We start from the raw sequence: 55840 nt of genomic DNA, 5'->3' as shown, positions 1-55840 counted from the left end.
GGCGGGCGCGCTGCTGTTGCTCCTGACGCTGTTCCTGTGCCCGCTGTTGCTGCTGACGCCCACGCTCCTGTTCCCGGCGTTGCTCCTGCCCCCGTTGACCCTGCTGGCGGGCACGCTGCTGTTGTTCCTGGCGTTGTTGCTCCTGCCTCAGGCGACGCTCTACCCTCTCCGATCTGGCGCCACCACCGCCCTCCTGTGCCACGATTATCGCGGCAGAGCCGGTCTCCTGACTTGCGAGCACGAGCGGTGACGGCGCCAACATAAATTGGGCGATCAGCCCTGTGAGAAGTGTGCGTTTGGTCCTGTTCATGCTCTATCGATGCTCCGGTTGTGGCAGCCAGCATCGACGAGCATAAGGTCAACTTCGTTATAAATGAGAGCGCGGCAGCGGCGGAAGCATCAGCAATGGCCGAGATCCGTCTTCAGTGGCTTGAACCGGCAGAACGGAAAAGCCCTACCGGATCACCCGTTCACCAGCGCCAATATCAGTTGATGGACATTGCCGCCCTTGCTCATCTCGACCCTGTCGAATTCGCGGCTTCTGCGGCGCTGCTCCTGTGAAAGTTCGCCGAGATGTTTCGTCAGTTCGGTCCTGATTTTCCGGCAGTCGGGATCGTCGGCGACTGTAAGGCCGATCGAGATTGCCTCGATCTTTTTCACCATTTCGGTGATGATCTCGCCATGCACCTTCTCATGTGCGGTCACGCCCTCGATGAATCTGTCCCAAAGCCGTTGCGTTGTGGCGGACAGTTCATCCCTCGGCTTCGGCAACCGGTAAGTGATGGTCAGGTTTGGCCGGGCTGAGACCAGCTTGCAGGAGCCGTCCGGCTGCGGACGATAGTCACGGGACCACAGGAGCTTGAAATCCGTATAGGCGATGGTTCGACCTACTCCGATCTTCGGACCGTTGTCGCCGATCGACCGGTAAAGCTCGATCCCGGTCTTGCCCGAAATAGCATAAGGCTCCACGCGCTCGACCGCCTGCCAGCCGGCATGTGCCGGAAGCGGCGCCAGACAGGCCATCAGCCCAAGGATGCACAGGCCTCTCCTCATCGTCCCTCCCTGTTCCGAACGATCGCACCCTAGAGGCAAATGCCCCGGCCTTTCAATCGATACTGCGGGTCCGCCTCCCCCAACACGGCCGGACGGCACCGGCTGACAATTAGTAAATTGCGGACTTGGGAACGTTATCGGCAATTCAGCGTTCGCCTCAGGTATATATACATCCAGGCCGTGTGGCTTCGGCGGAGTTTCCCGCCGCTTTCATTTCCCGACGCAGGGAGCCATAGGGCGAAATTTGCGTGGGACCTCATCATGTACCGGACAACCATTTCGCTGCTCGTCCTTCTCCTCGGGATCGTGCTCTTGGGAGGAGGTGTCTGGCTCGCCGTGCTAGGCGGGTCCTGGTTCTATATCCTCCTCGGCCTTGCACTCATCATCAGCGCCGCGCTCCTGTTGGCCAGACGACCGGTCGGGCTAAGTCTTTATGCTCTCACTCTGCTGGCAACGGTCGTATGGGCGTTGTGGGAAGTCGGTTTCGACTGGTGGGCGCTTTCGGCCCGTGGCAGCCTTCTCATCGTACTCGGGATATTGCTCCTGCTGCCGCCCATGATCTGGTCGATGCACCAGCCCAACGAGTCCAGGGCACGCTACGGTCCCAACAGCGCCTTTCTGGCGCTGGCCTTGATCATCAGCGCGGCGGCCGGTGTCTATTCCATGTTCCAGAAACCGCATGATTTGGCGGGCAGCTTCCCGGACGACCGGATGGGCGCGGAAGCGACCGAGCAGGTAGCGGCCGATGTGCCACCCGGAGAGTGGCATGCCTATGGCCGCACTTCGGCCGGCCAGCGGTATTCGCCGCTCGACCAGATCACACCGGAAAATGTCTCCGGTCTCGAAGTCGCCTGGACCTTCCATACAGGCGATGTTCGCGGTCCTGACGATCCGGGCGAAACGACTTACGAGGTCACGCCCCTCATGGTCAACGATACGCTCTATATCTGCACGCCGCACAATCTGGTGATTGCGCTCGATCCGGTCACCGGCGAGGAAAAATGGCGCTTCGATCCGCGTCTTCAGCAGCCGCCGATGCAGACCATGCAGCATCTGACCTGCCGTGGTGTCTCCTATTACGACGGATCGGCAGCACCGGCCCCGGCGGCTGCCGCTGAGGAGCCCGCAGCACCCGGAACCGAACCTGCCGAGCCGCAAGCCGCCGCTCCGGCGGAAGGCAGGCCGCCGGCCGAAGCAGCCGAGGCCACTCCGGCCGAGCAGCCGCAGCAGATGGCTGAGCTCAGCCCCGAAGAACGGATCGAGGCCAGCGTACAGGAGGTGACGAAAAAAGCCGCAGGCGTGCCGCAGAATGTGGTGACCGGGCAAGCCGAACCTGATGCGCCGAACCCGGTCGTGAACCGGGAAGAACCGCCGGCGAATGTCACCCATAGTCCCGAATGCGTCAGGCGGCTCTTCGTGCCGGTGTCGGATGGCCGGCTGATCACGATCAGCGCCGAGACCGGCGAGATTTGTCCGGGTTTCGGCGGTGAGGATGGCACGGTGAACCTGTGGGCGAACATGCCCAACATCACCCTCGGCTCGATCTATTCGACCTCCCCGCCCGTGGTTACCGACAGGCTCGTGATTGTCGGCGGCGCGGTCAACGACAATGTGGCCACCACCTCGCCCTCGGGCGTGATCCGCGCCTATGACCTCAATACCGGCGAACTCGTCTGGAACTTCGACAGCAAGAATCCCGAGGCCTTGCAGCCGATCCCGAACGGAGAGACCTATTCGGAGAATGCGCCCAATTCCTGGAGCGTGGCGAGCTATGATCCGGATCTCCGACTGATCTATCTGCCCATGGGCAACGAATCCCCGGATCAATACGGGGCCAGCCGAAGTGAGGAAGTGGAGCGCTTCTCCGCTTCCATTCTCGCCCTCAATGCGGATACGGGCGAGGTTGCCTGGGTCTTTCAGACCGTGCATCACGACATCTGGGATTATGACGTGCCGGCACAGCCGAGTCTCGTCGATCTGACCATCGACGGCAATACCGTGCCGGCACTCGTGGCACCGACCAAGCAGGGTGAAGTCTACGTACTTAATCGCGAAACGGGAGAGCCCATCCTGCCGGTGACCGAAGAGCCCGTGCCTCAAGGAGCCGTGGAGGGCGACCAGACTGCACCGACGCAGCCCGTTTCGGCGATCTCCTTCAAACCGACGCTTACGGAGAAGGACATGTGGGGCGCCACGCCGATCGACCAGCTCGCCTGCCGCATCTCCTTCCGGCAGCACAGATACGACGGCAGGTATACGCCGCCGAGCGAACAGGGCACGATCGTTTACCCCGGCAATTTCGGCACTTTCAACTGGGGTGCCGTGGCGGTTGACCCCGACCGTCAGGTCGTGTTCGGCATGCCGGTCTATCTTGCCTTCCAGGTGCAAATGGTGCCGCGGCCGGACGACATCTCCCGCGTGGTGAGCGAGGACGGCGAAGCTGTTTTCAACGAGAATTTCGGCGCGCCCTATGCCGCCAGAATGGGGCCGTTCCTGTCGCCGATCGGCCTGCCGTGCCAGCAGCCGCCCTGGGGTTATGTCGCAGCCGCCGATCTAACGACCGGCGATATCGTCTATCAGCGCGTCAACGGCACTGTCCGCGATCTTTCGCCCCTGCCCCTGCCCTTCAAGATGGGCGTGCCGGGCATCGGCGGCCCGATCATCACAAAGGGCGGCCTCGCTTTCCTCAGCGGCTCGCTCGATTACTATGTGCGGGCCTACGACCTGAAGACCGGCGAGGTGCTTTGGCAGGATCGCCTGCCGGCCGGCGGCCAGGCCACGCCCTCCACCTATCAGGGCGCGGACGGCAGGCAGTATCTGGTTGTCGTCGCCGGCGGTCACGGCTCGACCGGCACGAAGCCCGGCGATGCCATCATCGCCTATGCCTTGCCTGAAGGGTCGTGACGATTCCCCTGTGTTCGCCGTCCATCGCCGTCGCCTTGCATCGATTCTCGCAGTTGGCCTGCTATCACAACCGAGGCTATAAGGTGGCGGAGGCTCCACCGCCGCCTTTTTCATGGAGGACAGATGTTCAAGAAGATCCTGATCGCGAACCGGGGCGAGATCGCCTGCCGCGTCATCCGCACCGCGCGCCGCATGGGCATCGCCACCGTCGCCGTCTATTCGGACGCCGACGCCAGGGCGCTGCATGTGGAGATGGCGGACGAAGCGGTGCATATCGGCGCCGCACCTGCGGCCGAGAGTTATCTCGTCGGTGACAGGATCATCGAGGCGGCGAAGCGGACGGGCGCAGAGGCGATCCACCCCGGCTACGGCTTCCTGTCGGAAAACCCGGATTTCGTCGATGCCATCGAAGCGGCGGGGCTCGCCTTCATCGGTCCCTCCGCCAAGGCCATCCGTGCCATGGGGCTGAAGGATGCCGCCAAGCGTCTGATGGAGAAGGCCGGCGTGCCGGTGGTGCCCGGCTATCACGGTGAGGCGCAGGAGCTCGTCGTGCTCGCCACCAAGGCGCGCGAGATCGGCTATCCCGTGCTCATCAAGGCACGCGCAGGCGGCGGCGGCAAGGGGATGCGCCGCGTCGATCATCCGGACGATTTTGCCGAGGAGCTTGCCGGCGCCAAGCGCGAGGCCAAGGCCGCCTTTGGCGACGAACGCGTTCTGGTGGAGAAATATGTCGACAAGCCGCGCCATATCGAAGTGCAGGTCTTCGGCGATAAGCATGGCGGGGCGGTCCATCTCTTCGAGCGCGACTGTTCGGCACAGCGTCGCCACCAGAAGGTCATCGAGGAGGCCCCCGCTCCCGGCATGACGCCGGAAATGCGCGCTGCCATGACCAGTGCGGCGGTGAAGGCAGCGAAGGCCATCGGCTATTCGGGCGCCGGCACGATCGAGTTCATCGTCGATGCTTCCGTCGGCTTGAGACCGGACCGGTTCTGGTTCATGGAGATGAACACGCGCCTTCAGGTCGAACATCCGGTAACGGAAATGGTGACCGGGATCGATCTCGTCGAATGGCAGCTACGGGTGGCGGCCGGCGAACTTTTGCCGATGGGTCAGGACGACATCCGCCTTTCCGGGCATGCCATCGAGGCGCGCATCTATGCCGAGGATCCTTCGCGCGGCTTCCTTCCCGCGACAGGCACCCTGCATCACCTGAAATTCCCGCAGAAGATCGACAACGGCACCGTTCGGGTCGAGACCGGCGTGCGCGCGGGCGATACGATCTCGCCTTACTACGATCCGATGATCGCCAAGCTGGTGGTGCATGCTCAGGACCGGCCGACCGCCCTTGCAGCGTTGCAGGAAGCACTGGCGAAGACGGAGGTCGCGGGGTCGGTCGTCAATACGCCCTTCCTCGCCGCTTTGGCCGCCGACGAGGATTTTTCCGTCGGCAACCTCGACACCGGCCTGATCGCACGCCGGCAGGAAGCCCTGACACGCAAGGCCTCGCCCAAGCCGGCACTGATCGCGATGGCGGCCCTTGCCGCATCCGGCGCACGCGCTCCCCGCAACGTGCCAGAGCCGTGGGAGGCAATATCCGGCTACACACATTTCGGCTCGCTCACTCATCGCACGAAGCTCGTTCACGAAGAGGATGAGATCATCGCACGGATTTCCGCTCAGCCCTCGGGCCGCTTCGCGGTCGAGATCGAGGGCCTTGGCGTGCAGACACTTGCGATCCCGAGCGGAACGGATCCTGACGCCCCTCGGCTGGCCGCCTGGCCCGGCCGTCTCACCGCTTTCGACGGTGTTCACAGCCACACCTTCCAATTGCACGATCCCCTGCAGCAGGCCGAAGAGCTTGTGGCCGGAGGGGATAGCCTGCGCGCACCCATGCCGGGACTGGTGAAGGTGGTCCGCGCCGCGCCGAACGAGAGCGTTTCTAAGGGACAGCCGCTGCTCATTCTCGAAGCCATGAAGATGGAGCACACCATCGCCGCGCCTCATGACGGCGTTGTGGCCGAAATCGCCGCCGAAGGCACCCAGGTCAGCGAGGGGACCGTTCTCGTGCGGTTCGAGGAAACTGCGTGAGGGCGTTAAGCCTGCGGTCAATCTTCTGATGACGTGCTGAAGAGTCTCTTTAAAACAAGAAAGGCCGCGCCGGCATTATTTCCTGCCGGTCGCGGCCTTTCCAGTCGGTCCCCATGGCCCCCGCGCCTGAGGAATGAAGTCTCGCCTGCCTGTTTTTGGCGGCCTTTTTGCGATGGCTGCTCTTGGGATATTCGCCCCTGCCTGAGGCAGGAAAATCAGTGCATCGTCATCCATTCGCGCGCTTCGCGCAGCGCCCTGGCAATATCCGCCTTGCTCATGGTCGCCGCCAGCTCTGCGCGCAGCCTGGCTGCACGATCAGATCCTTTGATCGCTGCGATGTTGAACCATTTATGCGCCGCGACCAGATCCACCGCGCAATCGCGGCCGGTCACATACATCATCCCAAGCTCGAAAAGAACGTCTGCCTGGGCGCCGGTTGCCATCATGCCGTAACCGGCTTCATGCATTTCAAGACGTGCCATATCCAAGTTCCCTGTTTCTTCCCGAGAGCGGCTTTTTTTCCTCAATCCCGAGGTGCCGTTCGATGATTTCGAGGATGCAGGCTATGCTTGAATCCGCCGTTAAATGGCTTGCTTAATTTGCGGAAAACAAAGTTCAAACAAGAAGTAAAACTTGGAATTTGTTAAGCATCGGAAAGCCGGAACTGTGCGGCTGTTTACGAAAACAAAAGACAATTGCCACAATTGACAGAAACTCTTCGGTAACCACGAATCCGCTCTTTCAGGCGTCCGTCTTTCTGCAATCGCAGCAACGCCCGACAGAATTTTCCGAAGGACAAGATGCAAAACGGAGCTTCCGCAAGGACGGGAGCTATATTACGCTTACGTTCGCGTAAGCAATTCCCACCTTGCGCGAGAGGGAGGGATGACATGAACCGCAAGCTGGCCCTGCGGCCGCAACCTTGATTCTTCTTTCAGGAACGGCCTTTGCCGATCCCATCGAAGGCAGATGGAGGACGAAATCGGGCAGTACGGCCGAGATCGCAGAATGCAGCGGCTCGTTTTGCATCACGCTCAAGTCAGGCGAGCATGCCGGCAAGCAGATTGGCAAATTTTCGGCGACGGGCGGCGGCAACTATTCCGGCAAGGTCACAGATCCGGCCAACGGCAAGACCTATAACGGCAAGGGCAGCCTCAACGGCGACTCCTTCAAGATGAGCGGCTGCGTGCTCGGCGGCCTGATCTGCCGGGGAGAGACGTGGTCGAGGATGTAAGCCGGTGAATGGTGAATGGTAAAATGGTGAATGGTCAGACCGGCCGCGCCTGAGCCAAGATTGCCGCACGCCGACTTCCATTCACCATTCACCACTCATCCATCAGGCTCGCGCCTTCTGCCCGAACAACACCTTCTGTGCATCCTTGTCGTCGGCAAGGTTGCGGCGGTGCTCTTCGCCCACGGCCATGCCGCGAATGACTGCCGGGCGCGCCATGACGGACTCAAACCAACGCTTGAGGTTCGGGAAATCGTCCAGATCCTGTCCCTGGTTCTTGTAGGGCTTCACCCAGCCGACGCAGGCGATGTCGGCGATCGAATAATCGCCGGCCAGGTAGTCGCGATCGGCAAGGCGCTTGTTCATCACGCCGTAAAGGCGGTTCACCTCGTTTGTGTAGCGATCGATGCCGTACTGGATCTTCTCCGGCGCATATTGGCGAAAGTGATGCGCCTGGCCGGCCATTGGCCCGAGGCCGCCCATCTGCCAGAACAGCCATTGATCCACCTCGACACGGCCCCGTTCGTCGGACGGATAGAACTTACCGAACTTGCGGCCGAGATATTGCAGGATCGCGCCGGACTCGAAGATGGAGATCGGCTCGCCGTCAGGTCCCTCGGGGTCGATGATTGCAGGCATGCGATTGTTGGGAGAAATCTTCAGGAATGACGGCTCGAACTGTTCTCCCTTGCCGATATTGACGAATTTCACCTCATAAGGGACGCCGAGCTCCTCCAGCATGATGGAGATCTTCCATCCGTTCGGCGTCGGCCAGTAATAGAGTTCAATCGGCTTGGTCTGCGTGGTCATGAATCATCTCCTGGGAGTGAGAGGCGCGACCAAAGCATAAACCTCCGACGAAGCCAACGTTCCGGCGAGGCGGGCCGGCCAGGCGTCACGCAATTGTGTCTGAATAATGGATGAACGCGGCTCTCAGAGCCGGTTCAGCACAATGCGCGCATAGTCCGGCCACATTGTGAGGAACACGCCGATGGCCACCCTGAAGTCCACAATAGCTGAAACGCTTCGCCTGCTGCCCAAGGCGCTGATCGTGGCTCTCCTGGTCGCCGCCCCGCTGTCGGTCGTGCAGAGCGTTCGTGCCGAAAACACCAACATCATCGAAGGTTATGTGAAGAAGTCCAACGGCAGCGGCTTCGTCCTGCTCGTCGGCCTCATGCGGGCGCGGTGACGAGTGACGGAAGCGTCCCCACCGCCCCGTCATCCTCGACCTCGGAGCGAAGCGGGGCGTGTCGGGGATCCAGGTCCCGATTGCCAAGGAGGGTTGTGCGCTGGCCGCATATCCGGTTCAAGCAGGGCAATTTGCTTTCCGGCATTTGGGCCACACCTCGAAACCCTCGCCTCAAACCCATATAATGGGTCATGGAAAAGCGAATCTATCCTCAGCCCATCGAGACCATAGCGCGCCCGGAGCCTTTCTCGCGCCGCAGCTTCACCGATGCGCGGGAAGCCGTCACGGCGCTCAAGGGCCTTTACGAACGCAATACCGCCTTCCTGCGCAATGCCTTCGCCATGGTTGCCGAGAAGGGCGACAGCGACCGTCGCTTCCGCGCCTTCTATCCCGAGATCAGCATTTCGACGGCCTCCTATGCCCAGGTGGACTCCCGCCTTGCCTATGGCCATGTACCCGGCCCCGGCACTTACGCAACGACGGTCACCCGGCCGGACCTTTTCGAGAACTACCTGATCGACCAGCTCGACCTCATCATCCGCAATCACGGCGTGCCGGTCACGGTTTCCGAATCGGAGACGCCGATCCCGCTGCATTTCGCCTTCCTGGAAGGCACTTATGTCGAGGCCTCCATGGCCGACCGCATGAAGCGGCCCCTGCGCGATCTTTTCGACGTGCCCAATCTAAACGCGACCGACGACCACATCGTCAACGGTACCTACGAGCCGGCGCCGGGAGAGCCGGTGCCGCTAGCGCCTTTCACCGCCCAACGCGTCGATTATTCGCTTCACCGGCTGGCTCACTACACGGCAACCAGCCCGCAGCATTTCCAGAATTTCGTGCTGTTCACCAACTACCAGTTCTATATCGACGAATTCTGCATCTACGCCCGCGAACTGATGGCTGAAGGTGGCGGAGGCTATGAGAACTTCATCGAGCCCGGCAATCTGATGACCAGGGCGGGCGAGACATCCTCGCATGAGGGTGCGGTTCCGATCCGCATGCCGCAGATGCCGGCCTATCACCTCACCAAGCCCGACCATGGCGGCATCACCATGGTCAATATCGGCATCGGCCCCTCCAACGCCAAGACGATCACGGACCACATAGCAGTGCTCAGGCCGCATGTCTGGCTGATGCTCGGCCATTGCGCCGGCCTGCGCAACACGCAGGCGCTCGGAGACTACGTGCTGGCGCATGCCTATGTGCGCGAGGATCATGTGCTCGACGACGACCTGCCGGTATGGGTCCCCCTGCCCGCGCTGGCCGAAGTTCAGGTGGCCTTGCAGGAGGCTGTAGCCGAGATCACCGGTCTTTCCGGCTATGACCTGAAACGCATCATGCGCACCGGTACGGTCGCCACCATCGACAATCGCAATTGGGAATTGCGCGACCAGCGGGGACCGGTGCAGCGCCTCTCACAGTCGCGCGCCATCGCGCTTGATATGGAATCAGCCACCATAGCGGCCAACGGTTTCCGTTTCCGCGTGCCTTACGGCACGCTGCTCTGCGTCTCCGACAAGCCGCTGCATGGCGAGTTGAAGCTGCCAGGCATGGCAACCGACTTCTACAAGCGCCAGGTGGCGCAGCACCTACGCATCGGCCTGCGCGCTATCGAGAAGCTTGCCGCCATGCCGCCCGACCGCCTGCACTCGCGCAAGCTGCGCAGCTTCTCCGAAACGGCGTTCCAGTAGGGCTTGGGTTCATTGCCAGCTTATACTTTCAGCGATGCTAGACGGCGCGGCCTACTCCGCCAGTAGGGCTTGACCCTGCCACAATGCTGCGGGATGTGAAGTTTTTCGGGCATAGTGCGAGAGCTTGCAGACACGATGAAAGGACGAGCGATGATCCCCGTCGTGATCGCGGGAATGACCGTGGCCGCGGCATTTGCGCTGATGGCCGGCTTTCTCGGCTGGATGCACCCGGCGCTCGATTCCTTCTCGCATTTCCGCATTCATCTCGCGGTCCTGCTGATACTCGCGGGGTCATGCCTTCTTTTAGCCGCCGGCTGGCGCCTTCCCGGTGCCTGGGCAATCCTTCTCGGGCTTGCGGCCATAGTTGCGACGCTCGACCTTTCCGCCTTCACCAGACCCGCCGAAGCCACGGCTGCAAGTGCCGCCGAACCGTCGACGACCGCGGCGCGTTACCGGCTGCTGCAGATCAATCTGCGTTACGACAATGCGACGCCCGAACGGGTCCTGTCGCTGATCGGTCGCGTGCAGGCGGACGTGGTCACCCTGGACGAGGTTTCGACCATGTGGATAGAGAAGCTGGGGCTGATCGAAGCCGCCTATCCCCACCGCATCATCTGTCCTCCGCCTTCCTTCGTCGGCGGTGTGGCGATCCTGTCGAAGAGGCCGTTCGCCAAGGAAGCGCAATGCCTCGACCGGGGCGCCTTGGCCGTGGCGTCGGTGGATTTTGGCGGCCGTCTGGTGGATGTGGCTGCCCTTCATCTGAGCTGGCCGTGGCCGCTGGAGCAGGCTCAGCAGGTGGCAAACATCCGCGACGATCTCGGCAGGATTTCAACCACCGCCCTGCTTGCAGGCGATTTCAATGCCGTCCCGTGGAGCCACACGGCGAAGAGTGTCGCCAATGCCGGCGGCTTCAATATCCTGCGCGGCATCGGCTCATCCTGGCTGCACCGGTATCTGCCGATGTCCTGGCGGCCCCATATCGGCCTGCCTCTGGATAATGTGCTCTACAAGGGTGCCGTCATCCCGTCGAAACCGAGCAGGCTGGAATTTGTCGGCTCCGACCATTTGCCCGTTCTGGTCGAATTCGGACTGTTGCGGGAGGAGGAGCCGGCGGAAGTGATGCAGGCATCTGTTGAGGAGCCGGAATAGGATTGGCGCGGGCAGCGCAGCGCCCGGCCACTACATGTTCAGGTAGACCGGCCCCTCGCCCCCCTGCGGCGGCACCCAGTTGATGTTCTGGTTCGGGTCCTTGATGTCGCAGGTCTTGCAGTGGACGCAGTTCTGCGCGTTGATGACGAAGCGCGCTTCCGGATTGCTCCGGTCGGCCGGTCCGCCCTTCTCGGCCGCACCCGGACCGCCTGCCAGGGAATTGCCGTCGGCATCCACCCACTCATACACACCCGCCGGGCAGTAGCGCGTGGAAGGCCCCGCGAAGACCGCAAATTCCGAAGCCTTCTGGAGATTCATGTCCTTCACCTGCAGATGGACCGGCTGATTCTCCTCGTGATTGGTGTTGGACAGGAATACCGAGGACAGACGATCGAAGGTCAGGACGCCGTCGGGTTTCTCGTAGTGAATCGGCCTGTGCTTCGATGCCGGCTCCAGCGACTGCGCATCGGTCTTGCCGTGCTTCATCGTGCCGAAAAGCGAACCGCCGAAGAGCGTGTTCAGCCACATGTCGAAGCCACCGAGGGCAACGCCGAGCCAGAGGCCGAATTTCGACCATAGCGGCTTCACGTTGCGCACCTTCTTCAGATCCTTGCCGATGTCGCTCGACCGCCACGCTTCCTCGTAGGAGACGAGATCGTCATTAGCGCGGCCGGCAGCGATCGCCCCGGCCACATGCTCGGCGGCAAGCATTCCCGACAGCACCGCATTGTGCGAGCCCTTGATGCGGGGCACGTTGACCATCCCCGCCGAGCAGCCCATCAGCACACCGCCGGGAAAGGACAGCTTGGGCACCGACTGCCATCCGCCTTCGGTAATGGCGCGCGCGCCATAGCCGATGCGCTTTGCGCCTTCGAAGGTGCCGCGGATGGCCGGATGCGTCTTGAAGCGCTGAAACTCCTCGAAGGGCGAGATGTAGGGGTTCTTGTAGTTCAGGTGCAGCACGAAGCCCACGGCCACCTGATTGTTCTCGAGGTGGTAGAGGAAAGAGCCGCCGCCCGTGCTCGTGTCCAGCGGCCAGCCGAAGGAATGCTGGACGAGACCAGGCTTGTGGTTCTCGGGCTTGACCTCCCAGAGCTCCTTGAGGCCGATGCCGAATTTCTGCGGCTCCCGGCCTTCAGCCAGACCGAATTTGGCAATGAGCTGCTTGGCCAGCGAGCCCCGCGCGCCCTCGCCGATCAGCACATATTTGCCGAGCAGCGCCATGCCAGGCGCGTAGTTCGGCCCATGCGTGCCGTCACGCTCGACGCCCATGTCGCCGGTCACGACGCCAATCACCGCGCCTTCGTCATTGTAGAGCAGGTCGGCGGCGGCGAAGCCCGGATAGATCTCCACGCCAAGGGCCTCGGCATGGCCGGCCAGCCATTTACAAACATTGCCGAGGGAGACGATGTAATTGCCGTGATTGTTCATCAGCGGCGGCATCATGAAATTCGGCAGTCGGAATGAGCCCGCAGGTCCCAGCACCAGGAAACGGTCGTCGGTGACAGGCGTCTTGAACGGATGGTCGCTTTCCGAGCGCCATTCCGGCAGTAGGCGGTCGATGCCGATCGGGTCCACCACCGCGCCGGAAAGGATATGCGCGCCGACCTCGCCGCCCTTTTCCAGCACGACGACGGAAAGCTCGGGATTGAGCTGCTTCAGCCGGATGGACGCCGCCAGACCAGCCGGCCCCGCGCCGACGATTACGACGTCGAATTCCATGCTTTCGCGTTCTACTTCGCTCATGAAGAACCTCCGCCTGCGACCGGAAGCTCCGGCCGGGAAAACCTTTCGTGGCGCTATAGCGCATCATGGCAGCACGGCAAACTGTTGTCGTGGAAACTTATCGCCGCATTTGCCACATATGATATGATCTTACCCGGCTCAGCTTCCCTTGGCACAAGACCACGTTGGTTGAAGGGGCGAGCCTCGCAGCGTTCGCTGCATCGACAATGGGAGGCCGAGACGCGTATCCGGCTTGCGCCCTTCTTCCTCATCCTGCTGGCGCCGATGCTGGTCGCCGCCCGCCCGGCCGATGACGGTCGATGGCTTGCCGGTGTCTACTCCTTCTCCGACGAGCTCGGAAAGTTCCGCATCATCTCGGTTTCCGGCTTCGGCTCGAAAACCGACCCTGTGGTGATCGTGGAGGAATTCCAGGAGGCGAGCCCGGCCACGATGGTCATCCGCATCCGCGACATTCCCCGGCCCTACACTTATCTGCGCGACACTCTGAACGGCTTCGTCCATTTCGAGTTCCAGGCGGTGAATGCCAGCGGCCATACCTGGATCGGCTTTGAATTCGAGTTGCAGGAAGTCAGGGGCCTGCCCAGCGTCTATGGCGACGGGCTTTCCTTCGACCAGCGCCGCACGGATTCAGGAAGCATTTCGTCGGACGTCTTCACAACCTACGAACGTGATTTCGAGCCTGGCGACAGGATCGTCTTCAAGGATGGCGCGGTCGATCATGGCGGCATGGCGCGGTTCCGCTTTCTCGTCACCGATTTCACGCCCAAGAGCGAGTTTTATCTGGTGCAGGATCCCCGCATCCCCCTTTCGTGATCTTGTATTCCTCCGCACCGGATCGGATATTGCACGTATGATGCCGAAGAGCCAGATCCATCCTGACCACCTCGCCGAACTTCTGCGCTTCTATGCCGATGCAGGCGTGGACGAGGCAATGGAGGACGAGCCGATCAATCGCTTCGAGGAGCGTGCGCCGGCGCAGGTGCCCAAAGCGGCGGCGCCTTCGGTTCCAGACAGGTCCGCTGCCCCTTCCCCGCAAAGGCCGCCAGCCGCTCCCGCCGAAGCCCGACCTGCAATGCCCGCGGCCATACCCGACGAGGCTCAGGCTGCGCGGGCCCGCGACCTGGCGCGCAGTGCCGGTTCGCTGGCGGAACTGAAGCAACTGCTCGCCGATTTCGACGGCTGCAATCTGAAATATACTGCCAAGAACCTCGTCTTTGCCGACGGCAATCCGGAGGCCGACATTATGTTCGTCGGCGAGGCGCCGGGCCGCGACGAGGATCTGGAAGGTCTGCCCTTCGTCGGGCGATCAGGCCGGCTGCTGGACCGCATGCTGGCGGCGATCGGCCTCGACCGGACCACCGCATATATTTCCAATGTCATTCCGTGGCGCCCCCCCGGCAATCGCGATCCCTCACCACTTGAGACGGAAATATGCCGCCCCTTCATCGAGCGGCATATTGAACTCATGAATCCGAAGGTTCTCGTAACCCTTGGAAATCCCTCCACAAAACTCCTTTTGCGTACGCAGACCGGCATCATGCGCATGCGCGGCAACTGGTCCGTCCATGCCACGCCGGGCGGCGTCCAGATTCCGACCATGCCGACCTTGCATCCCGCCTATCTGCTGCGCAATCCGGCGCACAAGAAGCTTGCCTGGCGCGATTTCGTGGCGATCAAGGTCAAACTCCGGCAACTGGGCGAAAGCCGAACCTGATCCTCCCGTCACTCTCGGGCCGGGCCAGCGCCCGGTGGTCGAGGATGAAGGGGGATATCTGTCTGCCGGGGTCAGGCCGCTACCGTGGAGGCGCCGCGCAGGCCGGCATATTGCAGGATCGCCAGCAACGCGACCGCCAAAGCCTGGGCCGAGATGAACAGAACGCCGAGAATGTTCGGTTCGACGAGGCCGGCGATCATGATGCCGAAGCTGGCGGCCACCCACACCATGTTGATGATGACAATGTCGGCCATCAGCATGCGCGAAACCGTCTCACGGCGCGCAACGGCAAAGAGCAACGCAACGAAGGGGACGAGCACGATGCCGGCCCAGAAGACGAGCGATGCCGGAAGGGCCAGGATCGGGCCGAGAATGCCGGCGCCGACGATCATGAGGGCTGCGGCGGCTCCGCTGACAGCGGCATCGGCGAGCAGAACCTTGCGAAGATAAGCGGTGACATTCAGGATCATGGTCATGTTCCTTGTTTCGGATCTCTAGTGTGGTGGATTTGAAGTTCGTTCCATTGGTCGCAGTGACACTAGCGCCGATGAACCTCATCGACGGGAGCGAACATGACCGAAGGCATGCGGCCAGGCGATTACGTACGAGGTAATAGCAGCCAGAAATCTTTTCCATTAGCTTGACCGGCATGACAAATAGCCAGACAGCCCTCGGTTCCATGCTGCGCGAATGGCGCTCGCGCCGCCGCATGAGCCAGCTCGATCTTGCTCTCGAAGCCGGAATCTCCCAGCGCCATTTGAGCTTCGTGGAAAGCGGCCGTTCCGCGCCCTCGCGGCAAATGGTGCTGACGCTGGCCGAGCATCTCTCCGTCCCGCTCAGGCAGCGCAACCGGCTGCTGATGGCGGCCGGCTACGCTCCCACCTTCAGCGAGCGGGACGTCACCGATCCGACCCTGCGCCCGGCCATGGAGGCGGTCGAAACGGTGCTGAAAGGCCACGAACCCAACCCTGCCATTGCGGTGGACCGGCATTGGAACATGGTCGCCGCCAATTCCGCCATCGCGCCCTTCCTTGAAGGCGTCAGGGACCAGACCCTGCTTGCCCCGCCCGTGAATGTCCTGCGGCTCAGCCTGCATCCGAATGGTGTTGCTCCGCGGATCGCCAATCTCGCAGAATGGCGCGCCCACGTGCTGGAACGCCTGCACAAGCTGAACGAAACGGTTGCCGATCCGGAACTGACGAAGCTCGAAGAAGAACTCGCGGCCTATCCGGGAGACGGGCGCAAGAGCTTCCGCCATGCCGGAGCTGACGCCATCGCGGTGCCGTTTTGCCTCAAGGCGGGCGAAATGCTGCTGACCTTCATCACCACGATCACCGTCTTCGGCACGCCGCTCGACGTGACGCTTTCGGAGCTGGCAATCGAAAGCTTCTTCCCCGCCGATGGGGAGACCGCGCGCTTCCTGCGCGAGGCTGCGGCGGCGCGCGAACGGCGCTGAGGGCAGTTTTCATCCCTGCGGAGGTACGAGCTTGCGCGCCTTGCCCCGCTCCAGCCCGAGACGATGCTCTCGCCAGATGATCAGCAATCCGGCAGCGACGATGATCGAGCCGCCGACAAGCGTGTAGATAGTCGGCAGGTCGCCGAAGACAAAATAGCCGACCGCGATGGCCAGGATCAGCGACGTATATTCGAAGGGCGCGACCGTGGACATGTCGGCATGGCGATAGCTTTCGGTCATGAATATCTGGGCGATACCGCCGCAGATGCCTGCACCCACGAGGAACCCCGTCTGCGCCGGGGTCAACATGGCCCAGCCGAAGGGAAATGTGAGCAGGCCGACCACTGTCGCCGTCACCGAGAACCACAGCACGATCGTAGAACTTTTTTCGGTATAGACCAGACGACGCACGAGCAGGATGGCAACTGCCGAAACGGCAGCGCTGCACAGTACCGCGATCACGCCCAATGCTTCGTCATTGCCGAGATCGCCGCCGGAAATCAGGGTCAGATTGGGCCAGGCCACAATGACGACACCCACGAAACCTATGGCCACGGCCGTCCATCGGAAAACCCGCACCACCTCACCCATGAACAATGCGCTGAAGACGACGATCAGCAGCGGCTGGGCATAATTCAGCGTTACCCATTCCGGCAGGGGGATTTTGGTGAGGCCGTAGAAACCGAGCCCCATCGAGGTCACGCCGACAAGGCCGCGGGCGATATGGCTGAAAGGCCTTTGCGTGCGAAAGGCCGTCGTCAATTCATGCTGCCATGCCACCATCGCCAGGATGGGCAGCATTGCGAAGAAGGAGCGGAAGAAGACGATCTGGCCCGCCGGCACCTGCCCGGCGGCCTTTATGCAGGACTGCATGCCAACAAAGATGGCGACCGACATCACCTTCAGGGCGATGCCGATCAGCGGGCGGCGCGGTATTGTTGCTGTTTCGGAAGCTGCGACCATTCCCGTCTACCCCGCACAGGCAGAGCCGCCTGAAGGCGGGATGAATCTTGCGGCGGACTGGCTGCTCACTTCACCGTCCGCGCCTCCTGAATGGCCTGCCAGACTCGCCCTGGCGTCGCCGGCATTTCGATATGCCCGATGCCATAGGCACGGTAAAGGGCGTCGGTGACGGCGTTCAGCACAGCCGGTGTGGCGCCGATCGTCCCCGCCTCGCCGGCACCCTTGATGCCGAGCGCATTGGTGGTCGAGGGGACGTTGCGCGTCTCGAAATGGAAGCTCGGCACATTGTCGGCACGCGGCATTCCGTAGTCCATGAAGGTCGCCGTTACCAATTGTCCGTCATCCGAATAGACGGCCTCTTCCGTCAGCGCCTGCCCGAGCCCCTGCACGACGCCGCCATGTACCTGGCCCGCCAGAAGGATAGGGTTCACCGTGGCGCCGAAATCGTCCACGATCGTATAGGCCACGACCTCCGTCCTGCCTGTATCCGGATCGATCTCGACCTCGCATATATGCGTGCCGTTCGGATAGGTCGCCTCCTCCTGCACGAATTCACCAAAGCCTTTTAGATCCTCCGGCTGTTTCGCCGCCTTTGCGATGGTCGCGAAATCAACCACCCGGTCCGTGCCGACGATGCGTGCCGTGCCGTCCACCAGTTCAATGTCGGCAGCGGCGGCCTCCAGTTCATCGGCGGCGATCTTCTTGATCTTTTCTGCCAGGTCCTCGCCGGCGCGGGCGGCGGACACCCCGCCGAGGGGGATCGAGCGCGACCCGCCTGTGCCGCCGCCCTTGTCCAGCCTGTCGGTATCGCCCTGATGCACCTTGACCTTGGAGATGTCGATATTCAGCTTTTCGGCCACGAATTGGGCATAAGCGGTGGCATGCCCCTGTCCGTTCGACTGGGTGCCGATCAGTAGAGTCACCGTCCCGTCATCCTCGAGTTGAACATGGGCCGGCTCCGAACCGGCAAAGGCGCAGGCCTCGATATAGGTCGCCATGCCGATGCCACGGATCTTGCCGGCTGCGGTGGAGGCTTTCAGCCTCTCCTCGAAGCTCTTCCAGCCGGCGCGCTCCATGGCCAGATTCAAATGGCCCTCGAACTCGCCCGTATCGTAGAGACGGCCGGTCTGGGTTTTGTAGGGAAACTGCTCGGGCCGGATGAAATTGCGCCGTCTTATCTCGTGCGGCTCCAGCCCGAGATCGCGGGCACAGGTATCGACCAGCTTCTCCAGCAGGAAGGCCGCTTCCGGCCGTCCGGCACCGCGATAGGCATCGACGGGGCAGGTATTGGTGTAGACGCCGGTGATCGACACGGCGAGCGCCTGGATGTCGTAGACGCCGGTCGACATGGTGGCGCCGACATAGGGGATGAACGGCCCGTATTGTGAGATATAGGCGCCGAGATTGGCAACGAGCTCGACGCGCAGGGCAAGGAAGCGGCCGTCCTCGTCCATCGCCATTTCCGCCTTCACGACATTGTCGCGCCCCTGGGCGTCGGTCAGGAAATGCTCGGTGCGGTCGCCTGCCCATTTGACCGGCCGGCCTAGCTGTCTCGCCGCTTCCAGCACGAGTGCATATTCGCGATAGACGAAGGTCTTCGGGCCGAAACCGCCGCCGACATCGGGGGTCACGACACGCAGCTTTTCCTTCGGCATCTTGAAGACCTGGCCTGTCAGGATGCCCTGCATCGAATGCACGCCCTGGGAGCCGACCGTCAGCACGAACCGGTCCTCGTCCTGGCGCCATTCGCCGATCGCGGCGCGCGGCTCCATGTAGTTGCAGACGAGACGATTGTTGATGAATTCGACGCGAGAGACCTTCGCCGCCTTTGCGAATGCCGCCTTCGTCTTTTCCTCGTCGCCGATCTTGTAGAGAAAGGCGCGGTTCGAGCCGAGCTCCGGCCAGACCAGAGGCGCGCTTTCTTCGAGGGCGGCGGCCGTCCCGGCCACAGGCTCCTCGTCCTCGAAATCCACCTCGATCAATTCCGCTGCGTCCTGTGCCAGCGCACGGCTTTCAGCGACAACGAAGGCGATGGCGTCGCCGACATATTGCACCCGGTCACGGCACAGAATCGGTATGTCGCGGGTCGGCGCGCGCGTGCCGTCCGGCTGCTTCTGCATGGCCCCGGACTTCAGGTCACCGAGATGCGCGAGATCGGAACCTGTCAGCACAAGGTGGACGCCGGGCGCGGATTTGGCCGCCTCCACCGAATTCACCTTCAGCTTCGCCTTGGCGACCGGCGAACGCAGGACATAGCCATGCAGCATGTTCGCGGGCTGGATATCATCCGTATAGCGTCCCTTGCCCGTGATGAAGGCTTCGTCCTCGATGCGCAGAACGGACGCACCCATGCCAAATTTCGGGGTGAAAACCGTCATAACGATTCCTTGCAAGTGAATGGAAACGATTGGAAGAGTGTCGCTTCAGTTTTGACGAGCGACCCGAGCGTGTAAAGAGCAGCAGCCCGATTTTATTGTACCAGCTCCCATCCTTGTGATCTTGTGATGCCCAGCGTCTCGCCAGGAGAATAAAAGCATGCGTTCAGATACCGGTCAGGTGGTCCGCCTCGAAGACTACAGGCCAAGCGACTACCTGATCCCGGAGGTCCGGCTCGCTTTCCGGCTGGATCCCGACGAGACATATGTCACCGCGAATCTGACCGTCGAACGGCGGAAGGGCGTATCGAAAAACGCCCCGCTGGTGCTCGATGGCGACGGCCTCGATCTGGTGACGCTTCATATCGACGGCAAGCCGGCAGCGTCCGATGCCTTTGAAGCCGGCCCTGATTTGCTCACCGTCACGAAAGTGCCGGAGACAGGCCGTTTCGAGCTTACCATAGAGACACGGCTTGCGCCGTCGCGCAACAAGGCACTGATGGGCCTTTATGTCTCGAACGGCGTGTTCTGCACCCAATGCGAGGCGGAAGGCTTCCGCCGCATCACCTATTTTCTCGACCGGCCGGACGTCCTTGCCGTTTATACGGTGCGCATCGAGGCTGACAGGAAAAGCGTCCCCCTGCTTCTGTCCAATGGCAATCCCGTCGAGAGCGGCGAGCTCGGAGACGATCGCCACTATGCCGTCTGGCACGACCCTTTCCCCAAGCCCTCCTATCTCTTCGCGCTGGTGGCAGGCGACCTCGGCTCGATAGAGGATGATTTCATCACCGCCTCCGGCCGCAAGGTCCGGCTCGCCATCTATGTCGAGCACAGCAAGGAGGGTCGCGCGGCCTACGCCATGGATGCGCTGAAGCGGTCCATGCGCTGGGACGAGGAGCGCTTCGGCCGCGAATATGATCTCGACGTCTTCAACATCGTGGCCGTGTCGGATTTCAACATGGGGGCGATGGAGAACAAGGGCCTCAACGTCTTCAACGACAAATATGTTCTTGCCGACGAGGACACCGCCACGGATGCCGATTTCGCCAATATCGAGGCGATCATCGCACATGAATATTTCCACAATTGGACAGGCAACAGAATCACTTGCCGCGACTGGTTCCAGCTTTGCCTGAAGGAAGGGCTGACCGTCTTCCGCGACCACGAATTCTCGGCCGACCAGCGTTCGCGCACCGTCAAGCGCATCGCGGAGGTGCGAACGCTGCGCTCGCACCAGTTCCCCGAGGATCAGGGTCCCCTGGCCCATCCTGTGCGGCCGGGCCGCTATCGCGAGATCAACAACTTCTATACGGCGACCGTCTACGAAAAGGGTTCGGAAGTGGTGCGGATGATCCGCACCATTCTCGGCGAGGAAAAGTTCCGCGCCGGCATGGACCTCTATTTCGAGCGCCACGACGGTCAGGCCGTCACCATCGAGGATTTCGTAAAGGTCTTCGAGGACGCCTCCGGCAGCGACCTGTCGCAATTCGCGCTTTGGTATCATCAGGCAGGCACGCCGCATGTCGCCGCCACGGTACGCTATGATGCGGCGGCGAAGGAGCTTCAGCTCGACATCGAGCAGTCGGTACCGCCGACGCCGGGCGAAAGCCGCAAGAAACTGATGCACATCCCGCTCGCCTTCGGCCTTGTCGGACCGGACGGGGAAGACATCGCCTATGGCGAGGTGGAAGGGGTGGAAGTGGAAAACAGCGTCCTGCATGTGCGCAAGCGCAAGCACAGCGTGCGTTTTCGCGGCGTCCCTCAGCGGCCCGTGCTGTCGATCAATCGCGGCTTTTCCGCGCCTGTCACGCTCTCGCTGGAGGTCAGGCCCGAGGACCGGTTCTTCCTGGCACGCCATGACAGCGACCTGTTCAACCGGTGGCAGTCGCTCAACACGCTCTTTACCGGCGCGCTGATTGACGCCTCCCGACGGCTGCGGGGCGGCAAGACGGCGGAATTCCCGTCCGAGCTTCTGGCGCATCCGGCCGAGCTCGCCGACGACGAGACGCTGGAGCATGCCTTCCGCGCCCAGGCGCTTGCCGTGCCCACCGAGGCCGACATCGCGCGCGAGATCGGCAGCAATATCGACCCGGATGCCATTCTCTCCGCCCGGCTTGCCCTGCAGGAGGGCATCGCGGCAAGCGGACGGGAGGTCTTCGAGCGTCTTTATGCGTCACTTGAAGACAAAGGGCCTTTCAGCCCTGATGCCGCAAGCGCGGGCCGGCGTGCGCTGCGCAATGTGCTGCTCGAATATATCTCGGCCGTCACCGGCGACCCGCAGATTGCAGTTCGGCAGTTTCATGCGGCGACCAACATGACCGACCGTGCTGCCGCCCTCATGGTGCTGGCGCACCGCTTTGCCGGGACGGATGCCACGGGGGAAGCCCTCGCCGCCTTCGAGAAACGCTACCGCGACAATCCGCTCGTGCTCGACAAGTGGTTCCAGATCCAGGCGATGACCCCCGGAGCCGAGACGGTGGATCTGGTGCGCTCCCTGATGGAGCATCCCGCCTTCTCCATGGCCAATCCGAACCGCGTGCGTTCGCTTGTCGGCACGTTCGGCAGCGCGAACCAGACCGGTTTCAACCGCGCCGATGGCGAGGGCTACCGCTTCTATGCCCGAACGGTGCTGGAACTCGACAAGGACAATCCGCAGGTTGCCGCCCGGCTTGCCACCGCCTTCCGCTCCTGGCGCTCGCTTGAACCGGGCCGGCGGGAGCATGCCAGGAAGGCGCTTGCCGAGATGGCTGCCGTCAAGGGCCTCTCCCGCGACCTGCGCGATATCGTCGAGCGCACCCTGGCATAATTCGCTTTTTCTTAACTCCCCTCTGGACAAGGCGAATCACCTTTGATTCTTTATGGGTGATTCGGGAGTGCGGCTTTGCCGGATCACGCATACGAGGGATTTTCAGGGGAGCCATTGAATGGCGAAGGCGGACGCGTGGCACGCGCCCGGATGGGCGATATTTGCCCGAGGGTGGAGCCGCCGCAAATCGCGGATGGGTCTCGCGGGTAACGCGAAGATCATTGCCGCGCCGTCCTATGAGCGGCTTCTTGCGGTGGAGCCGCTGCTGCGCCGCTCGATCCCGGTTCTGATCATCATCTTTCTCATCGTGATCGCGGCGGCGCGTTTCCTGTCGCTGATGACGGTGCGCGAGGATATCGAACAGAGCTCCAGGACGGTGCTCGCGCTTGCCGCGAGCGAACTCGCCGGCTCCATCGATCTTTCTTCCACGGCAAGCCGGCTCGATGCCGAAACGGCAGCGCTGGCTGTCGAGAAGACGATCCGACGCGCCGGCTTGCGCAATGACGCCATCTTTCTCATCACCGACCCTGATTTCCGCGTTCTGGCCGCCTCTCCGAGCGGGCGCGATCTGGTCGGCCGCGCCCTGGACGGAATGATCGCCGGCGGGCAGCCGCTTTTCATGTTCGGTGAGCGGGCCGGCGTGATGGAAGTGGTGATCGACGGCGAGCCCTGGTTCGCGGCGGTCGATCTGGCCGATGGCAAAGGCGCGAGCGCCTCGCTCATGTCGCGCGACGCCATGTTCGCGGAGTGGCGCAAATCCGTCTCGCTCAACGTCACCCTTTTTGTCCTGACGGCCGGCGTGCTGATCTGCATCCTCTATGCCTATTTCAGCCAGGCCGCGCGCGCGCAGGCGGCGGACCGCATCTATCTCGAGGCGCATCAGCGCATAGACCTCGCGCTGGCGCGCGGCAAATGCGGGCTGTGGGACTGGGACATGGTGCGGGGCAAGATGTACTGGTCGCGTTCCATGTACGAGATGCTGGGCTACGAGACCGTCGATTCGATGCTCTCCTTCGGCGAGATCGCGTCCATCATCCATCCCGATGACGCTGACCTTTTCGAGCTCGCCAATCGCATCGTCTCGCGCGAAATCGACCACATCGACCAGATGTTCCGCATGCGCCATGCCGCCGGCCATTGGGTCTGGGTGCGCGCCCGCGCCCAGGTCGTCGATCCGGACGCTTCCGAAATTCACCTGATCGGCATCGCCGTCGATGTCACGGAGCAGCTCACGCTTGCCCAACGCTCGGAGACGGCGGACCTGCGCCTGCGCACGGCCATCGAGAGCATCAATGAAAGCTTCGTCCTGTGGGATGCGCAGGAGCGGCTGATCATGTGCAACAGCAACTATGTGCGCAATACGGGTCTCGACTTCCGCGAAGTAGTGCCGGGCATGCATCGCCGCGATCTTGAAGCGCGCATGAAACCCTTCGTGACGGAGCGCCGCATCGCCAATACCAACGGGCCGCGGGCCGGCGCTACTTATGAGCGCCAGCTCGCCGACGGCCGCTGGCTGCAGGTCACCGAACTGAAGACCCGTGACGGCGGCACCGTCTCCGTCGGCACCGACATCACGCAGATGAAGCAGCATCAGGAAAAGCTGGTCGACAGCGAGCGCCGTCTGATGGCAACCATCCATGACCTGAGCCTCGCCCGCCGCTCCGAGCAGGAACGGGCGCGCGAGCTGGTCGAGATGAACCGCAAATATATGCGCGAGACGGAGCGCGCCGAGGCGGCGAGCAGGGCGAAGTCGGAATTTCTCGCCAATATGTCGCATGAACTGCGCACGCCGCTCAACGCCATCATCGGTTTCTCGGAGCTCATGGACTCCGGCCTGTTCGGTCCTCTGGGTTCCGATCGCTACAAGGAATATGCGCGCGACATCTTCTCCAGCGGCAAATATCTGCTGGGCGTCATCAATGACATACTCGACATGTCGAAGATCGAGGCCGGTCAGTTCTCCATCGAACGCGAGCCCATAGACCTGTCCCCGCTCATCCACGAGACGATGCGCGTCGTCGCGCTGCAGGCAGCCGACAAGGAGATCGAGGTCAAGACCGAGATTTCCGACGAGATGACGCTTTTCGCCGATCGTCGCGCCATCAAGCAGATCATCATCAACCTTCTGTCGAATGCCGTGAAGTTCACAGGCCAGGGCGGAAAGATCACGGTGCGGGCGCGCAAGGTCGCGGAGACCGTCACGCTGACGATCGAGGACTCAGGCTGCGGCATACCGCGTGATGCCCTCAAGAAGCTCGGCCGCCCTTTCGAGCAGGTTCAGAACCAGTTCTCGAAGAACCATACAGGCTCCGGCCTCGGCCTGGCGATCTCACGCTCGCTCGCCGAACTGCATGGCGGCGCACTCAAGATCCGCTCTACCGAAGGCGTCGGCACGATCGTCTCCGTCCGCATTCCGGCCGGGGACATGAAGAGGACCGCCGCCTGAAATGCGGCTCCATTCTTCACCGGTATTTCCGGGATTAGGAGAAAACAAAAAGCCTCGCACGGCATTTGCCGTCGAGACCTGGATTCCTGTGCTTGTCACAGGAATCCAGGTCTCGACGATTCATGAAGCGTGGCGCCATAGGCATCGAAGTGAAGGGTCATCGACCGCCGCGAAGCAGCCTGTCGAAATGCTGCCTGACCCGCTGCGACGTTTCCTCGATATGCGCCTCCAGAACGCTCATGCCGGGCAGGTCCGTGCTGCGCAGAAGCAGATCCGCGAGCCCCGGCGGCACGTCGTCCGGCTCGAACGGTCCAGTCAGGCAGAGCCGGATGATCTGCGTAAGCGCAAAATAGAGCCGGTGGGCGTCGTGGAGTTCCTGCCGCACCTGCGCATCGGCGAACTCGGGTGCCAATCGCAACAATACCTCGCCGGTGGAGGCAAAGCCGATCTCCCCTTCCACCTTGCCCGAAAGCACCGCCACCTGCGCAATGAATTCGAGATCGATCAGCCCGCCGGGTATCAGCTTCAGATCCCATATGTCGCGCGGCGGCTTCTCCTTTTCCAGAAGCTGGCGCATCTCGACCGCGTCCTTCGCCAGCTTGCGCGGATCGCGCGGCAGCGAGAGCACGGCGCGCACCTCGTCCTCCACTTCGCGACGGAAGCTTTCCTCGCCGGCGACCGCACGGGCGCGCGTCAGTGCCATATGCTCCCAGGTCCAGGCATCGGCGCGCTGATATTTGCGAAAGGCCTCGATATGCGTGGCCACCGGACCCTTGTTGCCGGAAGGACGCAGACGCAAGTCGAGCTCGTAGAGCACGCCCTCAGCCGTTGGCGCGGAGACGGCCGCGATCAGCCGCTGCGTCAGCCGCGCGTAGTAGTGCGATGGTGCGAGCGGCTTTTCGCCATCCGACTCCTCGGCCTGCGGATCGTGATCATAAAGCAGGATCAGATCGACATCGGAGCCGGCCGTAAGTTCACGGCTGCCGAGCTTGCCCATGCCGAGAATGGCGGTGCGCCCGCCGGGCACCTTGCCATGACGGAGAGCGAATTCCTTTTCCACCGCCTCGAATGCCGCGCCGATCGTCAGGTCCGCAAGATCGGAAAAGGCCTTGCCGGCACGGTCGGAGTCGATGGAGCCGGCCATCAGCCGCATGCCGATCAGGAACTTCTGCTCGGACGCGAAGATGCGCAGCCGGTCCAGCGTTTCCTCGTAATTGAGCGCACCGCCCAGAAAGGTTTTCAAACGGCCGGCAAGATAGCTCCTGTCGGGCAGTTCCGATAGCAGAGCAGGATCAAGAAGACCGTCGAAGACATGCGGCTGGCGCGTGATGATGGCGGCCAGCCTCGGCGCTGCCCCCATGATCGTCGCCAGAAGATCAAGCAGCCGCGGCTTGGATTGCAGGAGCGAGAAAAGCTGAATGCCGGCCGGCAGCCCTGCGAGAAATTCATCGAAGCGCAGTATCGCCTCGTCGGCCCGCCGCGTCTGGCCGAAGGCCTCCAGAAGCGCCGGCGTCAGCTCCGTCAGCCGCTCGCGTGCCTCGGCCGACCGCGTCACCCGGTAACGGCCGAAATGCCAGCCGCGGATCACCCGGCATATGTCGCTCGGGCGGGAGAAGCCAAGCTCGCTCAATGTCTGCAGCGTATCCGGATCGTCCACGTCGCCGGTGAAGACGAGGTTGCCGACGCCGCGCGAAAGCTCGGGTGCTGTCTCGAACAGGGCCGCATAATGGTTCTCGACGAGATGGAGCGACTGGCGAAAGCGTTCCGAAAAGGCTTCCGCGCTTTCGAAGCCGAGCATATGGGCTATGCGCTCCAACCCCTCATCGTCCTCTGGCAGCAAATGCGTCTGCTCGTCGGCCACCATCTGCAGCGCATGTTCGACATCGCGCAGGAACCAGTATTGCGTCACCAGCGCGTCACGCGCTTCCTCGGTGATCCAGCCTCTTGTGGCCAGTTCCTCCAGCATTGCAACCGTTTCGCGACCGCGTAGTTCAGGGAAACGCCCGCCGGCAATCAGTTGCTGGGTCTGCACGAAGAATTCGATCTCGCGTATACCGCCGCGCCCGAGCTTGACGTTGTGCCCTTTGACCGCGATCTCGCCATGGCCCTTATGGGCATGGATCTGGCGCTTGATGGAATGCACATCGGCGATCGCCGCATAGTCCAGATATTTGCGCCAGACATAGGGCTGCAGTTCCTTCAGGAAGGCCCTGCCCTCCTCCATGTCGCCCGCAATCGGACGCGCCTTGATCATGGCCGCGCGTTCCCAATTCTGGCCGCGGCTTTCGTAGTAGTTCAGCGCCGCCTCGACGGGGATCGCGAGCGGCGTCGAACCCGGATCGGGCCGAAGCCGCAGGTCGGTGCGGAAGACATAGCCGTTCTCCGTGCGGTCCTGCAGGATGCGGATGAGCCGTCGCGTCAGGCGCACGAAAAGTTCGCTTGCCTCGTAGCGGTCGAGAATGGCGGGCGCGTCAGGGTTGAAAAGTGCGATCAGGTCGATGTCGGACGAGAAATTCAGCTCATGCGCACCCAGCTTGCCCATGGCAAGGAGGATCCAGCCAGATCCGACATCGGGCTTGTCGGGATCGGGAAGCCTCAGCTTTCCTGCCGCATGGGCATCGCGCAGCAGGAAATTGACCGCCCCGCGCACGCAAGCCTCCGCCAGCAGGCTGAGGCGGCGGACCGTAGCGGCAGCGTCGGCTTCGCCGGCAAGGCTGCCGAGCGCAATCAGGAAATGCGCCTCTGCCTTCAATTCCCGCAACGAGCGCATGACGGCCGTTTCGGAAATGCTCTCCGCAAAGGCGCAGGCATCGATCTCGGCAATCATTGTCGCCAGCCGGGCTTCCAGCCGTTCGTCGAAAAGGCGGTCGAGGGTGGCCGGATTGCGCCGGGCATGGTCCCGCATGAAAGTCGAAAGATCGAAGACGGCACCGAGAAAACCGGCGAGTGGGTCTTGGCTGCGCAGCAGCTTCGCCACCCGCGGAAGGTCTGCCTCCGCTGCGCTCTCGGCGATCTCCTCCAGTTCCTCCCGCGCCGCCTCCTCCTGAATGGGGCGAAGCGGACGCGCGGGCCTGCCGAACCAGAGCGAGCCGTCCCCGGCGGTTTCCCTGTCGCTTGCCATCAGCCACCCTTGCCCATGGGAAAGATCATCGCAACCGAAAGGCCGGGCTTGCGCCCCGCAATCTCCAGCCGGCCGCCATGATAGCTGAGAACCGCCTTGGCGAGGCTCAAGCCCAGACCGGAGCCGGGCTGGGTCCGGCTCGTCTCCAGGCGCACGAAGCGTTCCGTCACCCTGCCCTGCTCCTCGGGCGGGATGCCGGGGCCGTTATCGGTCACCGTCAGCCATGCCTCGCCGCCCTCGACCTTGAGGCTCACGGAGACCAGCGGCGTCTCGGACATGCCGGCGGAATATTTTATGCCGTTGTCGACGATGTTCGACAGTGCCTGGCCGATGAGTTCGCGGTTGCCGTCGATCTCGACTGCTTTCTCCACATGCGCCTCCAGCTTGACGCCGACTTCCTCGGCCGCCGGTTCGTAAAGCTCCACCACGTCATCGACGATCGCCTTGAGATCGACGCGGGTGGTCGCCTCGGCCGAATAGCCTGCCTCCAGGCGGGAGATCATCAGTATGGCGTTGAAGGTGCGGATGAGCTGGTCGGATTCGGCGATGGTGCGCTCCAGCGCAGCGCGATATTCCGCCGTACGCGGCTTGCCGGCAAGCGCCGCCTCGGCACGGTTGCGCAGCCGGGTGAGTGGCGTCTTCAGGTCATGGGCGATGTTGTCGGAGACGTGCCGCAGCCCTTCGTTCAGGGCCGTGATCCGGTCCAGCATCTTGTTCAGGTTTTCCGACAGCCGGTCGAACTCGTCCCCGGCGCCCGACATGGGCAGCCGGCCGGTCAGGTCGCCGCCCATGATGCGGCGGCTCGCCTCCGACACCTTGTCGATGCGCTTCAGCGCGCGGCGCCCGACGAAATACCAGATGAGCAGCGCGCCGAGGCCCATGATGCCGAAGGCGACGACCAGCGCGCGGCGCACCACGTCGCGGAAACGCTCCACCTCGCCGATGTCCCGCCCCACCAGCACGATCATCTGATTGGGCAGTCGGAAAACGAGCGCCGTCGCGCTATGGCCGGTCAGCGGGCTGCCGCCGGAGGATTCCGCTTCTCCGTAGCGGCGATAGGCAAAGGGCCGCTCGATCCAGCCCACATTGTCCAGAACGCTCGGCTGCAGGCTTTCTACGTTGCCGGAAAGCACGCGGCCATTGGGATCGGCGATCAGATAGAGGTTGGCACCGGGCTGGCGCGCACGCAATTCGATCACCCTCACCAGGCGTGAAAGGCCGCCGCGCTGATAGGCGCGTCCGAGATCCAGAACCTCTTCCTGGATCGTGTCGCGCGTCTGGTCGAGGAGCATGCGCACCGACAGCGAGGTCATATAGAAGACGAGAAAGGTGGCGCAAATGATGAAAAGAACAAGGTAAAGCGCGGAAAGCCGCGCCGCGGTGGTCTTCATCACTGCCGGCAGCGCGGGCATCAGGTGGCCGACCTTCCGCCTGCCTTGTCGGGCACCGTTCCGCTCATGGCTGGGTCCGGTCCGGATCGGCGCGCAGCATATAGCCCGCGCCGCGGATGGTATGCAGCACTGGCTTGTCGAACCCTTTTTCGATCTTGCCGCGCAGACGTGAGACATGCACGTCGATCACATTGGTCTGCGGGTCGAAGTGATAGTCCCAGACATTCTCCAAAAGCATGGTGCGCGTGACCACCTGGCCCGCATGGCGCATCAGATATTCGAGCAGGCGGAACTCGCGCGGCTGAAGCGTGATCTCCCGCCCTGCCCGCCGCACCGAATGCGACAACCGGTCGAGTTCGAGATCGCCCACGCGATACATGGTCTCCACGTCCTTGGAGCCCGAGCGGCGGTTCAGCACCTCGACACGCGCCAGCAGCTCGGAAAAGGCATAGGGCTTGGTCAGGTAGTCGTCGCCGCCGGCGCGCAGGCCGGTTACCCGGTCATCCACCTCGCCAAGGGCGGAAAGGATGAGCGCCGGCGTCTCGTTGCCGCGCGCGCGAAGCTCGGAGATGATGGAAAGCCCGTCGCGCCTCGGCAGCATCCGGTCTATCACATAGACGTCGTAGTCGCCGGCATCGGCAAGCGCGAAACCGGAATCGCCATCGGCGGCGATATGGGCCGTATGGCCCGCCTCGGCAAAAGCCTTTTTCAGATAGTCCGCCGCTTCGCGGTCGTCCTCGATCACCAGAATCTTCATGGAGGTCTTATACCCGAAATCAGCGATATCAGCGGTCGCGGAATTCATGTTTCGGTTCCCGATCAAACTGGAATGTGAAAACGGCGGCGGACAACAGAGCCCGCCGCCGCCGGAACCGATTAAAGGCTCCTGAATCCCCGCCGCGGCCGATCCGGGGGTGTAGAAGCGAAGGACCGCAGCAGGGAAATGCCTCAGCCTTCCGCCACGGGAAGTGCCACGAAGCGGTTGGTGTCATCGCGCCGGATCTGGAAAAGCACGGCAGTCCTGCCGGCCTTGGAGGCATCCTCGACGGCCGCCGTCACATCGGACGGCGAATTGACCTCCTCCGAATTGACTTTGAGGATGATGTCGCCAGCCCGGATGCCGTTTTGCTCGGCGTCGCTGCCAGGCTCCACATCGGTCACGACCAGCCCGTTGCCGTCTTCGGCCCTTGTCACGGTGAGGCCGAAATTGGTCAGCGAATCGCCGTTTCCGGGTGACGCGTCAGGATTGGCAGCGGCCACCTGATCCGGAGCAGGCATCTCGCCGAGCTTGACGTTGACCTTCTCGGAATCGCCATTGCGCCAGACGGTGACCTCGACATCCTTGCCCGGCTCGAACTTGGCTACCATGCGGGCAAGTTCGCGCGGTGACTTGACCTGCTCGCCCTCAACCGCAATCACCACATCGCCAGCCTTTATGCCTGCCTTGGCGGCCGGACCATCGCTTTCAGCATCGGCGATCAGCGCACCCCTGTCTTCCTCGAGCCCCAGCGATTCGGCAATGTCCTTGTTCACCGGCTGGATGTGAACGCCGAGCCACCCGCGCTTCACAGTGCCGTCGTCGATGAGATCCTGCACCACATCCTTGGCGATCGAAGACGAGATGGCGAAGGCGATGCCGACATTGCCGCCGGAGGGCGAGAAGATCGCCGTGTTCACGCCGACCACTTCGCCAGACAGGTTGAAGGCCGGGCCGCCGGAATTGCCCCGGTTCACCGCCGCGTCGATCTGCAGGAAATCGTCATAAGGGCCGGCGCCGATATCACGACCGCGCGCCGAGACGATACCCGCGGTGACCGTGCCGCCGAGGCCGAAGGGATTACCTACGGCGACCACCCAGTCGCCGACGCGGACATTGGCGTCATCGGCAAAGGCGACATAGGTGAACTTGCGGTCGTCATCGACCTTCAGCACAGCCAGATCCGTGCGCGGATCGGCGCCGACCAGCTTGGCGTCGAGTTCAGTCCCGTCATCGAGAACGATGGTGAATTCCGCGCCGCCGTCCACGACGTGGTTGTTGGTGACGAGATATCCATCCTCGGAAATGAAGAAGCCGGAGCCCTGCGCCACGGGACGCGGGCGGTTGCGGTTGCGATGCTCAGGCTGAGGACCGCGCCTGTCCTGACGGAACTCGCGGAAGAAGCGCTTGAGCGGATGCCCGTCCGGCAGGTCCTCGAAACCGGGGAAGTCAAAGAACATTTCCGGACCGGATGACGATGTGGTCTGCACATCCGCCTTGACGCGCACACTGACCACGGCGGGTGAAACCTTGTCTACGATATCGGCGAAACTTGGCGCCTGCACCGGGCGCTCCAGCCTTACGGCCTCGGCCAGCACCGGGACTGTGCCCGACGTCATGGCACCGAATCCGATCGCACCCGCGATCGCAATGGACGCTGCCGCGGCCATGAGCCGATTGCGGATTTTCGGAGTCTTGCGCGGGGAGTTTTCGGTATGCATGAAAACCTCTTATGTCTCTTCTTGCAATCGCATTGGACATCCGGGACGACGCCCTTCGCGAGGAGACATAATGCGCTACACCTTACCGCGCCATTTCCGCCGCATGAAACTTTGGTAATGTTTGGGTCCGGCAGGACAGCGGGGTGACTTCCTACGACCCCGATTCCTGCTCCTCGAGCAGCTTCCTGAGCCGAGCCTCCTCTTCCGGCGTAAGGGGCGCAATCTCACGGCCACGCCGCATGCGCATGGTCGAGAAGGCGAGTGCGCTACCGATAATCAGCAGAAGGACAGGAGTGCCCCAGAGCAGAGCGTTGCGCATATTGAGGCGCGGCTTCAGGAGCACGAATTCGCCGTAACGGGCGACAACATAATCCAGCACTTCCTCATTGCTGTCGCCCTCTTTCAACCGCTCGCGCACCAGTACGCGCAGGTCATGCGCAAGCTCGGCATCGGAATCGTCGATCGACTGGTTCTGGCAGACCATGCAGCGCAGTTCAGCCGAAAGCTCCCGCGCCCGCCTTTCCAGCGCAGGATCATCCAGCATCTCGTCGGGCTGGACCGCAAAGGCGGGCTGCGCCAGCAGGAAACAGGCAGCGAGTGCAAGGACGATGTGCCGGCAAAACTGCCTGAGCGCTGATTTCCCTCCTTCTTGAAGGGAGGGGTCCGGGGTGAGGATACTTTCGCTCGAAAACGACGCCCTCATTCGGCAGGCTCCGGCTGCGCCTGGGCTGCCCGCTTGCGCCGCGAGGGAGCGCCGATCCTCAGCCGCCGGTCGAGCAGCGAGACCGCGCCGCCGGCCATCATCGCCAGCGCGCCGAGCCAGATCAGCGTGACCAGCGGCTTCCACCAGATATGCACGACAATGCCGCCGTCTTCGATCTCGTCGCCGAGCGAAACATAGAGCTGGCTGAGCCCGATCGTCCTGATGCCGGCCTCGGTCGTCGGCATCTGTCGCACCGAATAGAACCTTTTTGACGAGACGACGTCACCCAGCGCGCGGCCGCGCTCCGTCAGGACGAAACGACCGCGATTCTCGGTGTAGTTCGGTCCGGTGAAAGGCTGCAGCCCTTCATATCTCAGCGAATAGCCGGCGATTTCCACGGTCTCGCCCGGCTTTACGGTAAGGATGTGCTCGCTCTGCATGGTGGTTGTCGCCACGATGCCGAGAAGCGTGATGCCGAGGCCGGCATGGGCAAGCGCCGTGCCGAAGACCGAACGCGGCAGGCCTGCGAAGCGCCGCAACGCCACGCCTGGTCCGACATTGCCGACGCCCGATTTCAGGGCCAGATCCGTCAGCGCACCGAAGATCAGCCAGAAGGCGAGACCTGTGCCGAGCGCGGCCAGCGCCGATGCGCCGTCGATGAAGAAATAGACGAGAAGCACGATGAACAGCGCCCCGCCGAAAGCGGCGAACAGGCGCTGCGCCACGCCCGCCAGATCGCCGCGCTTCCATGCCAGAAGCGGTCCGAAGGGCACGACGGCCAGAAGCGGCACCATCAGCGGCCCGAAAGTCAGATTGAAGAAGGGCGCGCCGACGGAGATCTTTTCGCCGGTGATGGATTCGAGCACCAGCGGATAAAGCGTGCCGACAAGCACGGTCGCCGCCGCGGTTGTCAGAAAGAGGTTGTTGAGCACCAGCGCGCCTTCCCGCGAGATCGGATGGAACAGGCCCCCCGGCGCCAGCGCCGAGGCGCGCCAGGCGAACAGCGCCAGCGAACCGCCTATGAACAGGATGAGGATCGTCAGGATAAAGACGCCGCGCGTCGGGTCGGTCGCAAAGGCATGCACCGAAGTCAGCACGCCGGAACGCACGAGGAAGGTGCCGAGCAACGACATGGAAAAGGTCAGGATCGCCAGAAGCACCGTCCATATCTTCAGGGCCGAGCGGCGTTCCATCACAATTGCCGAATGCAAAAGAGCGGTGCCGGTAAGCCAGGGCAGGAAGGACGCATTCTCCACCGGATCCCAGAACCAGAAGCCGCCCCAGCCGAGTTCGTAATAGGCCCAGTAGGAGCCCATGGCGATGCCGCCGGTCAGGAACATCCATGCGGCAAGAGTCCAGGGCCGCACCCAGCGCGCCCAGGCGGCATCGGTCCGCCCTTCGATCAGCGCCGCGACGGCGAAGGAAAACGAAATCGAAAAGCCGACATAGCCGAGATAGAGCAACGGCGGATGCACCGCCAGGCCGATATCCTGCAGAATCGGGTTGAGGTCCCGCCCCTCGATCGGCGCCGGGACAAGACGGACGAACGGGTTCGACGTCGACAGGATGAAGAGCAGGAAGGCAGCCGCGATGAAGCCCTGCACCGCCAGCACATTGGCCCTCAAGGTCGGCGGCAGGTTGCGCCCGAACAGCGCCACGAGCCCGCCAAAGATGGCCAGGATCAGCACCCACAGGAGCATCGAGCCCTCGTGATTACCCCAAACGCCGGTCAGCTTGTAGATCAGCGGCTTTGCCGAGTGGGAGTTCTCCCAGACATTGGCGACGGAGAAGTCGGACTGCACATAGGCCGCGATCAGGGCGGCGAAGGCGATCGAGATCAGGACAAGGCCGCACAGCGCCGCCGGCTCTCCGACGCCCATCAGGCGCAGGCTCCCCTTTCGTGCCCCGTAAAGCGGCACGACCGACTGCACGAGCGCCAGCGCAAAGGCCAGCACGAGCGCGAAATGGCCCAGCTCGACGCTCATTGCTGCGCCGTCTCCTCCTGCCAAAGGCCCTTTTCCTTCAGGCTTTCCGCCACTTCCTTGGGCATATAGGTCTCGTCATGCTTGGCCAGCACGCTGTCGGCAACGAAGCTGCCGTCCGGCTGGAACATGCCATGGGTCACCACGCCCTGCTCCTCGCGGAACAGGTCGGGCAGGATGCCGCTATAATTCACGGTTATGGACTTCTCGTGATCGGTGACGGCGAATCTCACCTCCGTTCCCTGCCCCCGGACGATCGAGCCCTTCTCGACCAGCCCGCCGAGCCGGATGCGTTCGCCGGGCGCCAATTGCGCCGCAAGCGCGTCGGAAGGCATGTAGAAATAGGATGTCTGCTGGCCGAGCGCGTAGAAGGTCAGCGCCGTCGCTGCGGCGAGAAAGCCCATGGCGCCCCCGATGATGGAAAGCCTTTTCTGTTTTCTCGTCACCTGTCCTCCTCCCCCGGACCTTCGGCCAGACCGAGTCCCGCCGCGAAGGCCTCAAGCTCGCGTGCATCCTGGGAATCCTGTCCGAGAGCCTCCACGCCCCGCTTTAGCGCGCCCAGCGCGTCTTCGTTCCGGCCGAGCACGACATAGGAACGGACAAGACGCTGCCATCCTTCCTTGTCATGCGGGTTCTGGCGCAGCCTTTCATCAAGCCGCGCCACCATGCCCTCGACCATTGCTTGCCGGTCTTCCGGCGACATCTCGGTCGCGGCCGCCACCTCCTCATTGTCCGGCCCCGACGTGGCCGCGGTCCTGTCTCCGGCGCCTGCCCTGTCGAGTTGCGCCAGCGCCTGCTCCACTGCCTCCTGCCACGGCGAATCCGCCGGCAGGTCGGCCTGAAGCGACCGCCATTTCTGGCCGGCCTCGTCCAACGAGCCTTCCTGCGCCTTGGCCATGGCGAGAAAGAAACGCGCCTTCGGATTGCTGGGCTCCAGTTCCAGTGCCCGCTCGAATGCCGCCTCGGCCTCCGCCGAGACGACGCCGCCGCGCCCGCCGGTGATGGCTTCGCCGAGCCCCGCCTCGCGTCCGGCGCTGGCGCCGTCGAGCCGGATGGCGTTGCGATAGGCGGTCTCCGCATCGGCAAAACGCCCCAACCGGAAATAGACCGGTGCAAGCACGTCCCAGCCTCTTCCGTCATCGGGATTTGCGGCAAGATGCGTCTCGGCGCGGGCAATGAGCTCCTCGATGGAGTTCTCCGCCGGATCCTTTGCCAGCCTGGCCTGCAAGGGCTGCGCCGGCAGCCCCGGGGAGCCGAGCAAGGCATAGAGTCCCCAGCTCACCAGCGGAACAGCGAGAACCGCAGCCATGGCGACAAACCGCATGGCCGTGCCTTCCGCCGACATGCCGGCGCCGCCCGTATCCTTGGCGCGCAATATGCGCCGGGCGATTTCGGCGCGCGCCTCCTCGGCCTCCGAACGAGCGATCGTGCCGCGGCTGACCTCGCGTTCCAGCTCGGCAAGCTGGTCGCGATAAACCTCGATGTCACTGGCAGCATCCGCTGCGGTGCGTGGCGAGCGCAGGAAAGGCAGCATCACGGACAGCGATGCGGCCAGGGTCAGAAGTGCGGCTATGGCCCAAAAAAGCATTCTGTCTAAATAGCGGCCAGGGTATTCCGCCACAATATTCGCGACATGCGGCCTTTTGGCGGCGGGATACCTCTACAGCCCGTCATCCTCGACCTCGAAGCGAAGCGGAGAGTGTCGGGGATCCTGGTCTCGACGGCCAATGATCGACGCAGCGGCCGGACGACTCATCAGTGGTTGGAAAAATCTTCCCCGTCAGGAAAGCACCGTCCAGCTTCCATCAGGGTTGCGGCAGGCGGTGCCTCTTGCGGTCTGCTCGACGCCGCCGCTGGTGATCGTGTGCGTGTATTGGCGGCAATCCTGCGAGCCTACCCGGTAGGGTTGCGCGGCGACGACCTTACCGCTGCGCCCGGAGAAGCTTCCCTCCCAGGTCACCGCTTGGCCGGCGGGAGTAGATTCCAGCGCGCGATATTCGGCTTCCAGCGCCGAACGGCGCTCGCCGCGGCCCAGTTGCACGCCGAAAGCGCTGCCGACAAGCCCGCCGCCTACGATTCCCTCCACCGCCTCGCCCGTAACGGTTGGCGCAGGGGCCGCATATTGGTTGGGCTGAAGCTCGGGAACTGCCGTTCGCGTCCCCCCGGACATGCAGCCCGACAGGATCAGCGCCGCCAGGGTGACCAGTGCAACTTCTCTTCTCACGATGATCCTCGACATCGAGCGAACCATTGAATTTCCCGCCGCTTAGGAATCATGTTTGACGGAATTTGGACCTGTTGGCCCGGTTTCCTTTGGTCCCGGTTTGGTCCAGTTCCCCCATCTCATCCTTATTTTACATTGCAATGCAACAGTCATCCAGTGCGCAGTCGGATGACGGCCTTCAATCCTCCCAGTTCCGATCTCACAAGCGCGACGGTACCGCCATATTCCTCGACCAGATCGGCGACGATAGCGAGGCCGAGGCCCGTGCCCGGTTTCGATTCATCCAGCCGCCGCCCCCGTTTCAGGGCGTCGCGGGCCTGCTCCTCCGGTATGCCCGGGCCGTCATCCTCGATCGAAAGCTCGAACATCTGGCCTGCCGAACGGTCCGCCGTTTCGCGGGAAAGGCTGATGGCGATCGTGCTCTTCCCCCATTTGACAGCGTTCTCGAGCAGGTTTCCCATGATCTCTTCGAGGTCCTCCCGTTCGCCGGCGAAAACGACCTCCTCTGGCGGTAGGGAAAGCACGAAGCGCTTTTCCGGGCTGAGCTTTTCCATTACGCGAACCATGCGCTTCAGCGCCGCATTGACCGGGGTGCGAAAGGCGAGATTATCGCGCTGGGCGGCGACCCGCGCGCGTTGCAGATAATGCTCGATCTGCTTTTGCATGCCAGCCGCCTGATTGGCGATCAACTCGCCCTTCGCCCCTCCGATCGCCCTGCCCTCGTTCATCAGCACCGCCAGTGGCGTCTTCAGCGAATGGGCCAGATTGCCGACCTGCGTGCGCGAGCGTTCCACGATCCGCCGATTGCTCTCGATCAGGGCGTTGGTTTCGTCTGCCAGCGGCGCGATCTCGGAGGGGAAGGAACCGTCCAGGCGCTGCGCCGTGCCCGCCCGGATATTGGCGAGCGCGCGGCGGACCATACCGAGCGGCCTCAGGCCGAGCAGGATGGCGACGGCGTTGATCGCGACCAGCCCGAGCCCGAAAATGGCCAGATAGCCGAAAAGCTGGCGTGTGAACCGGCGCATCTCCGCTTCCATTTCGCTCCGGTTGCCCATGACGCGGAAACGGGCGATCTGGTTGCCTTCGCCGAGAAGCAATTCGCTTTCGAGGACCTCAAGCGTCTGCCCGCCAGGCCCGGTCGTGAGGTAGCTGCGCTGGAACTCGTTGTTGAAAGGCACTTCCGAGGTAGCAGGCGAAGGCACCTGCCCGGTCAGCGACAGCGAGCGCAAGGGCGGCCCGAGGTCCTCAGAGACCGGCTCGACTGCCCAGTACCAGCCCGATCCGGGAATGGAGAATCTGAGGTCTCCGAGATTCGGCGTGCCAGAGAGCCCGCCGTCGTCGGCCACACCTACCGAGCCTATCAGGTTGAAAAGATGCGCCGAAAGGACGCTTTCAAAACCGCGTTCGCTGACCTGCCGGAAAAGGGTAGTGATCACGGTCGCGATCACAACGAGTGCCACGATCGCCCAGATCGTGGAGAGCGCGACGATGCGGAAGGCCAGCGAACGCGGCCAGAATGCTGAGCGCAGGAAGGACTGCAAGCGGAACGGCCTAGGACTCACGCATACGGTATCCCATACCGCGCACCGTCTCGATCAGATCGACGCCCAGCTTTTTGCGCAGCCGGCCGACAAAGACCTCGATCGTATTGGAATCGCGGTCGAAATCCTGGTCGTAAAGATGCTCGACCAGTTCCGTTCGCGACACCACCGTATCGCGATGATGCATGAGATAGGCGAGCAGCCTGTATTCATGCGAGGTGAGCTTCACCGGCACGCCGTCGACATCGACCTTGGAGGATTTGGTATCGAGCCGCAGCGGCCCGCAAAGAAGTTCCGACGAGGCATGACCGGCTGCGCGCCGAATGAGCGCCCTCAGCCGCGCCAGGATCTCCTCGATATGGAAAGGCTTCGTCACATAGTCGTCGGCGCCGGCGTCGATGCCGGAAACCTTGTCGCTCCAGCGGTCGCGCGCCGTCAGGATCAGCACCGGCATCTTGCGGCCGTCGCGACGCCAGCGTTCCAGAACACTGATGCCGTCCATCTGCGGCAGGCCAATATCAAGCACCACCGCGTCATAGGGCTCCGTATCGCCGAGGAAATGCCCTTCCTCGCCATCGAAGGCGCGATCGACCACATAGCCTGCATCCGCCAGCGCGTCGGAGATCTGCCGGTTCAGGTCCTTGTCATCTTCCACGACCAGAATGCGCATCGCTGCCCCTTCGCTGCCGATCAGTTTGCGGGAACCATGAATTCGGCCCGCCGGGGCCGCTCGCCGTCCCGTCCGGGAACGCGGATGACGACCCGGCACATGGTGCGGCCGCCGCTGTTGACCGCCGTGGCCTGCATCAGCTCCCCGCCTCTCTGCAAGGCGATCTGCCGGCCGATGGCATAACAGTTCACCGCCACCGGCTGCACCAGCGACTCTGGCTTCGGATCGGCAAGCGGCATCGCCCGCACCGGCGCAAGGCCGGCCAGAAGCGCCAGAAGCAGAACCGGGTGCCGAAGCATGTTTTTGACAGGTTTCATAGCGGGCGGTTTATCGCATTGGTGCTGAACATGAAATGAACATAAGACCATTTCGCCGAATTGCTCAAATCGATTAGCTGGCTTGTTTCCGCCGCGGCAGTGAACCGCGGCGGAAACCTGTCGAAAGGCCCGTTTCAGCCGATACGGCTCGTCGCAAACACGCGCCCCAGGATCGCCGCCAGCGCCGAGACGGCGGTGATCGCCTGCAGGAGCGTATCGGTCAACGCCGAGCCGTCGAGGCCTTCCACGGGCAGACCCAAAAGTCCGGCTGCCGCGGTCGCCACGGAGACGAGCGAGGCCCATATGGTACGCGAAAGATACCAGGGTTTCGAACCTGTCATGAAGTCATCCTTTCTGCTGGGTTGAATTATCGGACCAGGATTGAGGCGGTCGCCGGCACGCCCGCGCCGAGCGCGCCCAACTGGCTGATGGTCACGGTGATGCTTTCGGGAATTTCGCCGAAATCGACGGATATCTGCTCTTGCCTGTAGGTCCATGACGGAACGGACACCGTTGCCGCCCGGACCGTGCCGCCTGCTTCAGACATCACCGCGATGCGGTAGGCTTCCGTCTCCTCGCCGAGCGGAATCTCTTCCGTCAGCCAGCTATCGGCATCGATACGGCCGCGCCGCATCCAGGAGATCGCCAGATCGCCGTCAGCGTCGAGACGCCCGCTTATATGGACGGGCGACAGCGGCAGCCTGCTCCGGACGCCGCCGGTCTCGGCCTGCATGACGAAATGCGCGTCGGAAATGTCGAAGCCGGCGGGGCCGACGCGCCAGTTGAGTTGCAATCCCGTTTCCGAGGGAATCCGCGTGCATCGCGGGACCGGCGACCAGATGCCGGACCCGCTGATCGAGGCCAAGCAGGGAGAGGGCAATGCGCCCGCCTATCGCGGCACGGCCTATGTGGTCATCGAACGCTTTCCAATCGACGACTATGGAAGGCGGATTCCGCAGTTCCAGTTCGAGGTGATGCGGCCGGTGGGCGCGCTCAACGGGCAGATCCGTTCCGTTGCACTGATTCCCGGCTCGACGGAATACGGCCTCCTGCCCAGACCGGTGAAGCTGACGGTGCGGCCAGGCGAGGATGTCATGGTCAACCGGCACATGCTTTCTGCGGCGAGCGACATCGAGGCCTCGCTGGACGAGTTGCAGGCGCTGTGCCCGAGGCTGGAGGCCGTGGCGCTGGTGGTCACCTGGTTCGGCGACGACCTGCGCGCGGGCCATTGCAGGCTGCGGCCGATGGTGACGCAGAACGACCCGGAAGGGCTGTCGGAGACGTGGACGGTCTCGGGCCTTGCGCGCGATGAGGTGCCGGTGGTCTCCATGAGCGAGGGCGGGCCGGCCTATGGCGGAACGCCGTCCGACGCTTCCGTGATTGAAGCGATAAAGCTGATCCGGGCGCGCGGCCTGAAAGTGACGCTCTATCCCTTTGTCATGATGGACGTGCCGGCGGAAAACATGCTGCCGAACCCCTATGGCGGGGCTTCGCAGCCAGCCTATCCCTGGCGCGGGCGCATCACCTGCGATCCGGCGCCGGGCGCGACCGGCTCTGCTGACAAGGCGGCTGCGGCGCGCATGCAGGTCGAGGCTTTTGCGGGCCAGGCGCGGCTTTCGGATTTCGCGGCGACGGATGAGGAAGTGCGTTTCACAGGCGATGCCGACGACTGGGGTTATCGGCGGTTTCTTCTCCATTACGCGAAGCTCGCGGAAGCGGCTGGCGGCGTGGACGGTTTTCTGATCGGTTCCGAACTGCGCGGGCTGACGGTGCTGCGCGACGGGGAAAACCGCTTTCCTTTCGTCGAGGTGCTGGCCGAACTCGCGGGCGAGGTGCGCGGCGTGCTCGGTCAGGAAACGCTGATCACCTACGGCGCCGACTGGAGCGAATATTTCGGCCATCAGCCACAGGATGGCAGCGGCGACGTCTTCTTTCATCTCGATCCGCTCTGGGCGCATGATGCGGTGGATGCGGTCGGCATCGACAATTACATGCCGCTCTCCGACTGGCGCGACGCCGACCATGCCGGCGGCAATCCGGACGGCTTTCTCGGTCCTTATGACGCGGCGGGCCTGCGCCGCATGATCACATCGGGCGAGGGCTACGACTGGTTCTATGCAGATGCCGGGGACCGGCCGGAGAGACGGCGGACGCCGATCACCGACGGCGCCCATGGCAAGCCCTGGGTCTATCGCTACAAGGATATTGCAAGCTGGTGGTCGAACCCGCATTTCGACCGCATAGGCGGCGTGGAGGCTGCGGACCCGACAGCATGGGTTCCGAAATCCAAGCCTGTGATCTTCACCGAGATCGGCTGTGCGGCGGTGGACAAGGGACCGAACCAGCCGAATGTCTTTCCCGACCCGAAATCCTCCGAGAACGCCGCGCCCTATTTCTCCAGCGGCGGCATGTCGGATCTGGCGCAGCGGCGGTTTCTTGCGGCGCATTACGGTCATTGGTCTTCGGAGGATGCAGCCGTCAATCCCGTCTCGAACCTCTATGGCGGGCGCATGGTCGATCCGGGCTCGATCTGCGTCTGGGCCTGGGATGCGCGGCCGTTTCCGGCTTTTCCGCTCCATGGCGACGTGTGGAGCGATGGACGGAACTGGTCGTGCGGCCATTGGCTGAACGGCCGGCTGAGCGGGGTCGCGGTGGACGATCTCATCAATGCGATTCTTGCCGATTTCGGCCTGTCGGCGGCGGATACGGACGGGGCGGAGGGCTCGCTTGCCGGTTATGTCGTGGCCGATCCGGGCACGGCGCGGGCAGCACTGGAGCCGGTCTGCGACCTCTTCGGGCTGGCGGTGCGGGAGGATGCGGGCAGGCTGGTCTTTTCGACTGAAACCGGAGCCGGAGCAACCGTCGAGCCGGCGGCGCTCGTGGTCGAGGAAGATGCGCCCGTGATCGAGCGGGTGCGCGATCCCGACAGCGCATTGCCGACGGGCGTAGTGGTGGTGATCGCGCGGGTTTCCGCGCCGCCCAGCAGGATTTCGGTCGGAACCATCAGGCCGCGCGTCTCACGACCCTTCGACAATTCCTGATGCACCTCGCCCTCGAGGCCGGTCAGCTTGCCGGCGAGGCTTTCGGTCGCCGCCTTGGCGAGCGAATAGTTGCGCAATTCGCGGCGCATTTCGCCGCCGTCGATCTGCTCGCCGGCCGCCTCGATGCGTTCAAAGGTAGCGAGCCGTTCGGCGCGGTCGATCTGTTCACCGATCGAGCGGGTTTCCTTGTCCAGGGCGTCGAACTTCGTGCGCTCGCTGTCGTCGAGGTCGCGGTTGTCGTTCATCGCCTTATCGTTGATCGCCCGCATTTCCGCGATCTTGGCGGCGCGCTGCTCTTTCAGGTCGTGCAGTCTCGGCATTGCCGTTTCTCCATCTAGGGGTTGTGCCGCCTCACGGCGGGTTTAGGGTCCATCGGGCCGGGCGTCTCACGACGTTCAGCGCTGGGAAGTGCCGTCTCACGACGGGGCATCGCGGCGCACATGATGCGCCGTGAATTCAGGGAGAGGATAAAATTCCTGTGGATCATGCGCGGCCCTTTGCCGGCAGCCCCGCAAGGCCGCGCTTCCGGGCCGCGAAATTCACGATGCTGGCGACTTCGCCGGCCACGTTCTTTTCGGGACAGCCAAGATCACGAAGCTCCTGAGCGACACCGGCCCAGATACCCTTGCGCATGTCGCAGAACCGCACCGCGAACTTCGCGTCGTCACTTTCGAGCTGGCTGGCGCGCCGCATCGCCACGAGGCAAGCGGCTTCGTAGCGATCGGCGATTTCCACCGTCTTTGCCGGCGGCACGCCGGCCCATTCTTTCCGGCCGCTCATTCGCCTGCCTCACTCATGGCAGCAGCCACGGCGGCGAATTCCGAACCGCCAACAAATCGCTCAAATCCGACACCGGAAGCTTCCGACATGACGGCCTGATAGGCATTGCCGAATGCCATCTGTTCAGTCGACCGGCCGTCCGCCTTGGCGTCGGCCATCATGCCCAGGAACTCGTGCACGAACTCGATCTTCTGCGGGCCAAGATAGTCGGCCTGGTCATCGCCATCGGCCGTGAGTTCGTCGACCACGGAATGCGCCAGCGTGAAAGTAAAGGTGCCCATCGGCACCGGACCCTTCACGCGCATTTCCAGACCCGGCACGTCAGCCGCGCCCTCGCCGTAGAAGCCTTCCGGCATAGGCGAATGCCAGATCACGCGGCCGGTTTCGCCGAGACGGTACAAACGAACGAATGCCGCCGCAAAATCAAAGAACTTCGCATCTTCGGCGAGTTCCATTTCGCGGCGGAGGATCGCGACCAATTTCGAGTGCTTCTGACCCGGCGCAACATGCATGTTGGCGTATTGCAGGAAGAAATTCGGCAGATCGGTTGGCCCGGCCGAAAGGATCGCCAAGAGAAGCTTTGCGGCGTCCCTGTCTGTCTTTTTACGGGCACCCCGTCCGCGTTTAGTGCGTTCCCACCAGCCAATGCGGCTCAGCGTCAGCGCGTAAGCCTCCACCGTCGAGAAGGGCATACGCACACTGGCACTAAGCGCCCTCACCAAGTCTGCTGCCGTCCCTGCCATCTAGATCGAGCCTGCCATGTTCGTCAGCAAAACCTAGCAGGCTCGGTTTCAAATCACAAGATAAACCTTGTGCGCTATGTTATAATTGTGGATTGCTCATTCAGCCCAATACAGGAACACGGCGCGGCCCGCCTACATAGCGGCCGAGAATGCGAACAATCTGCAGCTTTTCCGAGCGTGCGACGCGCAGCCCACAGGAGAGCGTATAGCATTCTTTGGGATCGCCAGCCGGAACGAACCGTCCGTTATGATCGCGGCCGGTGAACCCCTCGTAGCCCATCAAATGTGGTGCGCCGCCTGAGAATTGAGCGACTATGAGGCAACCATCTTCAAGTTCTGCATCTGGGTCTACGAGAACATCTTCGACCCTGTACCGTCGATCATGGACAGGCCCTCCCACGAGGTCGGTATGAACTCGGATCGGAAGCAGAAATTTCCCTGCTCTACTCAGAGGCAAGGTCTTGGCGTAGGGCGGTGGCAAGTCGAAGACATTGCCTCCTGCCCTGATAGCGGTGCTGGCCATGTGTAGTTCCTCCTAGGTGCGCTCACGCAATGGAGGGACGACAGACAGATTCGTGGTATTCGATGAGTCGGTCACGCGAGGCCCCTCCAAGGCTTCGTTGGACAAGTGCCGGTCGGGCGTTGGCGCGCCCGACCGGTGCGAGCAACTTGCGCCTATTCGCCAGTAAGGTCAACGCGCGATGGGAAAGAGGGACAGGATGGAGCTGAAGGATTTCGTAGCTGAAACACTCTCTCAGATCGTTGAGGGTGTTAGGATCGCCCAGGGTCGTGAAGACGGTGCGAACGTGAATGCCGCAATGGCTGGCGCTGAATTCGGCGGCCATCTTGTTAATGTCGGCACCTTTGGCGTCGCAACGCGAGTTGACTTCGACGTTTCTGTGACAGCCGAAACAAAAGGTGGAGCAGGCGCGAAGCTGAGCGTTTTCGGAGTCGGTGTCGAAGGCGGTGCGGGACATACAGCAGGCTCCGCAAATCGCATCAGCTTCAGCGTGCCCGTGCGTCTACCCGATGGGGACAAGGAACGCGAAAAACGCATAAGGGATGAGCAGAGCCGTGAAATGGCGGAGATGAACGCAAAGCTCCGCAATCGTCGCGGTAGCTATCTAGACGATGGATGGAACGGCCTTTAGGCGACCAGTTCAGCCAGGCACGCCGGCAACGCTTCCGGCTCGTGCCGTTTCGAGATACTGAGCGCCATCGTCAGCGCTACAAGCCCGTCGATCCGGCCTGCCGCCTTCGATTTGTCGAGCTTGCGCCCGCCGGCCGGATCGCGCGTGACCACGGCGTTCGCGGCGCACATGTTGAGCACCGGGTTGCCGCCGTGCCGCAACAGCTTTTCGGCCACACACCTTTCGAGCATGTCGACGGCCGGCGAGAAATCTTTGAAGCCCTGCCCGAACGGCTGGAGCGGCAACACCGCGCCGATCAGCCCCAACTCGCGTTTCAGGTCTTCGATGCGCCAGCGGTCATAGGCGAGCGCCTGCATGTTGTAGCGGGAAGCCGCGTTCGCCAGCACGTCCGCGACGAAGCCCGGATCGATCGTCGCGCCGGGAATGAGGGTGATATGCCCCTGCTTCGCCCATAGATCGTAGGGCACGCGGTCCTCGTTCGATCGGTCCTCGATGTTGGCTTCCGGCATGAAGAACCGCGCCAGCACGTCATAGCGGCCCTTTTCGTCGGGAAACACCATGACGAAGGCGGTCAGGTCGCGGGTCGCGCCCAGGTCGAGGCCGGCATAGCATTCGCGGCCGTCGAGCGCGGCCATGTCGACCGCGCCGCCGCAGGCGTCCCATTCTGCCTTGTGGATGAAGCGCGAGACGGCGGAAACCCGCTGGTTGAGGATCAGGTTGCGAAACGCCGCTTCCTTCGACGGCACAAGCCGCGCCTGCCCGGCCTGCCGCTGCACGTCTTCAAGCGATCGGAAATCGCCGATCGCAGGGTTCGCCAGCCGCCAGGTCGACGGCTCCCACGGATCGGCGTCCTGCGGCGCGGCGTAGAGCGTCAGGTGAAACGAAGGATCCTCGATGTCGCCAGACTGGACGCGCAAGCCGTAATCGACCAGCTCCGACATGACGGCAATCGCCTTGGTCTTCTCATTGTGGCAGCGTTCGCAGAGGCTCATCAGTTCATCGAGCGAAGGGAAAGGATCGCCGCCGGCATTGATAGCCTTCACATGGTCGACGGCCACGGCCTGCACCGCGCGGCCGCGCAATTCGCATGCGTAGCACAGTGGGTTCACGGCAAGCTTCGCCAGCCTGAGCCGCCGCCAGTTCCTTGTGTTGTAGGGCCAGTCAGCCACGGCGCACCTCGCTTGCCAGCCTCAGCAGCCCGGCCACGATCTCACTCTTGTCCTCGTGGAAGCGCTCAGGCCAGCGCGGCGACGGTGCCAGCCGCTCTATCTGGCGCGCATACTCGTCCAGCAGGATCGACAGTTGCCGCCCGTCTGGCACCGGCCTTCGGGTTTCAAGCAGCATCGCAGCGCCTCCCCGTTCCCGGTTGCGCTCGGCTTCGCCATCGCATCCCCTCATAAGCCCCTTGCTGCCTTTCAACCGGCTCGACGTGGAAGGTTTTAGATGACTGGTTTCCCGTGGTAGGACACGAATGTCCCCCTATCGGGCGAGGCTTCGGCCCCATCTTGATCCAGGTCGACCATTCGCCCGAGACGATGCGCACGACGTTCGACAGGTGCTTGCGGCCTTCTACCGGCCGTTCCGCGACCGTGATCCATTCCAGTTCGGCAAGGCGATCCTGAGCGCGCTTCGCCGTCTTGCGGCACATGCCGCCGCGCGCCGCGATCTCATCAAGCGTCAGCTCGCACCGGCCCGTGCGGTGAACCTCATCCGCGACGATGCGCGCATAGGCAACTTGGCTGGTTGTGAGCATGCCGGCCATGACAGGCGGCATGGGCCAAGTTGCCGCGAGCGTCCGACGACGATGGATGGATTTTTCCCGATCCGGCGAGCGCTGCGGGCGCGGCTTGGCGACCTGCGGCTTCGCCGCGCGCATCGTGCCGTCATGCAGCACGACCGCGCTGCCCGCCCCGTCCAGTGCGGCAACGATAATGCCGCAGGCATCCGACGTCCGGCGCGATCCGGCCGGCGGGTCCACCGCCACCACGATCCGCCTCAAGTCCAGCGGCCCCGTGCCGACGGCGCTTTCCAGCAGCGCCCGCGACCACAGCGCGTCCTCGCGATCCTCGATCATTTCGCCGTCGAGTTCCTGGCGGCCGAGCCGCGTACCGGCATATTTCTGCCGCACCGTGCGCAGGAAGGCCGCAGAGAGATGCGCGGCATTGTCTCCAGTCTTCATCTGCGTCGTCGTCACCGAAGTGTCCGCCATCAGCCGCCACATCATGGGCACCGGCTTCGGCGTCGTGGTGACGAGCTGCTGCGGACGAATGCCCAGCCGCAGGCCGAATTGCAGCATGTCGAAGGTTTCTTCCCCCTTGCGCCATTTGGAAAGCTCGTCGCACCAGGCCGCATCGAATTGCGGCCCGCGCAAGCTCTCCGGGTCTTCCGAGGAAAAGACCTGCGCCACCGCCCCGTTCGGCCAGACCAGCCGCCGACGGCTCGGCTCGTAGCGCGGCCGGTTGCGGCGCGATATGGACAGGATGCCGGAAGGTCCCTCGATCATCACCTCGCGCACGTCGCCCAGCGTCTCGCCCACCAATGCGATCTGTCCGTATTTCCTGTCCTTTTCCGTGAAGGGCGGGTAGCCGCGCACCAGCGCGTTCACCCATTCCGCCCCAAGCCGCGTCTTGCCGGAGCCGCGCCCGCCGACGATCATCCATGTGTCGAGAACCGGCCGCCAGACCGGATACTGCGCCAGCCGCGCCGTGCCGAACCATTCCTCGGCGATGTCAGGCGCCAGCTCCTGCCCGATGTTTTCCTGCAACCATCTGGCCTGCAAGCTCAGTTGCAAGCTCGACAATGCGATTGTTGATGCGTTCGAGTGCGGCGGCCATTTCTGCATCGGATTTTATCTGGTTCTCTTTGGCGCGTTCGGGACCGTGCGTGATTTCGCCGATCTTCTCGACCATCCGCAGCATGGCCGACAGCGCGTCGATGCGCGCCTTGTCGTAGCTGCCCGCTTCCTCGCCCTCGGCGCTCACCGCCTCCAGGTCGCGCACCAGCCGGTCGGCAAGCGCCGTCAGCCGGCGTTCGAGCGCGGCATGGTCCACCGGCGCGCCCGGCGGTCCCGCCGCCTGGATGCCGGCCACCCCCCAACCTTGCCGCGCCGCCAGCTTGCCGAGCAGCCTCGGCGAGCGGTGCGACACCAATGCCAGCGTCTCGATCGTGGCCGGCGCGCCCTCGTAAAGCGCGCGCAAGCCGGCCGTCACGGTAGTGCTCGTCGGCATCCGTTGCTCCATATCCGAATGTCTTGGGAAGAGAGTGTTCGAAAAGAAAAAGCCGGAAATCCGCACCCGCTACGACCGAGGCCATCCGGCCACCGCCACGCTGAACGCACATTTCCGACGATGATGAAAAGCTACCAGACCACCGTTACGATGTCAAGGACTATTTTCCTAATTTCCTATTTCCTCGACCTTGGGTCCCTTGCCGCCGATCCATGTCAGCCGAAAGATCCGCCCCTTGGCGACTTGCCGGATCACGGCAGGCTGGAGTGCGGCAATGCAGATGCCTCCAGGATGCCGTACTGAGGGATATACGACACCGTGGTGGCCGGCCGCACGAATTTCTGCCGCCAGCTTCTGCCCTTCCGGGTAACCGATGGCAGGATCAGGATTTAAACAGGGCGCGGCCGGCTGCGCGCGCAGATCGACCATTTTTCCGGCCAGATGCGCCAGCAATTGCACATAGTCGGTGACGTTTTCCGTCTCATTCGCGTTCCGCAATTCCCGTGTCAGATGAAAGCCGACCTCTCTCAGGCACGTGACAACGTCCATCGCGGCATACCATACGCCACGGCCCTCGCGGTTAAAACGATTGCCGCCGGCGCGGGTATAGGTAAAGGCGGCATTCACATAGGTCCAGCCGTAGCCAAAGGCCGGAGTCAGCAATTCGGCGGGCGAGAACTCGTCGAGCTGGTCCGTCTGCCCGAGAAGGCGCGTACTGGTTTCTCCTTCGATAGCGTCCAGAATGTCTTTCTCACGGTCATTGTCATAGAGGGGTGCGATGGCCGGTTCGTCTATATATGCGGTGGACAGAAGGCGGTGGGTCTGCCTCTCATCAAAATCGATAAGCTCCAACGGTTCTACATCCCGCCCCGAAGGCCGTCGATATGGCGCCGCATCCGAACCATCTCCGGAATGCCTCCCTCGATCATGAGTTCCACCGGCGTTCTGCCCTCGAATCCGTTGTTCGGACGCTTAGGCCATCCGTAAGTCAAAGGGCCGTTGAAAAGCAGGCGCAAACCCTTGAAAAGACCGATCAAAAGGCTGGCGCGCATTCTTTGGTCCTGGCTGAAAACGCCTTTGAACGAGCCATCTTTTATACGTGACCAGGTGCGGACATTGACGCCGGACAGCGCCGCTGCTTCATCATTGGTCAATTGCCAGTGCGCGGCGATCCGCGACAATGCCTTGGCGATGGCGGGCCGTTCCGCGCTCGCCAGATCCAGAGCCGGTTCGTCGTTTATATCGATCCGCCGAAGTGCTTGACCCATGACGATCTCCTTTGCCATATGGCAAAGATAGGGCTCGCCATATGGCAAGTCAAGCAACCGTATTCCGATTGATCCGTCTTCTTCGATGACCGGCTACCACCTTTCAGCAGGAACCTCCCCCAAACTGTTGCGTTCCTGCCTCATTAACTTTCCCTTACCCTCTCCGTTAGCCATTTCCGGGAAATTCCCTTGTGAGCAGTCGGAAAATGGCGCAGAAGAAGGGTGAGGGGATGCGAGTTTGGCTGGTTGCCGGGCATGGCGGGGTGCATGCGCTGGTTGCGGTCGGTGGTTAGTCTACGGGCAACACGTCGATGAAAGAGCCTGTCAAATCCGGGAAGCCCAGGCCCCCGCGGCCGACGATCTTTCTAGACATCGACGCATGGATCGATTCCTCCCTTTATGAAGCCGGCTTCAAGGCCAGGCAATTCTGGGAAAACCTCACCATCTTCTTCCGCCGCTTCCGCGTCTATGGCTGGCGCCGCGGCGCGGTCGAGCTTTTCAGCGAGGCTTTGACGCTCGGCACGGGCGGCATCGTCGTCCTGCTGGCGCTTGCCCTTCCCGCTTTCGAGCAGACGGCCGGCGACTGGCGCGCCCAGGACGACTACGCCGTCACCTTCCTCGACCGCTACGGCAACGAGATCGGCCAGCGCGGCATCATCCAGCGCGATTCCGTTCCTGTCGACGAATTGCCCGAGCATGTCATCCAGGCCGTGCTCGCCACGGAGGACCGCCGCTTCTACCAGCATTTCGGCATAGATTTTCCCGGTCTGGCGCGTGCCCTGTTCGAGAATGTGCGGGCGAATTCCGTCGTCCAGGGCGGTTCGACCATCACCCAGCAGCTTGCCAAGAACCTCTTTCTGTCGAACGAGCGCACGATGGAGCGCAAGATCAACGAGGCATTCCTGGCGCTCTGGCTGGAGGCCAATCTTTCCAAGCGCGAGATCCTGCAGCTCTATCTCGACCGCGCCTATCTCGGCGGCGGCACCTTCGGCGTCGCGGCGGCCTCCGATTTCTATTTCGGCAAGGGCATCAAGGATCTGAACCTTGCCGAGGCGGCCATGCTTGCCGGCCTTTTCAAGGCGCCCGGCAACTACGCGCCGCACATCAACCTGCCGGCCGCGCGCGGCCGCGCCAATGTCGTCCTCAACAACCTCGTCGAGGCCGGCTTCATGACCGAGGGACAGGTGCTGTCGGCGCGGCTGCATCCGGCTACCGTGGTCGACCGCGGAGAGCGAGACAGCCCCGATTATTTCCTCGACTGGGCCTTCGAGGAGGTCAAGAAGATCGTGCCCAGGGGCGCCACCCATTCGCTGGTGGCGCGCACCACGATCGATCTCAACATCCAGCGCGCCGCCGAGGAATCCCTGGAATTCCACCTGCGCCAATATGGCAAGGATTACGACGCCTCGGAGGGCGCCATTGTCGTCCTGGAGAACAACGGCGCCGTGCGCGCCATCGTCGGCGGCCGCGACTATGCCGAGAGCCAGTTCAACCGCGCCACCAAGGCGCTGCGCCAGACCGGCTCCTCCTTCAAGCCCTATGTCTATGCCACGGCAATCGAGAAGAAGGAATACACTCCCGATACCATCATCTCCGACGCCCCGGTCTACTGGAATGGCTGGGCGCCACGCAATTACGGCCGTGGCTATGCCGGCCGTGTCAACCTCACCACGGCGCTGGTGAAGTCCTACAACACCGTGCCGGTGCGGCTCGCCAAGGATCACCTCGGCCTCGAGCCGATCCAGCAACTCGTTGAGGCTATGGGCGTCGAATCCCCGCTCAACGGCCACAAGACCATGGTGCTCGGCACTTCCGGCATGACCGTGATGGACCAGGCGACCGGCTACAGCGTTTTCGCCAGCGGCGGCCTTGCCGGCCTGCGCCACGGCATCACGCAGCTCACCACCCATTCCGGCGAGGCGATCTACGATTACTACCGCGATGCGCCGCCGCCGCGCCGGGTCCTGTCCGAACGCACTGTGGCGGCCATGAACACGATGCTGGTGCAGGTCCCCGAATGGGGCACCGGCCGCCGTGCTGCCCTGCCCATGGCCCGCTCCGCCGGCAAGACTGGCACCACCCAGTCCTATCGCGATGCCTGGTATGTCGGCTTCACCGGCAACTACACCGCCGCCGTCTGGCTCGGCAATGACGACTACCACGCCACGAAGGACATGACCGGCGGCACCCTGCCGGCCATGGTCTGGCAGCGCCTGATGGCCTATATGCACCAGAATATCGACCTCAAGCCCATTCCGGGCATAGAGAACCCGCTGCCCAAAATGGAAGCCGAGCCGAAAGTGGCCGCGGCAAAACCCGGCCAGGCCCAGGAAAACGGACTGGATCAGCGGCCGCTCATCCTTTCGAGCCGCACCACCGCCCTGTTGAGGAAGATGTCCCGAATTTTCCGCGATGCTCCCGTGATTGATCCTCCCGCCGGGCAGGAAACGCTCTCGGCCCTTTGACCCGCTCTTGCCTCGTTCCATCGGGCCGGAGTATCCGGATTTATCCCGCGCACCGATCCACCCTCGATCACGGCCAATGCTCAAGACCGTCCTCCTGATCTTCGTCACCCTCGCCGTTGCAATCGGAGGCGGGGCTGGCAGCGTCTGGTACGCGCTGGAGGCGAGCCGCGGCGTCGGCTCGGTCACGATCGGCCAATGGGTCACCTTTCCCGATTTCGGCACGCCGCAGGCAGACCCCTATTCCCGCGCCCGTTTCGCGCGCGAGGGCGGACTCTCGCTCGGCCAGGCGGAAGGCATCGCCTTCACGACCAATCGCGATACGGCGGGCGCGCTTTTGCGCGCCGATTGCCGGTACCAGCTTACGGGCGCGGTGCCGCCGTCCCGCTTCTGGACCGTCTATGCGACGAATGCCGCTGGCAGGCTCCTGCCCCCGGTCGGCCGGCTCCAGCCGGCGCTCCAGTCGCGTGAGCTGGTGCGCCTCGGCGACGGTCCCGCAACGGTCGAGATCGGTCCCCAGCCCGTGCCCGGAAACTGGCTGCCGATCTCCGGCAGCGGCCCGATAAGGCTTGTGCTCACCGTCTTCGACACACCGATTTCAGGCGATGCCGGCGTCATAGACATCAGGTTGCCGCAGGTCGTGCGAAGGGGCTGTGATGACTAGATTCCTGCATGCCTTGCTCACCGGCCTTGTCGGCGCAGGCATCGTCCATATCGCAATCCTGTTCCTCCTGCCCGTCTTTGCGGAAAAGGATGCCTGGGCGCGGCTGGCTGAAACCGGCGAACCCTATCATGTGGTCCGGCTCGACCACGCCAACCCGTCGCTGGGCATGCTCACCTCGCCCGACCCTTTCTTCGAGGCCGTGGCATGCCGCTTCGACCTCAGCGACGGGGCCTTGCATCTCGTGGGCGAAGGCCGCATCCCGTTCTGGTCGATCTCGGTCTATGATCGCCGCGGCCTCAATATCTACAGCCTGAACGACCGCACGGCGACCGGCGATGCGCTGGATTTCGTCGTCGTCACGCCCGCCCAGATGCTGACCATGCGCAAGGAAGTTCCGGCCGAATTCACCCAGTCCATCTTCGTCGAAGCGGATCTTACCGAAGGGATCGTCGTCATGCGCGCCTTCGTCCCCGACGAGAGCTGGCGCGAAGTGGTCTCCACTTATCTCAACGGCATTTCCTGCACGTCACGATAGAATGGCTTTCAGTTCTTGATCTGACCGCGCTTTCTCCCGGCGCGTTCGGCGGCGTTTTCGTCAGGCTTGCGCGGCCCGTCCTCGCGTTCGTAGCGGATGCCGGGAAAGATCACGATCTTCGCCGGCCCGCGATCGGCGGCCGACTGCCCCGCCTGGCTTCGGGGTCTGGGATGGAAAGGCAGTATCACCGTCATTGCCTTGCGCCTTCACTCGGTTGGTCCGGAGCAATACGCAACGCCTCCGCCTGCACTATGAAGCCGGCAGGGTTAACGAATGGTTACTGCCGCACCGCTCCTCAGATCGGCGAGACGCCGACAAGCCAGTCGTGCAACCGGGCCACGAAAGCGGCATAAATCGCGAGACCGGCCACGACCGCAACAAGGTCGTTTCGCCAATGCGACACCTTGACCGTCCTTGCCGGGGTCTCGCTCCTGCCGGAAATTGAAAAGATGTCGATGAGCGCCCAGAGCGCAAATCCGCCGAAGAGCAGAATATCCGCCAGCGTGCCGTTCGCCAGGAGATGCGCGACGCCCCAGATGACCGTGGCGATCAGCATGGGATGGCGAAGCCTTGCCCGGATCCGGCCGGGAAGATAGGCGGCCAGCAGCAGCGGGAAGACCGGCAGCATCAGGGCTAGAGCGAGATGCCGCAGGCCTGCCGGAGGTTCGGTGACGATCACCGGCGCCTCGCGCGCCACGCCGTAGCCGATCACGATCAGCACGAGCCCGATGACGGAGACAGCCGCATAGGGAATCATCCAGGCTCCCATGCCGCCCCGCTCTATGATGCCGGAGCGGATGCCCGGAGCCACGATCCGCACCGAATGAGCGCCCAGGAAAAGCACGAGGCCGAGAACCAGAATGGACATGCGGTTGCTCCGTTTCCGAAAATTCGTTATAGTCTCTAACAGAAATTAGATACAATAACAATTCACATAATGCGGAGCGATCGCTGATGCCACCTCTCCTGCCTGGACGCCGCGAGCGCATGCGCGCGGCGACGTTGCAAGAAATCAGGGATGCCGCTCGCGGCCTGTTGATCGCGGAAGGCCGGCACGCCGTCACCATCAACGCGGTGGCCCGCAAAATCGGGATGAGCGGTCCGGCCATCTATCGCTACTATTCCAGCCACGACGACCTGATTGCGGCGCTCACCGCCGATTTCTACCGCGAATTGACCGATGAATTGCAGAAGGAGCGCATCGAGGGCCGGATCAACCTTCTGGCCATGTGCCGCCGGATGCGCCGCTGGGCGCTGGATCACAAGGCCGAATTCGGCCTCATGTTCGCAAGCGCGCCCCCGCCCCCCGGCTGCGAGACCGCGGCACATGAAGTGCACGAAGCCGGCCATGCTTTCGGGCGGGTCTTTGTCGAGGAAGTGGGAGCCATCTGGCGCCACACGCGTTTCCCCATTCCCGACGTTGAGAAAATGCCCGCCGATCTTGCCGACCAACTGGAAGCCTTTTCCGGCCATATCGAGGGGGCACTGCCGGCCGAGGCGACCTATGTGTTCCTAAATTGCTGGATACGGCTCTACGGGCTGCTCTGCATGGAGGTTTTCCAGCAGCTCGATTTCGCATTGACCGATGCCGAGCCGTTTTACGAGGAATGCCTGCAGGAGCTTTGCCGGATGCTCGACGTCGAATATTTGCCGCCGCCACAATAAGCCCTGCGCCCCAACAAGCCATGCGCGCCGGGCTCAGGCGGCGACCTTGGCGTTTCGGGCTGCAAAGGCGATGGCATCGGCCAGACGCATCCTGAAGCGAACGCGCGGCGGCTTAATGCCATGGATCAGCAGCGTGCGGCGGACCGCGGGAGTCGCGCCGGCGATATAGACGGCGGCGCCCCGATGCCTGGCCTTGCGCACAAAGCCCTCGATCGTTGCGGCTCCCGTCGAATCCAGGACGGAGACCGCCGACAGATCGAAGATATAGGCCTTTGGTTGTTCGCCGATGCGGTCCAGCGCCGCCCCGACCGCCGCGGCCGCACCGAAAAAGAAGGCACCGGACACCCGTATGACGGCCACATCCGGGTCGGTCGCCATCTCCACGTCATAGGCTCCACGGCCATTGCCGTTTACGCTGTCGGCCTTGTCTTCCTCCACCTGAGGCCGGGCATTCTCGACCTCCACCGCTTGCGCCATGCGGTGCAGGAACAGAAGCGCGCTGAGGGCGAAGCCGACGAGAATGCCTTCGGTCAGGTCGCGGAAGATCACCAGAAGGAAGGTGACGAGCAGGACCACCGCATCGCCCAGCGAAGCACGCATCAGCGTGGCGAATTCGTGCTTCTCGGCCATGTTCCAGGCAACGACCGCCAGCACACCCGCCAGCGCGGCCAGCGGGATGTAGGAGGCGAGCGGCGCCGCGACGAGCATGAAAAGCAGGAGGAAGACGGAATGCAGCATGCCCGAGACCGGCCCGCGCGCGCCGGAGCGCACATTGGTCGCCGTGCGGGCGATATTGCCGGTCACGCAGATGCCGCCGAAAAGCGGAGAGGCGATATTGGCGATCCCCTGGGCCACAAGCTCGCAATTGGAGCGATGCCGCCGGCCCGTCATGGAATCCGCCACGACCGCCGAAAGCAGGCTTTCGATGCAGCCGAGCAACGCAAAGGATAATGCATTCGGCAGCACCGCCACCACTCGCGCATAGGAGATTTCCGGCAGGTGCGGCATGGGCAGTGTTTGCGGTATGCCGCCGAAACGCGTGCCTATCGTCTCGACCGGCAGG

51 protein-coding genes and 1 pseudogene are annotated in these 55840 nt (G+C 63.0%); 19 read left to right on the top strand and 33 right to left on the bottom strand.

Features of this window, described 5'->3' with window-relative positions; translation table 11 throughout:
- On the top strand, positions 1-250 hold a 250-nt coding region (locus L598_RS04185), incomplete at its 5' end, for a hypothetical protein (protein ID WP_186444928.1).
- Between the two features lie 212 nt (positions 251-462).
- Here L598_RS04185 and L598_RS04180 read toward each other — a convergent pair.
- Positions 463-1053: a DUF922 domain-containing protein gene (locus L598_RS04180; RefSeq protein ID WP_144860681.1), complete on the bottom strand. Its 591-nt coding sequence runs from the start codon at positions 1051-1053 to the stop codon at positions 463-465.
- Positions 1054-1314: 261 nt separating this feature from the next.
- Between L598_RS04180 and L598_RS04175 the strand changes: the two genes are divergently transcribed.
- Together L598_RS04175 and L598_RS04170 are read left to right on the top strand one after the other, a co-directional pair.
- Positions 1315-3957, top strand: a complete 2643-nt coding sequence (locus L598_RS04175) for a PQQ-binding-like beta-propeller repeat protein (RefSeq protein ID WP_144860679.1) — start codon at positions 1315-1317, stop codon at positions 3955-3957.
- Between the two features lie 123 nt (positions 3958-4080).
- A complete protein-coding gene (locus L598_RS04170) occupies positions 4081-6045 on the top strand; it encodes an acetyl/propionyl/methylcrotonyl-CoA carboxylase subunit alpha (RefSeq protein ID WP_144860677.1) in 1965 nt (654 codons plus the stop codon).
- 215 nt (positions 6046-6260) lie between these two features.
- Here the strand turns inward: L598_RS04170 and L598_RS04165 are convergent, their stop codons facing one another.
- Positions 6261-6527, bottom strand: coding sequence for a sel1 repeat family protein (locus tag L598_RS04165; protein ID WP_144860675.1), 267 nt, complete (start codon positions 6525-6527; stop codon positions 6261-6263).
- 440 nt (positions 6528-6967) lie between these two features.
- On the opposite strand from L598_RS04165, the gene L598_RS04160 reads away from it, so the two are divergent.
- Positions 6968-7279 (top strand): DUF2147 domain-containing protein, encoded by a 312-nt coding sequence (locus L598_RS04160; RefSeq protein ID WP_144860673.1) that lies wholly within the window; start codon positions 6968-6970, stop codon positions 7277-7279.
- A 102-nt stretch (positions 7280-7381) separates the two neighbouring features.
- Here L598_RS04160 and L598_RS04155 read toward each other — a convergent pair whose 3' ends face one another.
- Entirely contained in the window at positions 7382-8086 is a 705-nt protein-coding gene (locus L598_RS04155) for a glutathione S-transferase N-terminal domain-containing protein (protein ID WP_144860671.1), read from the bottom strand.
- Between the two features lie 181 nt (positions 8087-8267).
- Here L598_RS04155 and L598_RS04150 point away from each other — a divergent pair, with 181 nt between their 5' ends.
- The 3 genes from L598_RS04150 (at position 8268) to L598_RS04140 (ending at position 11308) form a co-directional block, all read left to right on the top strand.
- Positions 8268-8465 carry a hypothetical protein gene (locus L598_RS04150; RefSeq protein WP_144860669.1) on the top strand — a complete coding sequence of 66 codons (198 nt, stop codon included), beginning with the start codon at positions 8268-8270 and terminating at the stop codon, positions 8463-8465.
- Between the two features lie 191 nt (positions 8466-8656).
- Positions 8657-10159 carry an AMP nucleosidase gene (locus tag L598_RS04145; protein ID WP_144860667.1) on the top strand — a complete coding sequence of 501 codons (1503 nt, stop codon included), beginning with the start codon at positions 8657-8659 and terminating at the stop codon, positions 10157-10159.
- Between the two features lie 135 nt (positions 10160-10294).
- On the top strand, positions 10295-11308 hold the full coding sequence (locus tag L598_RS04140; RefSeq protein ID WP_246658630.1) for an endonuclease/exonuclease/phosphatase family protein: 1014 nt from the start codon (positions 10295-10297) through the stop codon (positions 11306-11308).
- Positions 11309-11338: 30 nt separating this feature from the next.
- Here L598_RS04140 and L598_RS04135 read toward each other — a convergent pair whose 3' ends face one another.
- On the bottom strand, positions 11339-13054 hold the full coding sequence (locus L598_RS04135) for an electron transfer flavoprotein-ubiquinone oxidoreductase (protein WP_144860665.1): 1716 nt from the start codon (positions 13052-13054) through the stop codon (positions 11339-11341).
- A gap of 168 nt (positions 13055-13222) precedes the next feature.
- Here L598_RS04135 and L598_RS04130 point away from each other — a divergent pair, with 168 nt between their 5' ends.
- Together L598_RS04130 and L598_RS04125 are read left to right on the top strand one after the other, a co-directional pair.
- A complete protein-coding gene (locus tag L598_RS04130; protein ID WP_246658629.1) occupies positions 13223-13867 on the top strand; it encodes a hypothetical protein in 645 nt (214 codons plus the stop codon).
- A gap of 37 nt (positions 13868-13904) precedes the next feature.
- On the top strand, positions 13905-14768 hold the full coding sequence (locus tag L598_RS04125) for a uracil-DNA glycosylase (protein ID WP_144860663.1): 864 nt from the start codon (positions 13905-13907) through the stop codon (positions 14766-14768).
- 71 nt (positions 14769-14839) lie between these two features.
- Here L598_RS04125 and L598_RS04120 read toward each other — a convergent pair whose 3' ends face one another.
- Positions 14840-15238, bottom strand: coding sequence for a hypothetical protein (locus L598_RS04120; RefSeq protein ID WP_144860661.1), 399 nt, complete (start codon positions 15236-15238; stop codon positions 14840-14842).
- Positions 15239-15417: 179 nt separating this feature from the next.
- On the opposite strand from L598_RS04120, the gene L598_RS04115 reads away from it, so the two are divergent.
- Positions 15418-16224, top strand: coding sequence for a helix-turn-helix transcriptional regulator (locus L598_RS04115; protein WP_144860659.1), 807 nt, complete (start codon positions 15418-15420; stop codon positions 16222-16224).
- Between the two features lie 9 nt (positions 16225-16233).
- On the opposite strand, the gene L598_RS04110 is transcribed toward L598_RS04115, so the two are convergent.
- Both L598_RS04110 and L598_RS04105 read right to left on the bottom strand, forming a co-directional pair.
- The gene (locus tag L598_RS04110; RefSeq protein ID WP_144860657.1) at positions 16234-17187 is read right to left on the bottom strand and encodes a DMT family transporter; all 954 of its coding nucleotides are present in this window, start codon (positions 17185-17187) and stop codon (positions 16234-16236) included.
- 65 nt (positions 17188-17252) lie between these two features.
- Positions 17253-19565, bottom strand: coding sequence for a xanthine dehydrogenase family protein molybdopterin-binding subunit (locus tag L598_RS04105; RefSeq protein WP_144860655.1), 2313 nt, complete (start codon positions 19563-19565; stop codon positions 17253-17255).
- A 157-nt stretch (positions 19566-19722) separates the two neighbouring features.
- Between L598_RS04105 and pepN the strand changes: the two genes are divergently transcribed.
- Complete coding sequence (gene pepN, locus L598_RS04100) at positions 19723-22368, top strand: aminopeptidase N (protein WP_144860654.1); 2646 nt, start codon at positions 19723-19725, stop codon at positions 22366-22368.
- A 118-nt stretch (positions 22369-22486) separates the two neighbouring features.
- A complete protein-coding gene (locus L598_RS04095) occupies positions 22487-24814 on the top strand; it encodes an ATP-binding protein (protein ID WP_144860652.1) in 2328 nt (775 codons plus the stop codon).
- A gap of 157 nt (positions 24815-24971) precedes the next feature.
- Here L598_RS04095 and L598_RS04090 read toward each other — a convergent pair whose 3' ends face one another.
- The 14 genes from L598_RS04090 to L598_RS04025 form a co-directional block, all read right to left on the bottom strand.
- Positions 24972-27935 carry a bifunctional [glutamine synthetase] adenylyltransferase/[glutamine synthetase]-adenylyl-L-tyrosine phosphorylase gene (locus L598_RS04090; protein ID WP_144860650.1) on the bottom strand — a complete coding sequence of 988 codons (2964 nt, stop codon included), beginning with the start codon at positions 27933-27935 and terminating at the stop codon, positions 24972-24974.
- Positions 27935-29347, bottom strand: a complete 1413-nt coding sequence (locus L598_RS04085; RefSeq protein ID WP_144860648.1) for an ATP-binding protein — start codon at positions 29345-29347, stop codon at positions 27935-27937. Before L598_RS04085 ends, L598_RS04090 begins: the two co-directional genes overlap by 1 nt.
- A gap of 43 nt (positions 29348-29390) precedes the next feature.
- Positions 29391-30083, bottom strand: a complete 693-nt coding sequence (locus L598_RS04080; RefSeq protein ID WP_144860729.1) for a response regulator transcription factor — start codon at positions 30081-30083, stop codon at positions 29391-29393.
- A gap of 191 nt (positions 30084-30274) precedes the next feature.
- Positions 30275-31804 carry a Do family serine endopeptidase gene (locus tag L598_RS04075; RefSeq protein ID WP_144860646.1) on the bottom strand — a complete coding sequence of 510 codons (1530 nt, stop codon included), beginning with the start codon at positions 31802-31804 and terminating at the stop codon, positions 30275-30277.
- 151 nt (positions 31805-31955) lie between these two features.
- Positions 31956-32507: a cytochrome c-type biogenesis protein gene (locus L598_RS04070; RefSeq protein WP_144860644.1), complete on the bottom strand. Its 552-nt coding sequence runs from the start codon at positions 32505-32507 to the stop codon at positions 31956-31958.
- Positions 32504-34492, bottom strand: a complete 1989-nt coding sequence (locus L598_RS04065; RefSeq protein WP_144860642.1) for a heme lyase CcmF/NrfE family subunit — start codon at positions 34490-34492, stop codon at positions 32504-32506. The genes L598_RS04070 and L598_RS04065 overlap by 4 nt, the downstream gene beginning before the upstream one ends.
- A complete protein-coding gene (gene ccmE, locus L598_RS04060) occupies positions 34489-34935 on the bottom strand; it encodes a cytochrome c maturation protein CcmE (protein ID WP_144860640.1) in 447 nt (148 codons plus the stop codon). Before ccmE ends, L598_RS04065 begins: the two co-directional genes overlap by 4 nt.
- Entirely contained in the window at positions 34932-36077 is a 1146-nt protein-coding gene (ccmI, locus tag L598_RS04055) for a c-type cytochrome biogenesis protein CcmI (protein WP_144860638.1), read from the bottom strand. The genes ccmE and ccmI overlap by 4 nt, the downstream gene beginning before the upstream one ends.
- Before the next feature lie 192 nt (positions 36078-36269).
- Positions 36270-36713, bottom strand: coding sequence for a hypothetical protein (locus L598_RS04050; protein ID WP_246658628.1), 444 nt, complete (start codon positions 36711-36713; stop codon positions 36270-36272).
- A 149-nt stretch (positions 36714-36862) separates the two neighbouring features.
- Positions 36863-38275 (bottom strand): ATP-binding protein, encoded by a 1413-nt coding sequence (locus L598_RS04045; RefSeq protein WP_246658627.1) that lies wholly within the window; start codon positions 38273-38275, stop codon positions 36863-36865.
- Positions 38265-38924, bottom strand: coding sequence for a response regulator transcription factor (locus L598_RS04040; protein WP_144860636.1), 660 nt, complete (start codon positions 38922-38924; stop codon positions 38265-38267). Before L598_RS04040 ends, L598_RS04045 begins: the two co-directional genes overlap by 11 nt.
- A 20-nt stretch (positions 38925-38944) precedes the next feature.
- Positions 38945-39241: a hypothetical protein gene (locus L598_RS04035; protein WP_246658626.1), complete on the bottom strand. Its 297-nt coding sequence runs from the start codon at positions 39239-39241 to the stop codon at positions 38945-38947.
- A gap of 134 nt (positions 39242-39375) precedes the next feature.
- Positions 39376-39582 (bottom strand): hypothetical protein, encoded by a 207-nt coding sequence (locus tag L598_RS04030; protein WP_144860634.1) that lies wholly within the window; start codon positions 39580-39582, stop codon positions 39376-39378.
- Between the two features lie 26 nt (positions 39583-39608).
- The gene (locus L598_RS04025) at positions 39609-40034 is read right to left on the bottom strand and encodes a hypothetical protein (protein ID WP_186444933.1); all 426 of its coding nucleotides are present in this window, start codon (positions 40032-40034) and stop codon (positions 39609-39611) included.
- Positions 40035-40080: 46 nt separating this feature from the next.
- On the opposite strand from L598_RS04025, the gene L598_RS04020 reads away from it, so the two are divergent.
- Together L598_RS04020 and L598_RS04015 are read left to right on the top strand one after the other, a co-directional pair.
- On the top strand, positions 40081-42282 hold the full coding sequence (locus tag L598_RS04020; protein WP_348642731.1) for a glycoside hydrolase TIM-barrel-like domain-containing protein: 2202 nt from the start codon (positions 40081-40083) through the stop codon (positions 42280-42282).
- Positions 42282-42620, top strand: coding sequence for a hypothetical protein (locus L598_RS04015; RefSeq protein ID WP_144860628.1), 339 nt, complete (start codon positions 42282-42284; stop codon positions 42618-42620). Before L598_RS04020 ends, L598_RS04015 begins: the two co-directional genes overlap by 1 nt.
- A gap of 145 nt (positions 42621-42765) precedes the next feature.
- Here L598_RS04015 and L598_RS04010 read toward each other — a convergent pair whose 3' ends face one another.
- From L598_RS04010 to L598_RS04000, 3 genes are all read right to left on the bottom strand, one after another.
- The gene (locus L598_RS04010) at positions 42766-43062 is read right to left on the bottom strand and encodes a hypothetical protein (protein ID WP_144860626.1); all 297 of its coding nucleotides are present in this window, start codon (positions 43060-43062) and stop codon (positions 42766-42768) included.
- A complete protein-coding gene (locus L598_RS04005; RefSeq protein ID WP_144860623.1) occupies positions 43059-43781 on the bottom strand; it encodes a hypothetical protein in 723 nt (240 codons plus the stop codon). Before L598_RS04005 ends, L598_RS04010 begins: the two co-directional genes overlap by 4 nt.
- 124 nt (positions 43782-43905) lie before the next feature.
- Positions 43906-44328, bottom strand: coding sequence for a hypothetical protein (locus tag L598_RS04000; protein ID WP_144860621.1), 423 nt, complete (start codon positions 44326-44328; stop codon positions 43906-43908).
- A 196-nt stretch (positions 44329-44524) separates the two neighbouring features.
- On the opposite strand from L598_RS04000, the gene L598_RS03995 reads away from it, so the two are divergent.
- Positions 44525-44956 (top strand): hypothetical protein, encoded by a 432-nt coding sequence (locus L598_RS03995; protein ID WP_144860619.1) that lies wholly within the window; start codon positions 44525-44527, stop codon positions 44954-44956.
- On the opposite strand, the gene L598_RS03990 is transcribed toward L598_RS03995, so the two are convergent.
- The 6 genes and pseudogenes from L598_RS03990 to L598_RS21705 all read right to left on the bottom strand — a co-directional run bounded on the left by L598_RS03990 (position 44953) and on the right by L598_RS21705 (position 49451).
- Positions 44953-46065 (bottom strand): terminase TerL endonuclease subunit, encoded by a 1113-nt coding sequence (locus L598_RS03990; RefSeq protein WP_281407361.1) that lies wholly within the window; start codon positions 46063-46065, stop codon positions 44953-44955. The genes L598_RS03995 and L598_RS03990 overlap by 4 nt on opposite strands.
- Before the next feature lie 52 nt (positions 46066-46117).
- Positions 46118-46300 carry a hypothetical protein gene (locus L598_RS03985; RefSeq protein WP_144860615.1) on the bottom strand — a complete coding sequence of 61 codons (183 nt, stop codon included), beginning with the start codon at positions 46298-46300 and terminating at the stop codon, positions 46118-46120.
- Between the two features lie 514 nt (positions 46301-46814).
- Positions 46815-47654 (bottom strand): annotated as a pseudogene (locus L598_RS21940) (terminase family protein); the annotation flags it as partial.
- A 31-nt stretch (positions 47655-47685) separates the two neighbouring features.
- A complete protein-coding gene (locus tag L598_RS03975; protein ID WP_144860610.1) occupies positions 47686-48183 on the bottom strand; it encodes a hypothetical protein in 498 nt (165 codons plus the stop codon).
- Positions 48184-48351: 168 nt separating this feature from the next.
- On the bottom strand, positions 48352-49035 hold the full coding sequence (locus tag L598_RS03970; protein WP_186444926.1) for an RES family NAD+ phosphorylase: 684 nt from the start codon (positions 49033-49035) through the stop codon (positions 48352-48354).
- A gap of 5 nt (positions 49036-49040) precedes the next feature.
- Positions 49041-49451: an antitoxin Xre-like helix-turn-helix domain-containing protein gene (locus L598_RS21705; RefSeq protein WP_186444925.1), complete on the bottom strand. Its 411-nt coding sequence runs from the start codon at positions 49449-49451 to the stop codon at positions 49041-49043.
- A 311-nt stretch (positions 49452-49762) separates the two neighbouring features.
- Here L598_RS21705 and L598_RS03960 point away from each other — a divergent pair, with 311 nt between their 5' ends.
- The 3 genes from L598_RS03960 (at position 49763) to L598_RS03950 (ending at position 53112) form a co-directional block, all read left to right on the top strand.
- Positions 49763-51916: a penicillin-binding protein 1A gene (locus L598_RS03960; protein ID WP_144860604.1), complete on the top strand. Its 2154-nt coding sequence runs from the start codon at positions 49763-49765 to the stop codon at positions 51914-51916.
- Between the two features lie 76 nt (positions 51917-51992).
- Positions 51993-52577: a DUF1214 domain-containing protein gene (locus L598_RS03955; RefSeq protein ID WP_144860602.1), complete on the top strand. Its 585-nt coding sequence runs from the start codon at positions 51993-51995 to the stop codon at positions 52575-52577.
- On the top strand, positions 52570-53112 hold the full coding sequence (locus L598_RS03950) for a DUF1254 domain-containing protein (protein ID WP_144860600.1): 543 nt from the start codon (positions 52570-52572) through the stop codon (positions 53110-53112). Before L598_RS03955 ends, L598_RS03950 begins: the two co-directional genes overlap by 8 nt.
- An 8-nt stretch (positions 53113-53120) precedes the next feature.
- Here the strand turns inward: L598_RS03950 and L598_RS03945 are convergent, their stop codons facing one another.
- A complete protein-coding gene (locus L598_RS03945) occupies positions 53121-53306 on the bottom strand; it encodes a hypothetical protein (RefSeq protein WP_144860598.1) in 186 nt (61 codons plus the stop codon).
- Between the two features lie 101 nt (positions 53307-53407).
- Positions 53408-53980 (bottom strand): NnrU family protein, encoded by a 573-nt coding sequence (locus tag L598_RS03940; protein WP_144860596.1) that lies wholly within the window; start codon positions 53978-53980, stop codon positions 53408-53410.
- Between the two features lie 86 nt (positions 53981-54066).
- On the opposite strand from L598_RS03940, the gene L598_RS03935 reads away from it, so the two are divergent.
- The gene (locus L598_RS03935) at positions 54067-54777 is read left to right on the top strand and encodes a TetR/AcrR family transcriptional regulator (RefSeq protein ID WP_144860594.1); all 711 of its coding nucleotides are present in this window, start codon (positions 54067-54069) and stop codon (positions 54775-54777) included.
- A 33-nt stretch (positions 54778-54810) separates the two neighbouring features.
- Here the strand turns inward: L598_RS03935 and L598_RS03930 are convergent.
- Positions 54811-55840 (bottom strand): SulP family inorganic anion transporter (locus tag L598_RS03930; protein WP_144860721.1); only part of this gene is annotated, 1030 nt, incomplete at its 5' end.

The sequence above is a fragment of the Mesorhizobium sp. J18 genome, from assembly GCF_007829525.1.
In the GTDB taxonomy this organism is placed as follows: Bacteria; Pseudomonadota; Alphaproteobacteria; order Rhizobiales; family Rhizobiaceae; genus VLJP01.
The sequence above is the reverse complement of the archived record's forward strand: the minus strand, read 5'-3'. Positions and strand labels throughout refer to the sequence as shown.

Coding starts and splice junctions, on each gene's coding strand:
- pepN (WP_144860654.1), top strand. CDS start 19,723: ATGCGTTCAGATACCGGTCAGGTGGTCCGCCTCGAAGACTACAGGCCA.
- L598_RS04015 (WP_144860628.1), top strand. CDS start 42,282: ATGCACCTCGCCCTCGAGGCCGGTCAGCTTGCCGGCGAGGCTTTCGGT.
- L598_RS04110 (WP_144860657.1), bottom strand. CDS start 17,187: ATGGTCGCAGCTTCCGAAACAGCAACAATACCGCGCCGCCCGCTGATC.
- L598_RS21705 (WP_186444925.1), bottom strand. CDS start 49,451: ATGGGTCAAGCACTTCGGCGGATCGATATAAACGACGAACCGGCTCTG.
- L598_RS04040 (WP_144860636.1), bottom strand. CDS start 38,924: ATGCGCATTCTGGTCGTGGAAGATGACAAGGACCTGAACCGGCAGATC.
- L598_RS04140 (WP_246658630.1), top strand. CDS start 10,295: ATGAAAGGACGAGCGATGATCCCCGTCGTGATCGCGGGAATGACCGTG.
- L598_RS03955 (WP_144860602.1), top strand. CDS start 51,993: ATGCTCAAGACCGTCCTCCTGATCTTCGTCACCCTCGCCGTTGCAATC.
- L598_RS04070 (WP_144860644.1), bottom strand. CDS start 32,507: ATGAGGGCGTCGTTTTCGAGCGAAAGTATCCTCACCCCGGACCCCTCC.
- L598_RS03950 (WP_144860600.1), top strand. CDS start 52,570: ATGACTAGATTCCTGCATGCCTTGCTCACCGGCCTTGTCGGCGCAGGC.
- L598_RS04180 (WP_144860681.1), bottom strand. CDS start 1,053: ATGAGGAGAGGCCTGTGCATCCTTGGGCTGATGGCCTGTCTGGCGCCG.
- L598_RS04155 (WP_144860671.1), bottom strand. CDS start 8,086: ATGACCACGCAGACCAAGCCGATTGAACTCTATTACTGGCCGACGCCG.
- L598_RS04090 (WP_144860650.1), bottom strand. CDS start 27,935: ATGGCAAGCGACAGGGAAACCGCCGGGGACGGCTCGCTCTGGTTCGGC.
- L598_RS04000 (WP_144860621.1), bottom strand. CDS start 44,328: ATGGCCAGCACCGCTATCAGGGCAGGAGGCAATGTCTTCGACTTGCCA.
- L598_RS04030 (WP_144860634.1), bottom strand. CDS start 39,582: ATGACAGGTTCGAAACCCTGGTATCTTTCGCGTACCATATGGGCCTCG.
- L598_RS04065 (WP_144860642.1), bottom strand. CDS start 34,492: ATGAGCGTCGAGCTGGGCCATTTCGCGCTCGTGCTGGCCTTTGCGCTG.
- L598_RS04085 (WP_144860648.1), bottom strand. CDS start 29,347: ATGCCCGCGCTGCCGGCAGTGATGAAGACCACCGCGGCGCGGCTTTCC.
- L598_RS04165 (WP_144860675.1), bottom strand. CDS start 6,527: ATGGCACGTCTTGAAATGCATGAAGCCGGTTACGGCATGATGGCAACC.
- L598_RS04125 (WP_144860663.1), top strand. CDS start 13,905: ATGATGCCGAAGAGCCAGATCCATCCTGACCACCTCGCCGAACTTCTG.
- L598_RS03995 (WP_144860619.1), top strand. CDS start 44,525: ATGGAGCTGAAGGATTTCGTAGCTGAAACACTCTCTCAGATCGTTGAG.
- L598_RS04080 (WP_144860729.1), bottom strand. CDS start 30,083: ATGAAGATTCTGGTGATCGAGGACGACCGCGAAGCGGCGGACTATCTG.
- L598_RS03985 (WP_144860615.1), bottom strand. CDS start 46,300: ATGCTGCTTGAAACCCGAAGGCCGGTGCCAGACGGGCGGCAACTGTCG.
- L598_RS04120 (WP_144860661.1), bottom strand. CDS start 15,238: ATGATCCTGAATGTCACCGCTTATCTTCGCAAGGTTCTGCTCGCCGAT.
- L598_RS04150 (WP_144860669.1), top strand. CDS start 8,268: ATGGCCACCCTGAAGTCCACAATAGCTGAAACGCTTCGCCTGCTGCCC.
- L598_RS03945 (WP_144860598.1), bottom strand. CDS start 53,306: ATGACGGTGATACTGCCTTTCCATCCCAGACCCCGAAGCCAGGCGGGG.
- L598_RS03940 (WP_144860596.1), bottom strand. CDS start 53,980: ATGTCCATTCTGGTTCTCGGCCTCGTGCTTTTCCTGGGCGCTCATTCG.
- L598_RS04035 (WP_246658626.1), bottom strand. CDS start 39,241: ATGAAACCTGTCAAAAACATGCTTCGGCACCCGGTTCTGCTTCTGGCG.
- L598_RS04145 (WP_144860667.1), top strand. CDS start 8,657: ATGGAAAAGCGAATCTATCCTCAGCCCATCGAGACCATAGCGCGCCCG.
- L598_RS04075 (WP_144860646.1), bottom strand. CDS start 31,804: ATGCATACCGAAAACTCCCCGCGCAAGACTCCGAAAATCCGCAATCGG.
- L598_RS04175 (WP_144860679.1), top strand. CDS start 1,315: ATGTACCGGACAACCATTTCGCTGCTCGTCCTTCTCCTCGGGATCGTG.
- L598_RS04020 (WP_348642731.1), top strand. CDS start 40,081: ATGCCGGACCCGCTGATCGAGGCCAAGCAGGGAGAGGGCAATGCGCCC.
- L598_RS04105 (WP_144860655.1), bottom strand. CDS start 19,565: ATGACGGTTTTCACCCCGAAATTTGGCATGGGTGCGTCCGTTCTGCGC.
- L598_RS04095 (WP_144860652.1), top strand. CDS start 22,487: ATGGCGAAGGCGGACGCGTGGCACGCGCCCGGATGGGCGATATTTGCC.
- L598_RS03975 (WP_144860610.1), bottom strand. CDS start 48,183: ATGCCGACGAGCACTACCGTGACGGCCGGCTTGCGCGCGCTTTACGAG.
- ccmI (WP_144860638.1), bottom strand. CDS start 36,077: ATGCTTTTTTGGGCCATAGCCGCACTTCTGACCCTGGCCGCATCGCTG.
- L598_RS03960 (WP_144860604.1), top strand. CDS start 49,763: ATGAAAGAGCCTGTCAAATCCGGGAAGCCCAGGCCCCCGCGGCCGACG.
- L598_RS04010 (WP_144860626.1), bottom strand. CDS start 43,062: ATGAGCGGCCGGAAAGAATGGGCCGGCGTGCCGCCGGCAAAGACGGTG.
- L598_RS04170 (WP_144860677.1), top strand. CDS start 4,081: ATGTTCAAGAAGATCCTGATCGCGAACCGGGGCGAGATCGCCTGCCGC.
- L598_RS04135 (WP_144860665.1), bottom strand. CDS start 13,054: ATGAGCGAAGTAGAACGCGAAAGCATGGAATTCGACGTCGTAATCGTC.
- L598_RS04115 (WP_144860659.1), top strand. CDS start 15,418: ATGACAAATAGCCAGACAGCCCTCGGTTCCATGCTGCGCGAATGGCGC.
- L598_RS03935 (WP_144860594.1), top strand. CDS start 54,067: ATGCCACCTCTCCTGCCTGGACGCCGCGAGCGCATGCGCGCGGCGACG.